The following is a 51424-nucleotide window of genomic DNA, read 5'->3' as shown; positions in this document are numbered from 1 at the left end:
CGGCCGCGACTCTGGCCAACGGCTTGCCCGGCGCGAGCAATTTCGTGCCCAACAATATCGATCCCAACGCCGCGACGCAGACCAATGCGCGCTATTTCGACGTGACTTTGTCGGCTGCCGGCACGACTACACTGGACAGCGCGGTGACGATCGACCGCTTCACCATGACCAGCGCCGCTTCCAAGCTGACCGTTGGCTCGGGCGGGTCGCTGAAGAGCCTGATCAACATCAATCAGCTCGACGGCCTGGTCACCAATAACGGCCTGATCACCTCGGTCGGCGATTATTTCCTGCTCAGCGGCGGGATCACCGGCTCGGGCCGTTTCAACGCGCCGTACTTCACCAGCGCGACCGGTATGATCGCACCGGGTACGACCGGGACGACGGGGACGCTGACCTTCGGTGGCAACCTCATCCTGGCATCGGGGACGCGTTATTTCATCGACCTCGGGTCGAACGGCGTGTCGGACAAGATCGCGGTCGTCGCGACGACGTTCAACGGCACCACGCCGACCAACGGCACCGCCAGCCTCGGTGGCCAGCTCGGCTTCGCGGTCATGCCAAACTCGGTCATCCGCTCGACCGACGTCTACACGATCCTGACCGCGGAGGGCGGTTTCGCCGACCTGAACCGTTTCTCCCCCAATACCAGCCCGCTCAGCGCGATCCTCGGCGCGCCGCGTATTACCTACACGCCCACTGCGGTGCTGGTCTCGATCGATGTCGGCAAATATGCCGACCTCGCCACCTCGCCGATCCAGCGCGCCTATGCCCAGCTGCTCGACCAGAACCGTGCGGGAACCGGCCAGACCTTCGTCAATCTCTACAGCCCGCTCGACCTGCAGAATGCCAGCACGATCCGCGCGACGCTGGAGGGTTTCGCGCCGCGTGCCGAGGCGCTCAACTATTCGATCGGCACCGTGGCGGTCGATAATATGGCGCGCTTCTACCGTGATCGCCTCAACTCGCTGCAGCCCGGCGCGCTGGGCGGCACGCTGGCGCTGGTCGGCCAGCCGATGAAACTGGCCGCGCTCAACATGAACGGCATGCTTGGCCAGCCCGAAGTACGCAGCGATGCGGGCGACACCGTCCTGCAGGAAGGCAAGCTGCCCGACACGGTCAGCGGCTTCATCGCCGGCGGCTATCTCGACGGCGACAGCGCCCCGATGCCGACCGCGGTGCCGCTTGGCGGACGCAATCAGTTCGACGGCTATTACCTCGCCGCCGGTCTGGAAACCGAAGTCAGCGACCACGCCATTGCCGGCTTCGCCTTCTCCTATACCAAGGTCGATGGCGACACGACGATCGCCGGGCAAACAGCGCGCGGCTCGCTTTATCAGGGCACGATCTACGGCAAGATCGAAAGCGCGAGCGGTATCGTGCTTGACGGCGTGGCCAGCGCCGGCCTGTTCGCCACCCGCACCGAGCGGACCGCGGCGATCCTCGCCACGACCTACCGGCTCGAAGCGAGCGACCAGTCGCTGGCCCTGTCGGCCGAAATCGGCCTGGGCAAGAATTTCGACCTCGGCCAGCTCAAGGTCGGCCCGCGGGTCTCGATCCGCGCCAGCCGCATCGGATTCGACCGGGTGGCGGAAACCGGGGGCGGCCCGGCATTGGTCTATGATCGGGAAAATCTCGACAGCCTGCAGGCCCGTGCCGGCCTGACCGCCAGCGGCAAGGGCACGTTCCGCCCTTATCTCTCGGCCTATTATGTCCATGACTTCGCCGATCAGCCGGCGGCGTTCGGCGCGAACTTCGTCGGCGGCGTCGGCCCCAACGCATTGTTCGCGATGACGGGCGAGGACAATGACTGGGCCGAAATCGGCGGCGGCATCGCCTTTGGCAGCGACAAGGCGGAATTCTCGATTGGCGCCGACACGACGCTCAGCCGCAGCGACGTGGCCAACCAGAGCTACCGCGCGTCGGTCAAGCTGCGCTTCTGATAGGATGGGGCCGTCCTCGTCGGAGGGCGGCCCCTCGCTTGTGGGTTATGAAGTTGGCTTTGTGAGAATTACTGGTTCACGCTAGGCTCTGCGGATGTCCCATGAACCGTTCGGCTATGGAAATCGCTGGTTTGACCGAGTGGGCGGACGCCGCCTTCCAGGCACCGTGTTTGCCGGCATATTAATCATTGCCGGCGCTGTGGTCATCTGGTTCAGCGTTTGAGCCCTTTCCACTCCTGAAGGCGCCGCCGCGGCGCGAACGCGCAGCGTGATCGGGGCCTGTTACGAAGCGGAAGCACCGATCCGGATTTCCGCCTTGTCCGACAATGTCACCGGGGCTTTCAGACTGTCATGGACGGTGACGGCAAAGCCTTCGGGATCGTCGACGCGAAACACACCATAGAAACGTTCGCCGGCCAGCGCGGAATCGGCGATGACCAGCTTGCGGTCGTTATAGCGATTGAACTCCGCCACCGCATAGGAAAGCGGCTCACCGGCCAGGTCGATCTTGCCGGCGCGCCAGGCCAGCCCGCGCTCGGCTTCCGCACCCTCGACCGCAATCGGCGTGCCGCCACGATCCGCCAGAAACGCACGCTGCCCGGCGGTTAACCGGACCAGCCGGCGCTCGGCCCCGGCAAGCCATGCTTCGACAACGCCTTCGTTCACCAGCACTTCCGAGCCATTGCCAAAGCGCCGCACCGAAAAGGCCGTACCGACCGCACGGACGCGCACCGGGCCGGTCTCGACGGTAAAGGGCCGCGCCTTGTCATGCGCCACCTGGAACCAGGCCTCGCCTTGTTCCAGGCGGATGGTCCGAACCTGGTCGCCAATCGTCACATCGACCGTACTTTGCGTGTTGACCACCGCGATCGACCCATCGGCCAGCGGCACGCGCCGCACTTCCCCCAACGCTGTGCGATAGGTCTCGCCCGGCCGATAGAGCAGCACGCCGCCCGCGACCGATGCGGCAAGCGTGGCGACCGCCGCCCCAATCAATCGGCGCCGCGTGAAGATGGTCGCGGCCGGCGAAACCGCCCCCATCTCTTCGTCATGCTCATGGTTCAGGGCATCACCGATCAACGCCAGTGCGGCCTCGGCCTGAAGCAGCGCCCCCTTGCGGCGATCGTCGCCGGCCAGCCATTCGGCCAGTTCGGCCTCCATCGCCACGGTGCCGCCGGCATCGAGCCGCATCGCCCAGCGCGCCGCCGCCGCTTCCCGTTCGCTTGCGGTTTCGCGCGTCATCGCCGCTTCACCTTGCTGGCGCGGATCTGCTCATAATGATCCGCGATCCCGCCGCCCCGCGCTCGCATCGCCTCCATCACCAGCCGCAAGCCTCGCGCGCCTTCATTCTCGACGATCGTCTCAGCAATGCCCAGGCGCTGCGCGATCTCTCGCTGCGACACGCCTTCGATCTTGCGCAGCTCGAAGATCCGGCGGCACCGCTCCGGCAATTGGTCGATCGACTCCCGCACCCGTGCATATTCGCGGCGATCGCCGGCGATCCGTTCGGGCGATGGCAATTCGTCGGCGCCGGCCAGCATCTCGATCTCGGCGGCGCTTTCGATCCTCACCACGCGCGCGCGCCGCAACTGGGTAAGGAACAGGTTGCGCACCACGCTGAAGAAGAATGCGGCCGGCCGGTCGATATGCTCGAACTCATCCAGCTCGGCGATCCGGCAATAGGCGTCCTGAACAAGATCATCACTATCCTCGCGAGAGACCATCGACCGGGCAAGCCAGGCACGCACCAGCGGCTCGTGCGGCATGATCTCTCGTGCCACCCACCGTACCAGCCGCTGCCGCCCCTCGCCTCGCTGCATATCCCTCCGTCCCCGCACTTTGGTGGGGTTCGACATCCTAGACGATCGGTGACGGTTTTTCCGTGCGCAAAGATGCCGCGAAAGGCGCCGCGTACGGAAAATATCCGGCCGAGCGTCTAGCTCAGGTCAAACATGACGGTCGGCAAAGCAAGCATGCGCCGGCAGAACGACAATTTGGGGGAGAGGATGATGAGCGGCATCTTTGGCGCCACGGGACGGCGCCTGATGGAATCCACCGCGGTAATCTGTGTGGTGGCGGCGACGCCGGCACTCGCGCAGACCGCCACGTTCGACGTACCCGTTTTGCCCGCCGGCACCGGCATCGCCACCTTCGCGCGCCAGGCCGATATCCAGTTGCTGGTCTCCGAGCGCGATGCGCGCGGCAAGCGTACCAATGCGGTCAAGGGCACGCTGACGATCGAACAGGGCCTGACACGGCTGCTCGCCGGTACCGGCCTGTCCTTTCGCCAGAACGGCCCGCAAACCTATGTCGTAACCGCCGGCACCATCGCCAGCGATGCAAGCGAGCCGGTGCGCGACGATCCCGGCCCCGACATCATCGTGACCGCGCAGAAAAAAGAAGAGAAGATCCAGGACGTGCCGATCGCGATTTCGGCCTTTTCCCGGAAATCGCTTGACGATCACAAGATCGAAGGCGGTTCGGAATTGCTGCGCGCCGTGCCCAATGTGACCTTTTCGAAAGGTAATTTCAGTGGCTATAATTTCTCCATCCGCGGCATCGGCACCAAGGCGGTCTCGGCCAGCACCGACCCGGCCGTCGCCGTCAGTTTCAACAACACGCCGCTGATCCGCAACCGGCTGTTCGAGCAGGAATTCTTCGACATGGAGCGCGTCGAGGTGCTGCGCGGGCCACAGGGCACCCTCTATGGCCGCAACGCGACCGGCGGCGTGGTCAACCTGATCCCGGCGCTGCCCGGTCATGAATTCCGGGGCGAAATGAAGGGCGAGGTCGGCAATTACAAATCGCGCCGGCTGAGCGGGATGCTGAACATACCCCTGGGCGATACTCTCGCGGTGCGCATTGCCGGCGCGCTGACCAAGCGCGACGGCTATGATTACAACAGCTTCAACAAGACCCGCGTCAACGGCCGCGACCTGTGGTCGACCCGGGCCTCGGTGCAATGGGAACCAAGCGACAATTTCAAAGCCAATGTCATCTGGCAGCATTTCGAGGAGGATGACGACCGTTCGCGGACCGGCAAGCAGCTTTGCACGCGCGATCCAGGGCCGACGCAGATCGGCTCCGCGGTGATCCCGCCCGAACTCAGCGGCCGCTTCAGCCAGGGCTGCAAATCCGCCTCGCTCTATGGCGACGCGGCATTCGGCATGCCCAACAACACGCACTTGCCCAATATCTATTTTCCCGCGTCGAACCTCGGGCTGGGCACAGTTTTTCCGCCCGACGGTTCGGTCCTGCCCGTGAACGTCATCGATCTCGGCGTGGATCCGTACAAGGGCCTGTCTCAGTCGCGCAATCTGCGCGAGATCTCGACCAGCTACGATCCGGTCTTCCGGGCGAAGAACGACATTTTCCAGCTTAACCTGGAGCTCCGGATTCAGGACGGACTGAAGCTGGTGTCGCAGACTGCCTATGCACGTGACCGATACTATGCGTCGCAGGACTATAACCGGTTCGCGTCCAACCCAATCTTCAATGCCTCCGATGCGCCCGGATTGCTTGGTTCGCTTGGTGATCAGATGATCAAGGGTCCGACACCCGGCGGAATCTTCTATGATCCGCAACTCGGGCCATCGAACAGGCTTTTGGCGGTCGATCTCAGCCGTTCGAACAATCGCCAATGGACGCAGGAGTTCAGGCTGCAATCCTCATTCGACCGTCCGGTCAACTTCAACCTTGGCGTCAACTATCTCGATTTCAAATCGCAGGATGATTATTACGTCTTCAACAACACCTTCACCCTGCTCGCCAGGTATTTTTACAACCGCTTCGACACCGCCAACAACGAGATCGGCACGATGCCGTGCGTCCCGAACGATCCTCGTGGCGAGTGTATCTATGTCGATGAGAACGATATCGCCCACCTCAACGATCGGGGGCATAATTATTTTCTCAGCCGCAACCTCGTCCGGACCAAATCCTGGGCCGGGTTTGGTGAGCTGTATTGGAACGTCACTGACACTCTGAAAATCACCACCGGCGCACGCTATACACGCGACACCAAAACGGCGACGCCTGTCCCTTCACAATTGCTGCTTGGCAATGGCGTGGCATCAGGCGGCCGGGTGAACGAGGGGTATCCTCGGGCACCTGATATCAATCAGCGCTGGGGCAAGTTCACTGGCCGGCTGGTCGTCGATTGGAAACCGCGCCTCTCCTTTACCGACGACACGCTGCTCTACGCATCGTTCGCGCGCGGCTATAAAGGCGGCGGCAGCAATCCGCCTCGCGTCGATATCGATACCGCCGTTGTGCAACTCCAGCCTTTACCCACCACGTTCAAACCCGAATATGTCAATGCTTTCGAAATCGGCACCAAGAACAGCTTCGCGGACGGCAAGCTGACTCTCAACGCGACCGCCTTTTATTATGACTATAAGGATTATCAGATTTCGCAGATCGTCGACCGAATCTCATTCAACGAGAATTTCGACGCGCAAAGCTGGGGCCTGGAATTCGAAACCGCCTGGCGCCCGTCGCGCAGCTTCCGGCTCGACGCCAATCTCGGCTATCTCCAGACCCGGATCGGCAAGGGCGCAAAATCGATCGACGTGATGAACCGCACACAGGGCAATCCCGATTGGATCGTGGTGCGGCCCTGGGTACAGGTGCCGTCCAACTGCATCGCGCCAAAGGCCTTGGTCGAGGAGATAGTGAATAAGACCACGGGCCAGGACGCCGCCTTTCGGGCGCAGATTCTGTCTGCCGTGTGCGGCGGGTCGGCACGCTATGGCACCTTTTCACCAGAAGTCCCGTCCAACCTGCACTGGAACGACATCTTCAACACGGCTCCGTATAATCCGCTGACTGACGCGCCGAACGGCGGCCGTGGCTTCTATGCCGATCTGGAGGGCAAGGAATTGCCCAACTCGCCGCATTTGACCTTCAATATCGGCGCGCAATACACGTTGTTCTTCGGTGAGTGGCAGGCGACGCTGCGCGGCGATTACTACCGTCAGTCGAGTAGCTATGCGCGGGTCTACAACACCGACTATGACCGGCTGCGCGCCTGGGACAATGCCAATATCGCGCTCACCATCGAGCGCCCGAAATCCGACCTGGCGCTGCAATTCTACATCAAGAACCTGTTCAACGACACGCCGATCACCGACGCCTTCACCAACAGCGACGACACCGGCTTGAGCACCAATGTCTTCACCCTGGACCCACGGATCATCGGCTTCAGCGTAACGAAGCGTTTCTAGGGCCCCTTCGCCATAATGTTCAGGATGCGAGGATAAGCTCCACCCGCTCACCCTCGCACGCCGCTATTTGCGGCAAGCGGCCCCCGTGCGCACTGCCGTCTGATCGAGGACGATGCGCGACGCGCCTTTGGGCGTCTGCCCCGCCATCGTCATGCGCGCCGTAAAGCCCGCCGCATTATAGCTGCCCAATCGAACGGCGCGGAATGTGCCGCCTTCCTTTTGCGGACACACCATTGCCTGGGCGATCTTGCCATCGGCCACGATCGAGCTTTCGACCCGGCACTTCGCCTTCGGATCGGGGACGAGCAGCGCGGCAATCCCTGCCCGCGCCTGGTCCGGCGCGACGCATTTGTGCTCGGTCTTCGACTTGCCCCTCATCATGCGCAGCAGAAAACCGGACGTGCCGGGAATGACGAGCTCCACCGCTGTCGACTTCAGGTCCCAATTGCCGGGTTGGATGGCCTGAGCCGCGGCCGGGCCGGGGAACAGGATGAGAAGCGGAACGAGATAGCGGATCATGCCCGGCCCCATGCCCGGCACGCGCCATCCATACAATCTTGGTTTTTGCGCTCGGCGACGGGACCGGCATGTGGCGCCCGCCTGACATCGCGCTTTCACCGCTATCCCGGCTGAATTCCCGCCTCTCCGCCGAGCGCGCCGTAGAAGATGCGCCAGAGCGCGAGATCATCGCTGAAATCGTCATAATGATGCTCGACGCCGGCGGCCACGAACAGCAGGTCGCCGGCGGTAAAGGGTGTTCACGCGCTGTCATGGACAAGCACGCCATGCCCCCGGATCACGGCATAGAGTTCATCCTGCTCATGGGGCATCTGAAGATTGGGCGGTACCGGTAGCGACAGTCTGACGTCGAGTGTCCCACGGCGAAGCACGAGGACGGACCGCTCGCCCTCGGGTGTCGGAATGCGCGCCCTGGCCTCGTCGAGGCTGATCACGCCGCTTCTGCAATGGTCCGCCATCGCCATGACTCTCGCCAGTGTTCGCCGCTCCGGACCCTAGTCGCCGCGCTGCAGGATAATGCCCAGTTCCTCGACGTCCAGATCGCGTTCCAGTTCGTGCAGGACTTCATCCTCGATCATCCCCGCGCGGTGAATGCGAATCAGCTCCGCGCGGCCTGCCGCAAGGGCGATCAGTACGAGGTCGAAATGCGTTCGGGCGCCCTCCATGAAACTACCCGCGTCCGCCGCATAACGCTGGATGACGTCCAGCCGCTTGCGCGATTGTTCGAGCAATTGCGGATGGATCAGCGTGCCGTCCGGTGCATAGGCATGCGCCTCGACCGCATCGTTTCTAGCGCTGGCGATCGCCGCCTCCGACTGGGCCATGCTCATCTTTGCCGGCGGATCCTGGTCGATCGGCTTGACCTGCCTGATCAGCCAGCCAAGGCTTGCCCCTTGCACCACGACCGTGGCGAAGATCACCGCGAAGGCGATGACGAGCATCAGGTCCCTGCCCGGCATCGATTCCGGCAAGGTCAGCGCCACCGCCAGCGTCACGACGCCGCGCATGCCGGCCCAGCTCAACACTGTCGCCTGCCGCATCCCGAGTGGACGTGCGCGCTTCAACCCTATGGCGTGAAGTGCGCTGAGCAGGCCGTCGCTGCCCAGGACCCAGACGAAGCGCGCGACGACGACCGTCAGCACCACCCCGAGGATAGGAATCGCCATCGTCGCCGAGACAGCTTCAATTCCGCCGACGCGGTCGAGCACGCCGCGCAGCGAGAAACCGATCAGGATGAAGACCAGCGCCTCCAGCACGAATACCAAAGTCTGCCAGAAGGCACTGCCACGGAGCCGGACCTGGGCCGGGAAGATGATATGCTGATACCAGCCAAGCACCAGCCCGGCGACCACCGTCGCGATCACTCCGGAGACATGGACCCGCTCGCCGGCGATATAGGCGACCCAGCAGATCAGCGTGTTGGCCATGATGATCAGCGTCTGGTTGCTCAGGCGCCGGACGACGAACATCCAGATCGCCGACACGACCACGCCGACGACAATCCCGCCAAAGGCGAGGTAGAGGAAGCTCGAGACCGCGGCGCCGGTATGGAACACGCCGCTCAGCGTCGCGGCGACAGCGAAGCCAAACAGCACCAACCCGGTGGCGTCGTTGAGCAGGCTCTCTCCTTCGAGCAAGGCCGACAATCGCCGGGGAAGCGTCACGCCCTTGAGCACGGCGCGGGCCGACACGGCATCAGGCGGCGACACGATGGCGCCGAGAGCGAAGCAGGCAGCCCATGGCAGGCCCGGGACCAGCCAGTGGACCACAAGGCCGACCGCCAGCGTGGTAAACACGACGGCGCCGACCGCGAGCGACAGGATGCCCGGAAGGTGCCGTCGAAAGCGGCCGAACGCGGTGTAATAGGCGCCATCCATCAGCAATGGCGGGAGGAACAGCACCAGTGCGAGTTCGGGATCGAGCGCGACCGGGGGCAGCCCCGGCACAAAGGCGAGCCCGCCACCGCCGACAAGCAACGCGGTTGCCGGCGGAAGGCCGATGCGCTGCGCCGCCCAATGTAGCGCGACGACGCCGGCGAGGAGCGCGAGGACGAGTTCGAATGTCTCGACGGGATGCATCCACTCTCCCACAAATCGCTAGGCGGATGCCACTGCACATCGTCGCCCAAGTTTCTGCACTGTGACATCACTGGGAGCCGGTGGCAAAGCCTCGACCAATCATCGCCGGCGAGCCCTTGCCGCGTGCCCGATGCAACGACCTTGTCGCGGAATAAGCGTCAGGGGCCGTCGGCGGCGCTGCCCTTTTTGTACCAGCGCACAAGTTCGCGCTGGTCTGCGCTCAACGCCATGCCCGAGCGTTCAAGGTCGAGCGCAGCCTCGGCCAGCAATTGCTCCGCGCGATCTTCCAGCCGCTCCAGCATGCCGGCCATTGCGATGGCTTCGGAAGGATCCAGCACGTCCACGAGCTTTTTCGCCCGGATGTCGAGGATGCGGGCCACCTCACGGTAAAGTGCCTGCCCGGTCTCATTCAGCGTCAACAGCGTCAGCCGGCGATCGAGATCATGTTGCTGAATCTCGATAAGCCCCTGCGCCAGCAATGTTTTTACGGCGCGGCTGACGGTGTGCGTGTCCAGCCGTGCCTGATAGGCAATGTCGGCGGCGGCGACCGGCATATAACTTCCGATATTGAGCAGGACGCGCAGTTCGCGTGCACCAAGCGATGTCAGCTGGCGGACATATGGATCGCGATCGACCCGCAACAGATTGGCAAGAACGGCGATTCCGAAGGGAAGATGATCGGCAAGGTCGAGCGCATCCGACCCCGCAGCGAGAGCGTAGATCCGTTTCCGGCGTGTCCGGGTGGCACCCTGATCTTTCATATGTCTGTGCGTCCCCGCCATTCTCAGGCCTCGGCCAATCGCCATCCATCCCCGTCCGCAAACTTACGGTCAAGCGGCGAATAGCTCCTTGCAGTCTTCTCCATAATATTGCAAATGCAATAATATTATTGTAATTGCAATAAGAGAGCCGAGACATGAAACAGCATGAATCCGTTCCCCTGATGGACTATCGGGAATATCCGCCGGCTGAGATGCAGGCACGGATCGACTCCTTCCATAATGATCTCATCCGCCGCCATACGGTTCGAAACTTCTCCAATCGCCCCGTCGATCGTGCGATCATCGAACGCGCCATCATGACCGCAGGCAGCGCACCGAGCGGCGCCAATCATCAGCCCTGGCACTTCTGCGCTATCGGCAGCGCCGAGGCGAAATCCATCCTGCGCTCAAACGCCGAGAAGGAGGAGCGCGCCTTTTACGCGGGCAAGGCCGGGGAAGAGTGGCTCGACGCGCTGAAACCGTTGGGGACTGACGAGAACAAACCCTATCTGGATATCGCGCCCTGGATCATTGCCGTGTTCGGACAACGGCGCGGCGGCGTTTCCACAGCAGAGCAACGCAAGAATTACTACCTGCCGGAATCATGCGGGATCGCCATGGGTTTCCTCATCGCGTCGCTTCATCAGGCCGGGCTGGCCATGCTCACGCATACGCCAAAGCCAATGGATTTTCTGAACACACTCTGCGATCGCCCCGCCACGGAGAAACCCTATCTGCTGCTGGTCGTGGGTTATCCGGCGGATGACGCAACCATTCCCCTCCATGCGACCAGGAAGAAGAGTCTCGAGGAAATCGCCTCGTTCATCTGACGCCGATGGATTGGGAAGGGGTGAGCCCCGCCCTTTAAAGGCGGTATAGCTTTCAAGGCCGGACCCTTTCGGCGGGCGCGCGGTTCACGGTGCCCGGTTGATGACCAAGGCCTATTGAGCGCCGGGAAAGACCGGGATGAACTGAGGAACCATCGCCAACCTCGCGCCAGCCGCCACCGAGCGATTTGAACAATGCGATCGCGGCCTGCCCCTTTGCCGCGCCGGCCGCATCAAAACGGGTTTGTGCCGTGATAAGCGCAGCCTGCGCGCGCAGGAGTGCCAGACGGTCATCCTCGCCGCGATCGGCGCGCTGCCGTCCAAGCGCGAAGGCGCTCTTCTCGTTCAGCAATGCGGCTTCCGCGTCGGCGAACGCGGCACGCGCGTTCAGGAAGCCGTTGATCGCGCTCTCGCTGTCCGACAGCGCACCGATCACTGCCTTGTCGTAACGCGCGGCGGCACCTTGGGCACGAGCGTCGGCGCCGCGAATCTGGGCACGGATCGTGCCGCCGGAAAAGACCGGCCAGGAAAAGCTCGGGCCGACCTGAAGACGGGTCGAGCCGCCCGAAAACAGGTCGCCAACCGTCCGCCCCTGCTGGCCAATGCTGCCGAACAGGCTGAAGCGGGGGAACAGGTCGGCGGTCGCCGCGCCGATGTCCGCGGTGGCCGCCGCAAACTCGCGTTCGGCACGGCGGACATCGGGACGTCGCACGAGCAGGTCGGAGCGTACCCCGACCAGGATCGCATCGGGTGTCGCGGGCAGCGCTGCCGGAACGGTCAGCGCCGGCACGACCGCTTCGGGCGGCCGGCCCAGCAGCGTGGCAATACGATAGGCTGCGGCGGCCGCGCGCGACCGTGCGCCGGGAACCGCACCGGCGCTCGTCTTCGCCTGCGCTCCGGCCCGGTCCGCGTCGATCCGCGATGCTTCTCCCGCTGCAAGCCGGAGCCGGGTCAGCTTTGCCGTCTCTGCGTCGGCATCCGCCATGGCCAGCGCGGTCGCGGTCTCCGCCTGCGCCGCGCGCAGGTCGAAATAGGACCGCGCGACTTCAGCGATCAGGGTCAGCATGATATCCTGTTGCGCGGCATCGGCGGCGTCGACCCGGGCGGTCGCCCCCTCGACCTGGCGCGTCCGCCGTCCCCAGAAGTCGAGTTCCCAGCTGGCATCGAACCCCAGATCGAACAGCGAAAAGTCACGCGTGAAGCCCGGAATCTGCCCGACCGGGATCTGCCCATTCTTGCTCAGCACATTCTTGGTGGCCGATCCCTTGGCTTCGACCGTTGGCAGCCGGCCCCCGGTCGTCGCGTCGCGATTGGCCCGCGCTTCGGCCAGTCGTGCCCGCGCTTCGGCGAGATCGGGGCTCGACGCCAGCGCCTGTTCGACCAATCGGGTGAGCTCGGCGTCGCCGAAGCTCTGCCACCAGACTGAATCCACCGGCCCCGGTGTCCCGGCCTCGACCCAGGCGTCGGCGACCGCCGTTTTCGGCGGGTGATAATCGGGCCCGACGGTGCAACCGGCAAGGCCGGCGACCGCAAGACCATAAGCAAGACAATAGGCAGGGCGGCGCATCATTTTCACTCCATTCGCGCACGAAACAGCCAGGCCGACGCAGCGAGCGTCACACAGGCGATGATCGCAAGCGGCCAGAGCTGTTGGAAGACGGCCTCCGCCGGCATCGCCTTCAGGAACACGCCCTGGACGATATCGAGGAAATAGCGCGTCGGGTTGGCGTAGGTGATGACCTGCATCCAGCCCGGCATATTATCGATCGGGCTGGCATAGCCCGACAGCAAGATCAGCGGCACCGTCGCGAGGAACGAGCCGAGGAACGCCTGTTGCTGCGTCCGTGACGCCGACGATACCAGCATGCCCACACCGATCAGCGCGAGCTGATAGATTGAGAGCGAGAGATAGAAGAGCAGCAACGAGCCGAGGAACGGCACGCCGAACACCAAAGGCGCCAGAATCAGATAGATCGTCGCATTGAACGTCCCGACCAGAAATGGCGGCACCATCTTGCCGATCAGAATCTCGTGAACGCGTAAGGGCGAGACCATCAACTGGTCGAAAGTACCAAGCTCGCGCTCGCGCGCGACCGACTGCGATGTGACTCCAAGGCCGGACACCGACACGACGATCGCGATGAGCGAGGGCAAGGTGAACCAGATATAGTCGAGCGAGGGGTTGAACCAGTTGGTCACCGCGCTCCCCTCCCTCGGCGCGCGAAGCTGCAGATCGCCACCGACGCCGGCGGCGATCTGGCCGAGATAGCCGGCCACGATCTGCGCGGCATTGGAGCGGCGACCGTCGAGCACGACACCCAGTGTCGCGGGCCGGCCGACATCGATCGCGCGGTCGAAATCCTGGTCGATGACCAGTGCCGCGATCACTCGCTGATTGTCGATCGCCGCGGCCAGCTGTTCGGGCGAGGTCAGGGGGATGATGTGCCGGAATCGCGGACTGCCGGCGATGCGCGAGACAAGTTCGGTGGAGTGGACGCCGGCCGAGCGGTTGATCACGGCGATGTCGACATTGCGGACATCGAGCGTCGTCGCAAAGGTAAAGATGAACAGCTGGAGAAACGGCGGCACCACCAGGATCAGGCGCGATTTGGGGTCGCGCAGCAGCGCCCACATTTCCTTCACGATCATCGCACGCAGCCGCCGCATCAGTCGAGACTCCGGCGGGTGGCGCGGAACGCGAGCAGGAAGAACCCCAGCCCGAACGCCAGCATGATCGCAATGTTGGGCAGGATCAGGCCCCACAGGTCGCCCGCCAGGAACACGGTTTGCAGCGATGGGATCAGGTAGCGCGCCGGCACGACATAGGTGATCGCCTGGATCGGCCAGGGCATCGAACTGATCTCGAAGATAAAGCCCGACAGCAGAAATGTCGGCAGGAACGCCGAAAGCAAGGCGATCTGGCTGGCGACGAACTGGTTCTTGGTGGCAGCGGAAATGAACAGGCCAAGACCAAGCGCCGGCATCAGGAACGCACTCGCGATCGCCAGCAACGCAAAGATGCTGCCGCGAAACGGCACGCCGAACATGAACACCGCGATGAGTGTGCACAGCGCCATCGAAACCAGCGCGAGCAGGAAATAGGGTATGACCTTGCTGGCGATGAATTCAGCCATGCTGATGGGCGTGGCCATCATCGCTTCCATCGTCCCGCGTTCCCATTCGCGCGCGACGACCAGCGCGGTGAGCAAGGTGCCGATCATCGTCATCACGATAGCGATCGACCCGGGCACCAGGAAGTATCGGCTCCGGAGGCCGGGATTGTACCAGTAGCGCGGCGACAGGGTCACGCCGGACGCCGTACCGGCATCACCGCTCATCCAGGCCAGGCGCACGCCCTCCGCATAGGCCGCGACGAAATTGGCGGTGTTGGGCTGCGATCCGTCAGTGATCACCTGAATCGGCGGCGCGTTGCCGCGCTTCACCCCAATGCCGAAATCGGCCGGGATGACGATGATCCCGCGGACGCGGCCGTCGATGATCATCAGCTTTGCCGCCGCCACGGCGCGGGCGAAGGTGACGTCGAAATAGGGCGAGTGCGCATAGGACTGAGCGAGATCCAGCGCCGGCGCACTCGAATCCTGCAGCACGACCGCGATCCGCGTGCGCGACGTGTCGAGCGACACGGCATAGCCAAACAGGAACAGCAGGATCAGCGGCAGTACAAAGGCGATGAGGAAGGTCGAGGGGTCGCGCACGATCTGCTTGCCCTCCTTGGTGATCAACGCGGCGAGACGGCGGGGATCGATGCGGGTCATGCTGCCTCCGCATCCGTCGCGCGGACGCGGTCAAAATCCTCGATCAGCGCAATAAAGGCATCCTCCATCGTCGGATCATCGAGTCCCGCCAGCGCGGCCGCCTTTGCCTTGAGCTCGTCAGGCGTCCCGGTCGCGATCTGTTCGGCACGGTAGATCAACGTGACTCGGTCGCAATATTCGGCCTCATCCATGAAATGCGTGGTGACCAGTACGGTCACGCCCTTTTCGACCAGACCGTTGATCAGCGACCAGAATTCGCGCCGCGACACCGGGTCGACGCCGGAGGTCGGCTCGTCGAGGAACAGGACCGGCGGCTCATGCATCAGGGCCGCGGCAAGCGCGAGGCGTTGCTTGAACCCAAGCGGCAACGTGCCGGCATTGACGTCCATGCGCGACCCGAGCTGGAAGACGTCGGCCATGGCGTCGATCGCCCGCGCCGCAGCGCTACGATCGAGATCATAGGCGCCGGCGAAGAAATCGAGATTCTGCCGCACCGACAAATCGCCATAGAGCGAGAATTTCTGCGCCATATAGCCAAGCGATGCGCGCGCATCGGTGGCCGAATGGCGCAGATCATGCCCCGCGACGGTGCCGGTTCCCGCGGTCGGCGTGAGCAGGCCGCACAACATCTTGAACGTGGTCGATTTGCCCGCGCCGTTCGGGCCGAGCAGCCCGAAAATCTCACCGCGCGGAATCGCGAACTGCATGTCGCTTGCCGCGGTGAAGTCGCCGAACCGCTTGGTCAGTCCTCTGGCTTCGATCGCACTGGCATCAATCTCCGGGATGGTGCGATAGCGTTCGGCAAGCGGATTGGCGCCGCTCGGTCCGCCGCCCAATATGTCGATAAAGCCATCCTCGAACCGCGGTACGGCCTTTTCGATCTGCGCGTCGCCGAAATCGGGAAGCTCGGCCCCGGCCTTGAGCAGCAAGCGGACCGCGCGCCCCTGGATCGTGCCGTCGATCACTGCGTCATGATCGAGCGCTTTGGTCAGGAATTGGCGGCGGCGTTCGGTAAAGCCCGTCACGCGCACCACCCGGTGGGCAACACGGTCAGTCAATTCGCGCGGCGGCCCATCGAACAGAAGCCGCCCCTCATTGAGCAGATAGACATGGTCGCACTTCTCGGCCTCGTCGAGATAGGCGGTCGACCACAGCACGCCGATCCCCTCGCCGGTGAGTTCCCCGACCATCGCCCATAGCTCGCGCCGGGAGATCGGATCGACGCCAACGCCGGGCTCGTCGAGCAGCAACAGTTTAGGCGTCTTGACCAGCGCGCAGGCGAGCCCGAGCTTCTGCTTCATGCCTCCGGACAGCTTGCCTGCGAGCCGATCCTGGAAGCGCTTGAGGTCAGTGAAATCGAGCAGCCGGTCGAACGCCTCGTCCCGCTCGGCCCGATCGAGCCCGCGCACCTCGGCATAGAGCGTCAGATTCTCGCGGACGCTCAGATCTTCGTAGAGACCGAAGCGCTGTGGCATATAGCCAAGATCGTCGAGTGCTTCACCGGGTGCCTTGCCGAGCACCCGGACCGTACCTTCGCTCGGCGCCATCAGGCCGGCAAGGATGCGGATCAGCGTGGTCTTGCCGGCGCCGTCGGGGCCGACGAGCCCGGTGATCTTCCCTGGCGGAATGGCAATGCCGACATCGTCGAGCGCGAGGGTCTCGCCAAAACGCTTGACCAGGCCCTCGGCGACAGCGGCGGGTTCGTTCGCCACGTCAATCCTTATGCGCGGGTCGCGCGCCGGGCACCCGGACGCTGACCGGCTGACCCTGGCGCAGGGCATCGTCGGGATCGGTCACGATGATGCGCAGCCGATAGACAAGGTCAGTGCGAAGCTCGGCGGTCTCGACCGATTTGGGCGTGAACTCGCTACGCGGCGAGATATAGCCGATCGTGCCGCGATAGGTCCTGGCATTGCCATCGGCAACCACCTCCACCGCCATGCCCGGACTGATCCGGCTGAGATCCGTTTCGGCGACATAAGCGCGCACCCGGAGCGGGCGGGCGATCGACAGAGTCAGCACGGTCTGCCCGCCCTGCACGATCGCGCCCGGCTCCTGCGCGCGGGTCACCACGGTCGCGTCGCTCGCCGCGACCAGGCGGGTATCGCCGCGATCGGTCGCCGCGCTGCTCCGCGCGGCTTGCGCGGCGCGCAACTGCGCCTCTGCGCCGATGATATCCTCGCGCCGCGCGCCCGCCTCGGCGAGCGAGAGGGCCTGGCGCGCTTCGGCCAGCTGGGCATTGGCCTTGTCGCGATCGGCGACGGTCTGCTCCCAGAGATCGCGGCTGATCGCGCCAGGCCCGACCAGTGGCTGCCGGCGCACATAATCGCGTTCGGTGTTCGCGGCGACGGCGGCCGCCGCAGCGGCGCGCGCGCGCGCCTGCGCAATGTCCTGTGCCCGATTGCCGTTTCGAAGCTTGGCGAGCTGCGCATCGGCTTGCGCCACTTGCGCGTCGGCTTCGTTCATCCGGGCATCGAGCGTTGCCGTGTCGAGTGTCGCCAGTGTCTGGCCGGCCTTCACCTTGGCGCCCTCGTCCACCGCGATCGACTGGATCCTTCCGCCAACCCGAAAGGCCATCTCGACCTCGCGAATGTCGACATTGCCGTAAAGCGACAACCCGGCGTCGCTTTTGTCAGCGAACAGGCCAAAGCCTCTGGTCAGAAGCAGTGCGACCGCAAGCGCGACAAGCGCGGCGATGCCGATGATGCGACGTCGGTTCATTTGCTGCTCCGCGCTTCGAGACGGTCGAAGATGGCATCGAGATTGTCGGCAACGGCGTGCTTGATGATCGCCGCTTCGGACTCGCCCATGTCGTTCCAGCCGGTTGCCGCCAGCGCGGTCGCGCGGGCGACGCGGAAGACCAGGATCTGCCCGACCAACGTCATCGCCCGGACGCGAGAGTCCGTCTCCCCGAGCGTGTCGGCGGAGATCAGGCGCAGCATCGCCGCGACCCGCTGCAGCATCTGTCCCATGATCCCCGCATACAGGCGATCGAACGCTTCGGTCGGCTCGGCCTGCTCGCGCACGATGAAACGGGCGAAGGCCGCAGTCTCATCGCCCACCATGATCTCCACCATGCGGCCGAAGATCGTATGCAGCGACGCGCGCGCGGTGCCGGCGTTGATGCCGCCGGCACAGATCTCGGCGACCCGCTCGAGCGCGGGCCGCAATCGTTCGCCCAATGTCGCCGAGATATGCTCGGCCGCCGCGAGATAGAGCCCGCTCTTCCCGCCGAAATGATAGGTGATCGACGACATCGGCGTACCGGCATCGGCGGCAATCGCGCGCGTGCTCGCCCCCTCCAGGCCTTTGCGGCCGAAATGGTCGATGGCGACATCGAGCAGACGGGAGTCGGTAGGTTTCATCGCATCATCATTCGTTCGAACGAACAAATTGTCAAGACCGTCAGCCATGCCGGCCTCAAGGGTTCCCCTTTCTCGACCCGATCCAACTTATCAGAGATCGGGCTGACCCGCGGATAAACGATGCGCCGGCAGGCGGCCTTCCCCCTCCCTAGAAAGGAACTCATTGCTTCCAGATCCAGATCGTCCTCAAGATGCCGGTCGATATGATCCAGCGCGCGCTGCATCCGGGCCTGGTAGTTTTGAAGTGCCGCCCTCATCGCCCTGTCCTCCGTGGCGACATCAGCTAGGCGTTCACTGGTGCGGCGCGCTTGGCCGATCTTGCGGTTTGGCATGGAAATTACAGCGACCGCACCCCTATAATTTCAATAACTAGCTGATATATAATGAATTATACAACCTCTTCGTCAAGACACCGCCGAAAAAGATACGACACAACCGGTGTCCCATATCTCCCGCCGCCTCGCATGGCCACGTCGCCCACGGTCAAGCCGCGGGTGACGATTCAACCATCTCACAGGATCGGGCATGGCATTCCCTTGCCGGACTTTCCCCGGTGCTCATTCTTGGTGTCGCAACACCATGGCCATTGCGCTACCAGCGCAACGGCCGCCCGGCGGCTCGATGAGATAGGAGGCGTGAACCATGCCCGATCGCACCCCGACCGATCAACACCATGTCGTTGTGGTCGGCGCCGGCTTTGGCGGCCTCCAGACGGTTCACGATCTCGCGGGCGCGCCAGTGCGCATCACCGTGATCGATCGGCGCAATCATCATCTCTTCCAGCCCCTGTTATACCAGGTCGCCACCGCATCGCTGGCCACCTCGGAGATCGCCTGGCCAATCCGGCACCTGCTGCGCAACCGCCGCGAGGTCACCACCCTGCTCGCCACCGTCGCCGGCATCGACAAGGCGGCGCGGCGCGTGCTGCTCGATGACGGGGCAAGCCTGGTTTACGATACGCTGGTGATCGCGACCGGCGCGCGCCACGCCTATTTCGGGCATGACGACTGGGAGCCGTTCGCACCCGGGCTGAAGACGCTCGAGGATGCGACCACGATCCGGCGCCGCATCCTGCGCGCGTTCGAGCAGGCCGAGCGCGAGACCGAACCGGAGCGGCGCCGCGCGCTGATGACCTTCATCGTCATTGGCGGCGGGCCGACCGGTGTCGAGCTGGCGGGAACGATCGCCGAGCTGGCGCGCCTGACGCTGGTCGACGACTTCCGCAATCTCGACTCGCGGACCACGCGCGTGATCCTGATCGAGGCGGGACCGCGCGTGCTGCCTGCCTTTACCGAGGACATTTCGCTATACGCACAGCACGCGCTCGAAAAGCTCGGCGTGGAGGTCAGCCTGGGACGGCCGGTGACCGACTGCACCGCAACCGGCGTGGTCCGCGGCGGCGAGAGGATCGCGGCCTCGACAATGGTCTGGGCGGCCGGCGTGCAGGCGTCTCCCGCCGCGGAGTGGGTCGGCATTGCGGCGGACCGCGCGGGTCGCGCCATGGTCGAACCCGATCTGACCGTGCCGGGCCATCCCGAGATCTTCATCATCGGCGATACGGCGACGATCACCGCCCCCGATGGCCGGCCAGTGCCCGGCATCGCGCCGGCGGCGAAACAACAGGGCCATTATGTTGCGGCGGAGATCCGCGCCAGGCTCAGGGGAAAAAGCACCGGCACACCCTTTCGCTACCGGCACGCCGGCAGCCTCGCGACGATCGGCAAGAGCAAGGCGGTGATCGACTTCGGACGGTTCAAACTGCGCGGCCCGATCGCGTGGTGGATCTGGGGACTGGCGCACATCTATTTTTTGATCGGCGTGCGCAATCGGCTGAGCGTGGCGCTCAGCTGGCTGTGGAACTATCTGCGCGACCAGCGGAGTTCGCGGCTGATCACGCAGGGCTCGACCGAGCGGACTGTCCAGCCGCTTTCCAGCGGATCGAACGATCCTTCATCGCCGTGAGCGCATGGCGGCTATGTCAAGTCTGGCAGCTTGGAGCGTCTTTCGGGAGACAATGTCTTTTCACGCCCGATATGCAGACGGGACCTTCAGCAACGACGTAATGGTCAAGCGGCCCTTGTCGGGTGACGGGCTCAATTTTTCGTCACCAATAATACCCGAGTGAAGGCAATTGGCGGGATAGAAAATCACGCGGTTGAAGCGTAGCTCGGCAAAACCGATCAGTTCGAAAAGGGCATTGTGCCCTGCCTCACACGGCCTGTCAGGTAATCCGAATTCCTGCGCATCCCTGACCAGGCCTTGGCGCCAGGCGGGATGGCGACTGGCATCGATCCGTTCGAAGGCGGAGCGCCGGTGGCGATAGAAGCCAGTCCCCCCATGCGGCGGGGCGCACAAATAATGCACCGCCGCGATCACAGCGGGATCCGTCGTGTCGAAATGCGGGATACGCTGGATCGGAGAGAGGTTCGCCGGATCGTCCGTGGCGATCGCATAGCTCGTCCGCAATACACAGGCGCGCTCTCCCAGCCCGGCCGTTTCGGCCAGCGTTTCAAGCCACGAGGCATAGCTTTCGGGTACCACTGCCCGGATGCCGGGATATTGGTCGGTTTCGCTCCGCTCGAACGTCACGCCAGACGCAGCCTCGCATAATTGTCCGGCAGCGTCATGGGCGTCATCGACAATCACCAGCGGGACATGCTCTCGTCCCATGTCGATGGCCGGATGAACGATCATCAGCGCCGGCTCGTCACGCCGCGCTGCCCAACCAGGCGGCTTCGCTTTCGATCAAGGCGTTCTTGCGCCGAACCATGCTGGCGACATGCTCGAGCGACAGGATCATGGCCACGAAACCGACCATATCCTCGAAATCGACAGAGTCTTTCGCCTGCCGTGCCAGAGCACGCTCGTCGATGCCGTAGAGTCCGGTCAGCGATGCCGACGCGCTATTGTTGAACACGATATCCAGCTTGATTTCCATGACGAGTTGCAGCGCCAGCGCGCGATCGATCAACGCTCGTGTCACGCCTTGCTGCCCGGCGAGTTCACTCAGAATTGCCTGGATCGTGCCGATATAGCCACTGTCGCTGCCGTCCTGCTCGGTGACCGCGCAAGCGCCATTCGGATCGATCGCCGCGCTATCCATGTCAACGCAGATCATGCCGTCATCGCCGACATAAAAGGGCTGCCGCAGGATATTGAGCGGGACATAATCCGCGTCGAGAGCGGAACCATTCCAATACAGATTCTCGTGCGGCTCGAGCCCCATCAAGGCTGCGAGATAGAATTGCCCGGTCTCGCCGTCCTTGACGAAGAAGATCGGATAATGGCTGGCGACCTTGCGCAACTCGCTGCGCACGACGGGTACGAGATGAACCGTTGCTGCGGTCGCAAGCGCCCTGGCCGGATCGATCCGCAGTCCGGCGTGGTGCTCTCGCGACAATTGGACGAGTTGCATGTCGAACCTCTCGGGATGGCGAGCGCCGTTTGAGGGCTATATGGTCTGGAACCGGTAATCGCCAAGCTTGGTCAGGAGTTGCCGGTTGGTGGGCAGCATCCCGGCAAGCTTCCGCTTCATCGTCGCAGTGCGGTCGAACGCATCCTGCGCCGCATTCGGATCGCGCACGCCACGCGCCTGGAAGCGCGGGTCCATTTTGAAGCCCATGCCGTAAAGCACATATTGATAGCTGGCGGCCGGGAACATCTCATGCGCGCTGGAAAAATCCTGCTCGCCGGGTGGTGCATACCGCCACAGCTCGAGCTGATCCTGCAGGGACTGGGGGATGGTCGCGGGATCGCGATTGTCGCGCCAGAACGCTGTGTCGTCGCGCTCGGTCAGGACATAATGCAGCTTCAGGAACTCGACCACCCGGTCAAAGCGATACCGCGTCATGTCATTGAAGCGGCGCGCAACGATGTCCATCCCCGACCGGGTCGCCGGCATCGTCTCGGCAATGAAATCGGCCGACAATTCGATCAGCACCAATGCCGAAGATTCGAGCGGCTCCAGGAATCCGGCGGACAGCCCGACTGCCACACAGTTCCGCTTCCAGAATGTTTCCCGGTGCCCCGACCGGATGGTGAGCTCGCGCGGGGTCAGCGCATCGAACCCCGGGCCGACATACGCCGCCAGCTCCTCTTCGGGTGACGACCCCTGGGCATGCCGGCTCGAATAGACATAGCCGATACCGCGGCGGTTCTGGAGCCCGATGTCCCATATCCAGCCGTGCCGCTGGCCGACCGAGTTCGTCTGCGATGCGACCGGTGCATCGTCCGCGTCGTAGGGAAGCTGGACCGCGAGCGCGCGGTCGATGAACAGCACATCGCTGCGGTCAATGAACGGCACGCCCAGCGTCTCGCCCAGCAGCAGCGACGAAAAACCGCTGCAATCGATGAACAGGTCGGCGGCGAGTGGCCCGTTCACCTGTGTGACGACGGCGGCGATGTCGCCATTCTCTGCCATCTCGACACGCACCACATCGTCGATAACGTGGCGAACGCCGAGCTTTTCCACGCAGTGCGTGCGCATGAACTCGGCGAACCGGCCCGCGTCGAGATGATAGGCATAATTGGCCAGTCCGCCATATTCGGGCGATGTGATCAGCTTGGGCGCCAGCTGGCGTTCGCACAGGAATTCCTGAAAGCACACCGTGTCGGAGAAAGAGGCCGAGGCGGGATCGGCCAGCGCCTCCGCATTCCAGTAAGGTGCGAGGTCGAACTCGGGAAAGCCTTCGGGCAGGACCAGCGGATGGTAATAGAAATCGTCCGCAGCGCCCGTCCGCCAGCGGGCGAACTTCGCCCCCTGCTTGAATGAGGCGTTGCAGGCGCGGAGGAAGTCGGTTTCGGATACGCCAACCTTGCGCAAAGTATTGCGCATGGTCGGCCAGGTGCCTTCGCCCACCCCGATAATGCCGATCCGCTCGCTCTCGACCAGAGTCACCGAAAGACCGCCGCCACCGGGCACGCGATGACGCGCGGCGATCAACGCCGCAGTCAGCCATCCGGCCGAGCCGCCGCCCACGATACAGACTGAGGTAACGAAGTCGCTCATTTCCAAGTCGCCTCCTGATCGCATGATCCGCGATCGAGTGGCAACGAATAGAATGGGGACAGATGGCCGTCACCGACAGCCATCACACCCCGCCTCCCGCCTACCGCGCATCCGGCCATCAAAAGTTCAGCCGCACGCCGACCTTGAACCGCCGCCCGCTGTCTTCGGCATTGAGGAACTGGTTGGTGTAGTAGGCATATTTCAACGTGGTCGAGTTGGTGAGGTTCACCCCTTCCGCAAACACGGCGATTTGCTGCGTGACATTGACGGCCAGGCTGGCATCGAGCTGCGAATAGGCGCGGACCTGCGTCACGGCTTGCCCCGCCCCGTTCAGCGGCGGCGGCGCGAGATATTGCAGGAACTTGTCGCGCCAATTGTACGCGACGCGCGCCTGGATGCCGTGCTTGTCATAGAAGACCACGGCATTGGCCGAATTCGACAGACCGGTGAGCGCGAACTTGTTGGTCAGATCCCGTGGATTCAACTTGCGGTTGGACCTGACCAGAGTGCCGTTCACCTGGAAGCCGAAGCCGCTGTCGCCGATGCTTTGCTGCCAGGCGGCCTCCAGCCCGGTCACCGTGGCGTCCTGACCGTTCACCGGTGCGGTGATGATGAATTGCGCCGGAGTGCCGTTCGCCGGATCGTTGAGCGGCGCGCCCGATGCGCTGGCGACCGTTCCGGTGGTCTGGTTCAGAACAATGAAATTGCTGACGTTCTTGAGATAGGCGCCAAGCGATATGTAGTTGGTCCGGCCATAATAATATTCGAGCGAGAGATCGAGATTGTTCGATTTGAAGGGCTTCAAATTGGGATTGCCGCGGCTCGCGGCGAAGTTGCCCGGCCGCAACGTGACCAAAGTCGTCACCGGTGAGAGCTGTTCGAGCGTCGGCCGCGTGATCGTCTGCGACGCAGCGAAGCGCACGGTGAGTTTGTCGGTCGCCAGCCATTTGAACGCCATGCTGGGCAGGATATCGGTGTAACTGTTCGAGCCCGTCGTTCGGGTCGTCCCCGACGATTCGGAGCCATATTGCGTCTGATCATTGGCCAGCTTGACCAGCGCGGTATACGCCGTCGCCAGACCGTTGATGTTGGTGGAGGTATTCTCGACCCTGACCCCCGCAACGACCGAGAACGGACGCGAGGCCAGCGTTCCGCGGAACTCGCTTTCCAGATAGCCGCCCAGGACTCGTTCCTTGACGATGGTGTCGTTGACCAGCGGCGGCGCAAAGGTGAAGTTGGGATTGCTCGCGCGCTGCTGCGCGGTGATCGCATCGAACAATGCCGGACCGCTGAACGTCAGCCACTGCGTGGGCAAGCGATTGGCGCCGCTAATGCCCGACAGGAAGCCATTGCCCGCATTGAACACCGTGATGGGAACATTGGACGGTGCGGCAAGATTGTATCCGCAGGTGGTGCAGCCAGTGCCTCCATCATTGGAATAAAGTGAGGTTTCCTTGCGGTCGGTCGAAAAATAGCCGCCAAGATTGAGCCGTGCCAGGCCTTCGGTCTCGCTGCCCTTATAGGCCAGATCCGCACGAAGCTGGCCGACCCTGTCACGCACGCCATAGCCGCGCAGCAACATGACGTGCTGGCACATCGGCTGGTTTGCGCCCACGACACCGCCGCTGGCCGGCGTACCGGAATCGGTGGTTGCCGAACCGCACGGGCTGGCGGGGCTTGCGAATGTCGGCAGTGTCTCGGTCGTCCAGGGAAGGATGCTGCCGTCCGACCGGTAGCGATCCGATCCGGTCAGATAACCGAGCAAGGCCAGATAGGCCTCCTTGCCGCCATTGGGATTTTCCTTGGCCAGCGAATAGGTCCCGTCGAGGCTTAGCGAGAGGTCGGGATTGATCTTCCAGTCCACGTTGAGACCGAACTCGCGCGTGTTGGTGACCTTATCGAACTTCTTGTTGTGGAAATCGGTCGCGATCCCGCTGGCCTGGGTCAGGTCGATCGCCGTGCCATTGGCGTCGGTCTTGACGTTGGTCAGGTTTGAGGCCGTGAACCAGTGTCCATAGGACCGGGCGTCGGTCTTGTTGGTGAATTTGGTATAGAGCGCGTCGGCGGTGATGGTGATGTCGTCCGTCGGCCGGAACTGCAGCACCAGCGTACCGCCGATGCGCTCGCGGTCCTCGCGCGTCACCTTGCTGTCGAAGTTTTGCGGGATGAAGATGTTGCCCTGCGGATTGGAGCCGGACACGGTCCCGGCGCCATTATTGACCTGGGCGGCCGGCACCGACGGGTTGATCAGCCAGCCGTCGGTTTGCGCTTGTTTGAGGCTCGTGTAACGGCGCTGATAGCTGCCGCTGAGCAATACCCCGAAACGCCCGTCGGCGAACGTATCACTGAGCAGGAACGACCCGTCCGGCCCCGCCTTTTTGGCATTGCCGTCATAGTTGACGTCAGCTGTAGCCGCGAGCCTGAAACCCGAAAAATCAAACGGGCGCGCGGTCTTGATGTTCACGGTCGAACCGACCCCGCCCGATTGGTAGCGTGCGGTCGAGGATTTGAAGACCTCCACACCCGACACCAGTTCCGAAGCCAAAGTGTCGAAGGAAAAGGCGCGGCCCGAGGCCTGGCTCGGATCGGTCGGCGTCGCGATCTGGCGGCCATTGACCAGCACCGTGTTGAACTCGGGGCCAAAGCCGCGAACGGTGATGAAGGCGCCCTCGCCGCCGGAACGATCGATCGATACGCCGGTGATGCGCTGCAGCGATTCCGCGAGGTTGGTATCGGGAAGTTTGCCGATGTCGGTGGAAGAAATGGCATCGACGATGCCCGAGGAGTCACGCTTGATGCCGCGCGCGCTGTCGAGGCTGGCGCGAATGCCCGTGACGACGATGTCGCTTTCATCGCGGGATGCGACGTCCGCTTCTTGCGGTAAGGTCTGCTGACCTTCCGCCGCGGCAGGCGCGGATGCCGCTTGAACATTTTGTTCCAGCTTTATCGACATCGGTGCCGATACGGCTGAAACGCGACCCCGTTGCGGACTCTCGTTGCGGCGGACGATCACATAGGTGCTGGGACCGGTCTGACGGGCCACCAGCCCGGTACCGTCCAACATTCGGGCCAGCGCATCCGGGACGGTCAGCGCGCCGCGAACCGAATTGGCCCGCTTGGCCTGGGTGACCTTGCGCGCGGCGATGATCTGGACGTCGCCCTGCCGACCGAGCAAGCCGATCGCCGACTCTACGGGCTGGGCATCAATGGAGAACTGCTTGGCCTGCGCCAGCGCCGGCACCGATATCACACAGGCAAGGCCGGTGGTTGCATAAAGCGCGGCGCGACATACCGGGTTTCCGGTCATTCCCCTCTCCCCACATTGTCGGGCTTATTGGCCCCGTACACGCTAAGAGACCTGGTGAGCGAAAATCCTTCCAACATTTGGTCCGGACCGGAGATATTCCTTTGATAACGAGCAATATCGCAATGGGCGGTCATGCCTGTCCGAAGGCCGGCCGGATTTCAGCGATCGATCAGGATCACCGAAGGATCATCCAGCCGGACGGATGCGCTGAAGCCGACCCGCACGGCATCGGCAAATCCTTCCGGATCGTTGATCCGGAACACGCCGTCCATTCGCTCGGCGGCCATCCGGGCGTCGGTGACGACCACCTTTCGTTCATTATATCGATTGAACTCGCTCGCCGCCTCGCCAAGCGTCTCCCCGCTCAAATCGATAATGCCGCCACGCCACGCCAGGGCGCGATCGATCGATGCCTCCTCCGGCTCGACGCGCGCCGCGCCCGCCCCAATGATAGCGCGCTGTCCGGCGCCAAGACGGATAGGCTTCCCGACGACATCGTCCGACCATGTCTCGACGATCCCTTCCGTTACCAGCACTTCGACCCCGTTATCGCGCATTCGCACTGAAAAGGCGGTGCCGATCGCCTTGGCCCGAACTGGACCGGCTTCCACGATGAAGGGGCGCGCGGCATTCTTGGCAACGTCGAACCACGCCTCCCCCTGAGTCAGGCTGACCCGGCGGGCCCGGCGCTCCATCCGGATCGCAACGCTGGACGATGAGTTCATTGTCATCACCGATCCGTCGGCCAGCGGTACGCGACGAATCTCTCCCAGGTTGGTCGAATAATCGGTCTCGGCGCCCAATTGCCACATGCGGCCGAAAAACACCGCCGCGCCCGCCGCCGCCACACCGCCAAGTATGGCCCGACGCCCCCACCGCCCGGCTCCGGGGGCTTGATCGTCAACTTCCAGTTCTTCGATGTCCTCGGGAACGGGTTGATCGCTGGCGAGAGCGTGATCCACCGCCATCCAGGTGGCGTGAGCGCGCAAGAGTAAGCCATGTCGTAATGCATCCACGGCGAGCCAGCGCTGTAAGGCCTCTTCATCGCTTGTGGACCAGTGCCCGGAATCCATGAGCGCCACCCACTCGGCGGCTTCATCGTCCAGTTTTTTCGCGACGCGGTTCAATTACGCCTCGCCGCTGTGCGTTCGAGTGTCAAAAGGAGAGCATCGTTTTGCTGTTCGGTACGATCCCATGCCTGCCGAACGGCGCGAACCCCCAGCCAGACCTGCTTCTCCACTGCCTTTTCGCTCATGCTGAAATGTTCTGCGATCTCTCTCTGCGACCAGCCTTCGATCTTGCGGAGTTCGACGATGCGACGGCATTTTTCCGGCAAGCCTGCGATCAGGGCAAGTACGCGCTCATAGGCGATCTTGGTGCTGACCAGATCTTCGGGGGAAGGAGTGTGGTCATCCCGAAAACCCTCGATCTCGGCGACCGTTTCGAAGGGAATGATCTGTTGCCGCTTCAGGCGGCGCAGCAGGATGTTGCGGGCGATCGAGAAGAAATAGGCGTGCGGCACGGTGATATGATCGACCGAGTCAAGAAGCGCGATCCGGCAATAAGCTTCCTGCAACAGTTCATCCACTTCGTCATGCGAAAGCCGGAAACGGGCGAACCAGGTGCGTACGCGCGATTCATGCGGCAGAATCTCACGCGCCACCCACCCGGCGAGATACCGTCGGTGCTCAATATTACCCGCGCCCCGATCTTCGATGTGCCCTGCTCCTGATCCCCGGTTCGGTTGTGCTTTGCCGTTATAGAGTCCCGAGCGGGAAAAATCCTTCCGCCCGGGAGTTCGGCAATCGATTTATCAGACTTGAAGCTCAGTCGAACCCATCGGGTCTAAAACGCGTGCGCCCAAACCCGATGCCGATTCAACCCCAGCCCAAGCCATGCCATCCGAGTCAGCGAACGCGACCCTGACCGGCCTCGATTCCGCTCTTTGCACCGTGAAATCCCGAACCCACGGCCACCCGCTCCGGCCGGAGCTATTTCGCTGCCCGAAATATGGGCGTCACGCCGCTGCTGCTCCGCGCAAAAAACAGCACTGCGTCCATGCTGTTATCTGCTGTTTTCATGCTGTTATTCAATAACAGCATAGAAGTGCATTAACCCCCTGAATAAATGTCAGAAATTTTGCCGAAATTTCCAACTTAACAGCAGCGGAAAAATCATACCGGAATAACAGCAAAAACAGCAGCGCATATCGGACATTGCCGGCCAGACCGAGCGGAATGCCAGGCCCTCTCCCAACGGCTCATGCGCGGCGGGAACAAGCCATTCGTACGCTGGTATCGGCGCCTGTGACTGGTTTCGCACCCAGGCTGGAATCGCTGCCCTTGAGGTCCGATACAGGAATCCGGTCGGCCGCCTTGATCATCTCGGCGATCATATTGGTCTGCCGCGCGGCCAGGTCGGCGTCGAGCTTGTCCATATGCCCGCCCGGCACGATGCTGAGCAGATAGCTCGGTCCTGAAATACACGCGACGTGCGGGATACCGCTGTCGTGGAACACCGTGCCCGTGGTGAAGCCCGGTCCCTTCTGGACGGCATGGCGAAGCAGGTCGTGGCGCTTGATGCCGTCGATCACCAGATCGTTGAGCGGCCCTGCCGTCGCCGGCCAGTTCATATATTCGTTGTGACCGGTGGCGGCATAGCCCTTGCCCGGCACATCCAGCCATTCGCTGGCGCCGAGGTGCTCGATCGTGAACGCGGCGGCCGCCCGCTTCATCAGATCGGGATGCGCGCGTGCCCAGCCCGGCGCTTCGGGCATCGTACCGCTCATATGGCCCGGCCAGCCGGCGAACACGATACTACGCCGGAGCCGCTGCCCCGCGGGCAGACCGGCAAAGTGCCGGGCGAGCTGCAGCAGCGTGATGCTGCCGTTTTCCTCGATGAAGTTCTGACCATCGGTATGGGAATCGACGATCATCACTTCGTCGCTTTCACCTGGGAGGATCGCGGTCAGTTGAGGGACCATGCCGTCCACCCAGGCCGCGTCGAGCGTCAGATGGCCCGCCTTGCCGGCCTGCGCCGCCATCCGCAGTTCAGCGCCTGCATCCTGACCGACGAACAGCGCCGGCACCTTGGGTTTATAAGGTGACGCATGGGGCGAGAAGTTGCCGGCGATCATGGCCGACGACACGTCCATGATGATCGCCACCCCCGCAACACCGCGGGCGGCAAGCGCGTCAAGCTGGAATGACGGCATCGTCCACAACCGGTGATAGGGCGTATCGAGCACCGCGGAATCAGTTTCACCCCTGACATGGATGAAATGCGGCTGCACGATGTGACGCAGCGCCATTCTGGGCAGTTCGGCGTCGAACACCAGAATGGCGCCCGCAGGGATATCGGGAAGGTTTTCGGGGCCTTTCGGTCCAAGCCGCCCGCCATAGACAAGCGGCCCGCTCACCCCCTCGGCTGCGGTCGGATCCGATCGTACGAAATAGGCTACATTGGATATGGCATGGCGCCGGCCGCCATCGACAACCTCGACGCCCCATTTCCTTGGCTCCCAGCGACGATAGGCGTAGGATTCGCACGGCCCCAACAATAGGCCCGCCGCCTGAAACTCCTGCGCCATCCACTCGACGAATTTCAGATGGTTGGCATTGCCGGGCAAGCGCGGGCCGAAATCGACCATTTGCTGATAATCGCGGCGGATCTGCGCCGCGGACGGCAGCGGCACCGGGGCACGGCCCACCGCGGCGGCGAGCGCCTGGGCCGGCAGGCAGGTACTCGCGAACGATATAGCGGCGGCCAGAAGCGCACCGCGCCGCGACATCATCAACTGATCGGACATGTTTTCGCGTCTCTCTAGAATTTAAGCGTTACCCCGGCCGTCAGATAGCGGCCGATCACGTCGTACAACTGCGGATTGGTGGGATTGAATGTCACGAGTGTGCCGTTCGGAGCAAGCGGCGGATCTCGGTCGAACAGGTTGTTGACGGTCAGGAACAGGCGGAACTGCTTTTCGATGTCGAACGATAGGGTGGCATCCGTGTAGAATACCGATTTCACGCTGTTATCCTCGATCCTGGCCGGCTCGACGCGCGTGACGTCATAGGTTCCGGCACTGATGAAGCGCTCCTGCACGAACAGCTCGACCGGGCCGCTTTTCCAGTTGACGCTCCCCGTGGCGCTCCACCGCGGATTGGAGCTCAGGCCGACCTCCCCTGCCCGGTCGGTCGACGCCCCCCGGCTGATATCCTGTCGCTGCTTCGCCAGATAGCTGGCAATGGCGCGCAGCTGCATCGATCCGCCCAGCAGATTGCCGGTCGGTCGATAGTTCAGCTCGAGATCGATGCCCGAACTCACCAGGCGATTGAGGTTGAGCGTCGGCGATTCGATCCGGCTGATTTTCCCGGCGCCATCGCGCGTGATGTTCGCGCAGAGCTGCGTTGCACCGGCCAGGCACTGGTCGAGCGTTACCTGCGTGGAAAGCGACGAGATCACGCCCGAAATGTCGATCGAATAATAATCGGCAGAGAGCGTCAGGCCCGGCACGAACGACGGCGAGAGAATGACGCCGACGGTATAGGTATCGGCTTTCTCCGGCACCAGATTCCTGTTCCCCCGGGTCGCCTGGATAATTGCTATGGTGTCGGTGCTTCCGTCCGCATTTTTCACGATCACCGAACCCGTGTTCTGGACGATGCCCGCGAACAGTTCCGGCACATTCGGTGCGCGGATATCGCGAGACGCGGTGCCGCGAAACCGTACGCCGTCAACCGGCTCCCACACTGCGCCGGCCTTCCACGTCGTCACGCCACCGCTGGTGCTGTAATTGGTGTAGCGGACGGCACCGTTGATATCGAGCGCGCGAAGAAACGGCAGGTTGCGCGCAAGCGGGACAGCAGCTTCGGCAAACACTTCCCACACATTGTAGGAACCCGCGACCGGGAACACATTGGTGAGCAGATATCCGCCGGGGTTGTTCTTATAGACACCCGGAAAGCCTTGGATGCCCGTCGCGTCGTTGATCCCCGGGCCGATATCGTCGGATGTCTGGTCCAGAACCAGTCGCCGATATTGCCCGCCGGCCGCGAGCGACACAGGCCCGGCCCAGGTCGAAAACGGCCGGGCGCGCACCGACAGGTCAGCAACGTCCTGGGTTATCGTGGTGCGGAACGCCGATGTTGCCTCGACATAGTCGATCGCCGCTTTCGAGGGCGCGCCAGCACCGAAGATGTTCATCGGCACGCACCCGGGATACAGTCCGGGATTGGTCAATGTGACGTTGCAGACGATCTGGCCGCTGCCCGGATCGCGTACGGCGTCGACCGCTGCATACAGGCGTTCGAGGACGACATTGTTGTCGGTGCGGATATTCTGTGTGTTTTTACCGCGCTCATAATAGCCTTCCACGACGAGATCCGACGGACCCGAAAAGCGGAATCCGGCGGTCAGGTCGAGCGTGCGCGCCTTCGCCGTCGCGTTTGCCGGCTCGCCAAAGTCGAAATTCATCCGGCCAACCTGAAAAGGCGCATTTCCAACCTGTTGCTGGACCGCCGGACTCAGGAACGCGTTGCTGGGGGAAATCAAAAAGCCGTTGAAGCCGCCGAGACTGAATTGCTGAATCTGGTTGTAGTGATTGCGCGCAAGCCCGAGATTGGCTTGCGCGAAAAGCGTCAGGGAGGGCGTGACATCGAACTCGGCGCGGCCGAAATAGCTTTCCGTCCGGATATCGGCTGACAAATTGCTGAACGCCTGCGCACCGTCGCCGCCAATCTGGATCAGGCCCGATTGAAGCGACCCTCGCGAAAACGGGACGAGCGAGCCATCCGGGGCGAATTGCCGGTAGGCCATAGGGCCGGTCAGGATGAGTCCACCTGGCGAGGCGGTGGAGGCGCGCAGGTTTTCCCGGAAGATCAGCTGTCCGGGCACGGCAGGATTGCTCAGAAACCCGATACCGCTCCGCCCCCAGTCGCGATCCGTGATGCTCTGCAATCCTTTCGTGTCGAAATAGGAGGCGCTGGCAACAATGCGCCCACGGCCGTCCGCAAATGCGTGCCCCGCCGTCAGGCTCGCTTTGTAGGTTGGCGCATCCCCCTCATCGGAGATGCCGGATTGAAGCGTTGCCTTCAGCCCCGAGAACCGGGTGTCGAGGACGAAGTTCACGACGCCTGCCACGGCGTCCGATCCGTAGGCGGCCGACGCGCCGCCAGTGACGATATCGACGCGCTTCACCAATTCCTGCGGAATCAGATTGATGTCGGTCGATCCATCGCGGGCGGAAGGTGCCGCGCGACGGCCGTCCAAAAGCACGAGCGTTCGCTGCGCACCAAGGTTGCGCAGGTTCAGATAGCTGCCTGAGCCCGGCCCCAAAGCGGCAGTAAAGCCGCCGGTCGGGCGAGATGAACCGCGAAACGCGGGAAGCTGGTTCAGCGCTTCACCGATCAGCCCAGGCTGCGCCTTCGTCAGGCTTTCGGCCGCCACAACAGTAACGGGGGTCGGCTGCTGCGATCCATCGATAATCGCCCGCGATCCGGTGACGACGATATCCCCCTCGTCTTGGGCTGCGGTTTGCGGCTCCTGCGCGCCCTGAACGGTCTCGGCCACATTTGGTACGGGCTCATTCGCGGTTTGCGCTGCAGCAGGAAAAACGATCAACGCCGCCGGACACGCCGACGCGAGCAGGATCAGCCGGATCATTGTCACCCTCCCAGTTTGGGTCTGCGGCGTGTTCGCCGTCTGCCCTTCATCTCCGATGGCGGAATGTCCCCGGCTTTGCAGGGTGAGTCAATAAGTTTCTTTTTTAAGAAAGAAATGTCATGGAATTGATGCCTGACGGGAATCCGTTGTCTGAACAGCCGCGGAGGACGGCGCGCAAAGGGCCCGGATTCCGGCTGCCACAAAGCTCGGCAACCGATCGGCGATGCCGGCAAAATCGGACGATGACACTTCTCCGTTGGAGATGCGATCGATCCGGCCCGTCTGCCCCAGCGAGAAGGTGAAAGCGCCGGTCAGGAAGTGATACCCCCAATAAAGCGTCTCTCGCGGCACGTCCGGCATCAACCGCTGCATGTCATCGATCAGCACGTTCGATACGCCGTCGAAGACTTCCGACATGAGTGAATGCATCGTTCCGCGTGAGCTGTTCACATAGGCGACGATCGCGGCATAATTCCGATGCCCCTCGCTCATCCTTGCCATTTCGAAGCCGGGTCGGACAAAGGCATCGATCAGCCCCTCCAGAGTTCCCTCCATCCCCGTAGCCGCACGATACTCGTCCAATGCCTTCAGCCGCGCGGCGTTTATCAGGGGGCCACGCCGGCGGAAAACCGCAGCGAAAAGCTGCTCCTTGTCACCAAAATAATAGCGCATCAGCGCCGTATCGACGCCGGCGCGCGCGGCCACACTGGTCAGAGTCGCGCCGCTATAGCCCTTTGATGCAAAGTCGGCTTCCGCATGATCCAGGATAAGGCTCATGGACTCCTCGCGACGCTCGGCATTCGGGCGGCGCGATGCTGGCTGTTTTTTCGTCGGCTGCTCGCTCGTCACGTCGTTTCGACCCCTTGAAAGCTTGAGAAGAGGCTTCCGGCTCGCTCGGCATCGCCGATGACCTGAATGTCAGCGCGCAGGCCCCCACCCTCTCAATAAACTGGCGGATGAGTAACCATTTCTTTCTGGCAAAGAAAACATTATCGCAAATAGCCAAACAAGCCTTTGCGGGCTTCGGCTTCAGGCCGCGATGCCCATTGCGCCCGCCTCGGCCGGCGCCGCGCGCAAGGTCAGGATTGCGTTCGCGCCCCGGCCCTCGCCTTCGCTTTCCAGCCGCAGGGCGCCGTCCATCACGTTCATTGAATTGGCGCACCAGTGCAGCCCGAGCCCGCCCGATTTATGCCCGCGCGTCGAATAGCCGCGCTGGAACAGGGTCGCGCCGGCCTGCGGCTCGAACCCCTCGCCATCGTCGCGGATCGCGACGCGGGTCTGGCCGTCCAGCTCGTCGATCGTCACCGTCACCGTGCCGCTCTGCGTGCCCTTGGCGGCAATCGCTTCGGCTGCATTGGCGAACAGATTGCCGATCACCTGGCTGAGAATCAGGCGATTGGCCATCACATGATGCGGCTGGGCCGGGAAGCCGAACATGATCGACACCTCGCCCGAATAGCGCGCGATGGTCGCATTCTGCGCGACGATATCGGTGACGTTGCATGGTTCCAGGACCGGCCGCTCATGCGCCGCGTGCTGCTGCGCGCCGATGATCTCGAGCACCTGGCTCATCGCCTCGCGGCCATCGTGCAGCTGGGCGCGGCGTTCGTCGCGATCGCGTGTCTCGGCCTCGATCGCGGCGGCGACGAACGCGACCAGCTTCTCGCGGCGCGGCTGCGGCAGATCCTCACGCGCCAGCTCGGCGACAGCGCGGTCGAGCGTTGCGCGGTCGATCGGCGGCGGTTGCGCAATGCCCTTGGAAATGATCGTGCTGATCGGGTTGAGCGCGTTGCGGACATTGTGCATCACCGCGACCGCGCTCTCGGTGCGGCCGAGCGCAAAGCTCTGCACCTCAAGCTGTTCGCGCAAATCCTTCAACTGGCTAAGCATCGAATTGAAGCTGGTGCCGAGCGAGCCGATCTCGTCGCGCCGCCCCTCCTCCTCAAGCAGGCCGAGCGAGCCGGATTGCCGCACCACTTGCATATGGCTTTCGACCCGGTGCAGCGGGCGCAGGACGAGCCGGGTGAAGATCCGTCGCAGCACGAACAGCACGACCACCAGCAACAGTGTCGACCCACCGATCGCCAGCATCAGCATGCGCTGGCCCAGCGTGGTGATGTCGCGCGGCACGCTGAACACGGTGTTCGCCACGGCATGGCCGTTCACGCCGCGCACCGGGACGGAAATCTTCATTGAGGTCGGCGCGGTGGTGATCGTCTCCGCGTCAGAGACATTGGCCATGTCGAGGCGCGCGCCGAGCTGCAGCAGTTCGGCGATCTGCGGTGAGCTGAGCTGTCGCGCCATCAGCACATAGCCGCGCGGCGTGCCGGTGCCATCGCTGCGCCGCACCTGCGCGACGCCGACCGCGGCGACCTCATATCCCAGCCGGGTATAGAAGCTGGCCGAGTTGCCCGTGCCGATCGCCCTGGCGAAGGGCATGCCCCTGATCGCCGCGATCAGACGCGTGCGCATCGCCGGGTCGTCGACGCCGTTCCGCAACCAGCGCGCAATGATGATGCGGCCGTCATTGCCGATATAGGCCATGCCATTGACGTCGAGATTGGTCATCGCCAGCGGCGAGAAGGATTCCCGCTCGAACGTCGCCGAGGGCGCGGCCATGTAGTCATAGCTCGACGTCCAGTCGCCATAATCGCGTACGGCGCTTTCGACCTTGGCGGCATACTCGCTGAGCGCCGCGCGAGTACGGTCGACATGCTGGTCGATCGATCTGGTTTCAAGCTGGTTGAAGCTCGGCGTGATGACGCTCGCGAGCAGCAGGGTCAGCGCGACCGAACCGGCCAGGCCGACACCGGTCAGGATCAGCACCAGCTTTGCGCCCAGCGACGCCGGGCTGCGCAGCGCGCCGATCCGTCCGGTCGCGGCACGAAGGGCAGCCATTATCCGTGTGTCCCGTTACCCAGTTTGGCCAGGCCGCCCTCGTCCGCCTCTCCCGCCATCGCGTCGGCAAGATAACGGCGTTCAGCGATCTCGTTGGCGACCTCCAGCGTGACCGGGCGCGAGAAATAATAGCCTTGCAGATGCGAGCAGCCGGCGACGCGCAATGCCTGGACCTGCGCTTCGGTCTCGACCCCCTCGGCGATCACGCCCAGGCCGAGCGAGCGGCCGAGATGGACGATCGAGCGGACGATCGCGGCGCTCTCGCGCTCACGGCCCATGCCGTCGATGAAGCTGCGGTCGATCTTCAGACAATCCAGCGCGAACTTGCGGATATTGTACAGGCTGGAATAGCCGGTGCCGAAATCGTCAAGCGCGATGCGGAAACCCATCTGGCGCAATTTGTACAGCGTCTCGGCAGCGCGGTCGGCATCGTCGAAGATCGCGGTCTCGGTGATCTCGATCTGCACGCGTTGCGGGTCGATCCCGGCGCGCTGCACATTCTCCATGATCCGGCCGACGAAATTGTGCCGGCGGAACTGGCGCGGCGAGAAATTGACCGAGATATATTGGCCAGGCCAGCCCTGCAGTACGGCGAGCGACTGATCGAGCACCCAATCGCCCAGATCGTGGATCAGATTGCTCTCCTCCGCGATCGGGATGAATACGCCGGGCGAGATCGGACCATGATCCTCAGTGTTCCAGCGCAGCAATGCCTCGAAGCCGACCACCTCAAGCCCTTCGCGCGCGATGATCGGCTGATAGGCGAGGCTCAGCTCGCCCTTCTCGATCGCCTGGGCCAGGCCGCCCTCGATCGCGCGGCGCAGGCGGATATTCTCGTCCATCCCTTCGTCGAACAAGCGCGCGATACCGCGCCCGTCACGCTTGGCGTCGTTGAGCGCAAGGTCGGCGCGGCGCATCAGGTCAGTCGGGTCGCGCGTTTCGGTCGGAGACGAGACGACCACGCCGACCGACGCGCCGCCCTGCACCGAATTGCCCAGCACCTTGAAGGTACCGGAACAGCCGCGCAGGATGCGCTCGCATTCCATCAGCGCGGCCTCCGCGCCGGGGCTGTCGAACAACAGGCCGAATTCATCGCCGCCAAGCCGTGCGACCATGCCGCCGGCCGGCACCGAGTCCTGCAAGATGGTGCATATCGCGCGGATCAGCTCGTCCCCGGCGAGATGGCCGAGCGTGTCGTTGACCAGCTTGAACCGGTCGAGATCGAGCATTGCCACGGCAAAGGTCGCCTTGCTCCGCGCGCGATCGATCAGGGCATGGCGAAAGGCGAGGCGATTGGGCGCTTCAGTCAGCGAGTCGTGATTGGCGATATGGATCGCGCGGCTTTCGTTCGCGGCGAGTTCGTGGCTCTGCTCCTCCAGCTGCACGACCTGTTTGGCAAGCGCATCGCGTGCCTCGCTCAGCTCGCGATCGACTTGCCAGCGATGCGCCAGCGCGGTCGCGGTCTGGGTGACCTCAGCGACCTCGAACGGCTTGGCGATGTAGAAGATCTTGTCCGCCGGCCCGGCCACGCGGCTGATCTCGAGCGGGGAGAAATCGGAATAGCCGGTGACGATGACCAGGTTGATATCGGGGTCGAGCGCGCGGATGCGCTTCGCGGTTTCCTTGCCGTCGATACCCGGCGGCATGCGTACGTCGATAAAGGCGACAGCGTAGCGGTCCCCACTGGCAATCGATGCCTGGACTGCCGCGACACCCTCCAGCCCCTGCATCGCGTGAGTCAGGGTGAAGGTGAGGTCATCCGCAGCGGTGGGGGCGGCATCGTCGTCACCGAACAGCTCGGCGGCCATCGCGTCGAGCGCGCTGGCATCGCGCGACGCCGGCGCGAAGCTGCGCCGATAGCTATCATGCATTGCAGGTTCGTCGTCGACGATCAGAACGCGCACGGGGCACCGCCATTGGTTATCGGCGACAGTGCCGTCGGAATGGCAAACAGAAGGTGCAACTTGATGGTGACCGGGTTCTTGTCGATCTTGTGCGGCCTGTGCCGCGGAACACAGGGCGCTGGCGCGCCGCCCAGCGGGCCGGCGAACATGATCGAGTCGCGTCGTGTCTGGTTGATCATCCGCCCATCCCTTTCGCCGACATCACGGTTGATCCGGCGTAAGCAATCAGGGTTAAGGCGCCGTAAACGCTAGGGTCCGGACCCTAGTCCGGCACAGCCTCCGCCAGGGCGCGGACCCCGAGTTCGACTGCGCCCAGCGGCCCGGCATTGTTGCCAAGCGCGGGCGGCACGACGAAGCTGTCCAGGTCAGCCAGTTCGGCCAGCGCGATATAGCCGCCAAGACTGGCGGCGAGCCGCGCGCGGATCATCGGGAAGAGATGCGGTACGCCGGTCATCACCCCGCCCCCCATTACGATACGGCGCGGAATGCCGGTCAGCACCAGCGTGTTGAGCAATTGTGCGAGCGTGTGTGCGGTCACATCCCAGACGGGATGGCCCTCAGGCAGTTCGGAGGCAGGCGCGCCGGCCCGCGCCGCGATCGCCGGGCCCGAGGCCAGTCCCTCGACGCAATCGCCGTGGAAGCTGCACACGCCCGGCCAGCCATCGCCTGCCATGCGCACGGGACGGACATGGCCGAGTTCGCCCGCGATCGGCACGCCGCCGGCAACCAGCCCGATGCCGACGCCGGTACCGACCGTGATATAGGCAAAGTCCGCCAGCCCCTGTGCCGCGCCCCAGCGCCCCTCGCCCAGCGCGGCGCCGACCACGTCGCTCTGGAAGGCCATCGGCACGCCGGCATGGCGCGCCAGCCGCTGCCCGACATCAGTGTTCGACCAGCCCGGCTTGGTCGTCGCGGTGATGAAGCCATAGTCCGTGGCCGCGCGGTCAAGCGCGACGGGCCCGAAGCTGGCAATGCCGAGCGCCGCGAACCCGGTCCCCGGAACGTTCGACCAGCGCGTCAGCACCGCTTCGATCGCGCCCAGCGTCTCGGCTGGCGTCGTGGTCGGAATGCGCACGCTGTCGCGGATGTCCTCGGGCCCGGTGGCGAGGATGCAGTTGCACTTGGTACCGCCCAGCTCAACGCCAGCGATCAGTGGCGCAGCCGTCATGCAAGCTCCTTCAGCGGCGTCGCGGCGTCGGCGATACGCGACACGTCCGGCGTGGCGCCGGCGAGCACCAGCGCACGGCCCTGCACATAGTCGCGCGTCATGTTGACGCAGTCGAGCGCGATCACCTTGCCCGCACGGAGATAAACCATCGAGAAGCTCCGCGCCGCCGGATCGCCGCGCATCACCACCTGATCAAAGCCGGTCGACAGGCCAACGGTCTGCAGCTTCAGATCATATTGGTTCGACCAGAACCACGGCACCGCCTGATAGGGCTGATCATCGCCCATGATCGCCTTCGCCACCAGCGTCGCCATGTCGTTGGCGTTCTGCACGGATTCGACCCGCATCACCGCGCCGCCGGCAAAGCCATTGGCATGGAGCGCGCAGTCGCCGACCGCGAAGATATCGAGCAGGCTGGTGCGGCAGCGATCGTCGACCGCGACCCCGTTGCCCCCTTCCGCGCCGGCCGCGATCAGCGGTGCGACCTCGGGGATGATGCCGATGCCGACGATCACCATGTCGGCGGGCACGATCTCGCCATCGGCGAGCTGCACGCCGGTCACGCGGTCTTCGCCCAGGATGCAATCGACCATTTCGTTCAACCGCACCTCGACGCCGTGCGCGCGGTGCTCCGCCTCGTAGAAGCGCGACAGCGGCTCGCCCGCGACGCGCGCCAGCACGCGGTCGAGCGCCTCAAGCACAGTGACTTGCTTGCCGAGCTTGGTCAGCACCGCCGCTGCCTCAAGCCCGATATAGCCGCCGCCGATCACCACCACGCGGGTGGTGCTGTCGAGCTCAGTCATCAGCCGGTCGACATCAGCGCGGGTGCGCACCGCATGGACCCCGACCAGATCATGCCCACCACAGCTCAGTCGGCGCGGCGTGCCGCCCGCCGCCCAGATCAGCCGGCCATAGCCGATCGTGCCCGTCGCGGTCGTGACGTTGTGCGCCGCCGGGTCGATCGCCGTCACACGCTGCCCCAGCAGCATGGTGACGTTGCGCTCCTCCCAGAAAGCGGGCGGGCGGATCAGCAGCCGTTCGAACGTCTTTTCGCCGGCGAGATAGTCCTTCGACAAAGGCGGGCGCTCATAGGGCAGTTCGGGCTCATCGCCCACGATGGCAATCGTGCCCTCGAACTTCGCCTGGCGCAGCGCGATCGCGGCCTGTGCCCCGGCATGCCCCGCGCCGACGATCAGAACGTCATACTGCCCCATCAGGCTTTCCCTTCCCTCAAACCCGTCATTCCCTCAACCCAGCCTTTGGGCATGCCAACGGACATGGTCCGCCATGAAGGTCGAGATGAAATAATAGCTATGGTCGTAACCGGGCTGCAGCCGCAGCGTCAGGTCGATCCCGGCCGCATCGCACGCCGCGCGCAGCAGCTCGGGCTTGAGCTGTTCGGCCAGGAACTGGTCGGCATCGCCCTGATCGACCAGCAGGTCGGGCACGCGGGCGCCGTCCGCGATCAGCGCGCAGGCATCATAGCTGCGCCACGCCAACCGGTCGTCGCCGAGATAGCCGCCCAGCGCCTTCTCGCCCCAGGGACAATCGAGCGGCGACACGATCGGCGCGAAGGCCGAGATGCTTTTGAACCGCCCCGCATTGCGCAGGCCGATGGTCAGTGCGCCGTGCCCGCCCATCGAATGGCCGGTGATCCCCTGCCGAGCCATATCGACGGGAAACTCGGCCGCGATCAGCGCGGGTAGTTCGTCCTCGATATAGGAGCGCATCCGGAAATGCGGCGCCCAGGGCTCCTCGGTCGCGTCGACATAAAAGCCGGCGCCCTGGCCGAAATCATAGGCCGCGTCATCGGCCACGCCCTCTCCGCGCGGCGAGGTGTCGGGTGCGATGAAGATGATCCCGGCCTCGGCACAGGCGCGGCGATACTCGCCCTTGTCGGTGACATTGGCATGGGTGCAGGTCAGGCCGGAGAGATACCAGAGCACCGGCAGCGTGGCGCCGGCCTCATGGTCGGGCACGAACACCGAGAAGGTCATATCGGTACCGGTCGCGGCGGACGAATGGCGATAGACGCCCTGGACGCCGCCGAACGCCTTGTTGGCCGATATCGTCTGAAGGTCCGACATGCTTCTCCTACCCAGTCTGCGTTTGGTTTTTGCGAAATCCGAGCTGGCGGAGCCCTGACACTTTCGGCGGGTGGAGTGCAATCCCAACTCGTGCGGAACCGGGCGGAAAAATCGCGCTGCGGCGTTCGATATTCCCGCGGCTACGGGAATTGCTGCGGGAAAATGCTTTTTTGAGGGTGCTGCGGGAATCTGCGGGAATTTCTGCGGGAATTTTGTTGGAGCTGAACGGGAATTTTACGGCACGCTTGCGGGAATTTCGGGACATGGCGGGGGCTGGAATCATGATCGGCTCAATTCAGGAGTTTGCGTGATTTCAGGTCTGCGAAGTTCAATTGTTGCGTCGGATGGATCTTCGCCCGGGATGTGAAAAGTCCGTGCGACGAGAGTTGGTATGACAGGTTCGGGCGCGATGTGAATCGATCCGATTGAGGGCAGTGCCGGAGGGTTGAGCGGGGCGCTCAGGGGGAGATATGGGACACCGCTTTTGTGCCATATCTCTGGTGTGATGGGCGCGACGATTCGCAATATATCTGTGCAAATTCAATGAAATACCTGATATATTCGACAACCTCTGACGGGAGATGGTGCTGCCGCGCGCTAATTTCCGCTACTGGCCGTTAACAGCCTGGCAGGCACCGCACCGCCGGTGGCCCAAAGCGGATTTTCGTGATCAGAACCGCGGACCGACCGCTCTCGCCCCAACGCGTGAACAGTCAAATCTTGATCGTGAACTTACCCCTGGCGCTCGATGGCGCTTCAAAGGGCTCGGTTCGGACCAGGAAAGCACGGCCAATCCCCGAAACCTCCAGGTCACGGAAATAGGAATCCTTCAACATCACGACGCTCATGCCGGCACCGACGGACCGCACAGTCACCGCTCCAGGGGGCAATGTTAATTTGCCAAGATCGGCATCCTCAACCGGGAACGGCGTCTGGGCAGTGACATTCCAATCATAGACGTCGTAGATCTGAACGCACCAGTGTAAGATCTCGACCTCAAAGACATCGTCCCCGCCGCCAATAATGGGGATCCCGCCCTCATGCTTGATGAAAGTTGCCTGCACCCAGGCCGCGCTGTGGATGTTGAACATTCCAACGGCCGTGAACAGGTCGGGTGTATCGATCGCTGACGCCCGAATGCCGTCGCGCCACTGGATGAACCGGACCGGCCCCTTGGCGCCAGGCGTCAACGCCGGAGGAAGCAAGGTCCCCTGCGAGTGGGACTTGTTCTTTAGTCGATCACGGCACCCTGACTCGAATTTGTTCCTGACCGTCCCAGCCAGGAAGCTCGGTACGCCGCTGTCCGCCTTTTTGAACGGCGCGTTGCTCATGACGACCGTGGATGCGCTGCCATCGAGCCAGTGCTGCAAATGAGCGGCGGACATCGGACGTTGCGCATTTGCCCCCGCGATCGCCTTGATGATGTCGTTCTGACGCTGGATCGCCTCGTTGGGCGTAAGGACGGTGCCGCCCGTCTCATGCTTGCGAGTCGGCGGATCGCCGAAAAACTGGCCGGTCGGACATGTAGCCATGAGAGCCGGATGCTGGGCGAAGCCCGGCATGTTGTCAGCCGGAGGAAAGGCAAATGGGCCAGGCATCGGCAATTCCGGCAAGGTCCGTTTCTGGCCGACGCTGCCGGCGGAGCTTCCGCCATCGCCGCCGTTCGTCCCGGCATCGAAGCTCGCAAGCTGGAGCATCGGCTTGGTTGCATCGACGGTCGCCCGCGCCGTTGATGGGTCCACGCCCTGCGTGGCCTTGGTGAAGGCCGACCCCTCGTAAGAATATCCAGCGTCAAGCGGAGCGCCACCGCCGCTACTACCTCCATCTCCCCATTCAATGGGAACGTCACCCGAGCCGCCGCCCGGATCTTCGCTGGTCGCTCCGCCTCCGCCGCCCGATCCGCTTCCACTGGCCCCTGCCGGTGGCGGCAATTGACGGTCGTCCATGTTTTTGCCGTGATTGATCTTCGCGCCCTCGCCGGAAATGCCGGCGACCGAGGACGAGCCTCCGCCACCTCCGCCGACGACGGATTTGACGATGTCGGCGGCGATTTGGCCCATCGCCACAGCCTTCTGGGCTTCGGTTCGCATGTTAGCGCTTGCAATCTGCCCGGCGTCTGTGGCCGCGGCGAGCGTCCCTTCCATGCCAGCGCGCACCAGCCCCTGTGTTCCTGCGGTTCCGCTCATGTCGCGGAAGGCGGCCCCGTTGGTCACCGCGTCGAGAACCGCGCCAACCCCTGTTGGCGTCGGCAGCGACGTCGGGTTGACTATGTTAAGGACAGGTTGGCCGAGATTCCCAGTTTTAATGTCCTCCGATTGCGCCCTTGAACCGGTGCCCACCGGCGCAATTTCGGTCGGCTGCAACGGGATCGGCGAATCCTGCCAATTCCAGAACCTCGTGATATCGAGCTTCTCGGCCGAGTTAGACCGCCCAAGCACGGCTTCCGCGAAAACGCCTTCGGTTGGGATGGGAACGAGCCGCGGATCGCTCTCCTTAAAATCGATGCCTCGGCTTTCGAGCAATTGACCCCAGGTCATTCCGTCGCCACCATCGCTGACGCCGGACTCCTCATTGAGCTCGATCGGTGCTCGAAGGATAAGGAAGTTTCCAGCGACCCCCACAGGGCGCGGCTCAACTTGGTCTGCAAGCGGGCGGCCGTTCCAGTCATATTGCGAGAGCAGCGAAACGATCGAAGAGGAATCGAGCGAACGCAGAATGCGCTCATTGTAATGCGCCCGGTTTGCTTTCAGATGTGCAAGCAACTCGCGCTGGCGATCGGCTTCGTCCGTGCTCAGCGTAACGACCGCCTGGGGCGCCAGGCCGGCGGCAAGATCGATCGGGATAGATGGCGTGCTGAAGCGCCTTCCGAGATATTGGCACTCTAGTGTCAGATATCCCGACGCGGTGGCCTCGCCCGATTTGGCGACAAAGATTTGTGCGAGTTCGACCAGCGGGATCGGCTGCGGAAGGTCGAGACGGGCACTGTCGCTCGGAACGTCAAAGGTTTGGTCCTCGGCATCGGCCCCAATGCGGTCGAGTTGGACACGCCGGGCTGAAATACCGCTGAAGCTGAGGCCGAGGAGTTGAGTGTCGTCGGGTAGGTGAAGGGAATCGGACCCCGACCGCAGAAGCGGCCGCGCCACATAGCGCGACACCGACGCAATCTCGGCCGCGTCCCAAACGCGCGCCAGCGCGGCCGCCGGAATCGACGGCGCCGCCGCAGTCGTCATCGAGGCGAGCGGCCCTGGTTTCAGCACGGCGGCAAGGCCTGTTACAGGCTGTGCCGTGGCACTCACCGCCGACTCCCGGATCAGTCCGGCCGCCGCGACCATGCGCATGAGGTCCGGCCGAAATTGGGCCACCCGCACCGGGACCTTGGGTGTCAGGGTCACAGCTGTCGCGGTGTCGAGCAGAAGCTCGCGTGCGCGCCGGGTCAGCGCGCCGATAACCAAAGCCCCGCGATATTTCTCGACATAGTCCATTGCATCGGCGGCGCCGAAGTCGATCGGGTCGACTGGGATAAACAGGCACCGCTCGGCGCGGTGGATCTTAGTCGACAGGCGATAGACCTGGACGACCTCATAATATTGCACGGTCAGTGCGTGCATATGATTGTAATTGGCAACAATGCGAGTGCTGACCTGCTCATGCTCCGACTGGGAAACTTCGCGCACCGCCGATGCTCGCCGGTTACGCACCGAGCTTGCATGCTGCTCGGTCCGGTCGTTGACTGACTGCGCCATGTTCGCTGTGACTGACCGGTTGCCAAGCGACCAAGAACTAGTCTGTGCCGACGCCTGCGTGCTTGCTGATTCCGTCGTTCCTGAAACGTCGGCGCTCGCCCAGAGGCTCGGAATCAGCCCGGTCCCGACCGCGGCCTGGCCCGAACTGCTCGACGAATTGGACTGACTGCTGCTCGCCGATCCGCCCTGTTGGAACTCATTGGCAACGGCGCTTTGCACTTCGCTGAGCGCGCGCGTGTGATTGGTCGAATTGTCGAGATCTTCCGTTTCCGTCGTCGTCTCGGTGACGGAAGCGCGCGTGCGCCTGGACCAGTCGATGACTGCAATACGTGTCGCCTCGCCCGGCGCGAGCGCCAGCGAATGAAGCATGTGCCCAAGCGTGATGCCTTGCGCGTACCAGGATTGCGAAACGGTGAGCTGTGCGCCAATCGCAGGCTTGCTAAAACCGGTGGCGCTGCTGAGCGTGGCCTTCAGCGAAACCGGACCGTCGAGCGTGTCGCGCTCGCCGTCGAACTGCATCTGGAGCATAACCAAAGTGGAATAATAGACGCGCTCGGTCGGATAATCGCCGAACCGTGGCCGTAAGGTTTCGGTTTGAAGCTCGTCGAGGTCGATGGTTGCGCCGGCGGACTCGCCGAACATCCGGCGCGCCGCCTGGTGGGGCGGCCAGAGGGAGAATTCGCGAATGGTCTCGACACCAAGCGCGGGCTTGAGCGCCAACACCTGGGCGGCGTCCAGCGCGCCAAGCGTTTCCAGCGGCAGAGCCCCCACCGCTGCGAGCGATTCGTAAACCGTGCCCGGCTTCAGCCACTCGCCCGGCAGGAGGTTAAATCGTGCCGTGGGCGATCCTAGCCTGCCGGCATTGCTGGCCTCGCGCGCAATTTCGAAGATCGACGAAGCACCAAGATCAAAAACGGTTGCGATGCCGATGGCCCCAAGCGCCGCGGCGGCGGCGTCGTTGACACCAAGCAAAATGGAGACGGGACTGTTCAGCAGATCGGAAAGCTCGATCGCTTCGCTGCTTGTCTTCACCAGGTCGGAGAAATGCATAGGTCCCTCCCTCTCACTGACTTGGCTGAGTTTCGGTAGAACTCATCCCAGGGCTGGCCCATAAGTCACGCCGCAGGAAGACTCAGCACCTTCACTTTAAATATTGGGCAGGAACAATAACAGAATTACCCCTTCTCAAACAGCCCTGACGTTCGCGATCGCGCCGCGTGACCGGGTATTTCTGTTTCGGTGACACGTTCAACAATCTCCTTTTAAGCTTGGCCTCCAAAGTAAGGGGGGTGTTGCACGTGTCACCGTGATTCCTGCCTATGTGACGGCCTGAGCCCAATCATGGACATTCCGTGATCCAGCGGTAAGCTCGAAAAGCCGCTCTTCCAACGGAGTTGATGAACTCTGCTGTGGGCGCCAATGCTTGGAGGTCTCGTGGCAGATATTTTTCCCTATGGCACTGTCCATGAGGCAGGTGACGACCTTCAGGCAGCAATTCGATCGGATCCCAAAATCCTTGCGCTGTGGGAACGCCTGACGCCGCTGGGGCGGAATGAATTCATCTGCTGGGTCGATGACGCGAAGCAGCCGACGACGCGCGAACGTCGCATCGAGCGGACCTGTGAGGAACTGTCGGAGGGGAAGAAGCGGCCTTGCTGCTGGGTGGGTTGCATTCACCGCACCGACAAGGCGCCAAGCCGATGGCAACAGGCCGTCCTGATCGACAAGGAAAAGAAGGATCCATGACCGGCCCATGAGCGGATGCTGCTGTCTGGACGGCCCAAGATAGCTATCGGATCGCTTTCACCTTGTGCATGTTTTCGAAATTCAATCGCTGACGCTGCCCACGCCCGCGGGCCGGTGCTGAACAGCTAGTCGTGCAACGGACCGATCTCGTCATCGCGGCCGGCGACGAACCCGTCGCCAGCTCACGCGATTCCTATTTCGGCATCCCGCTCAGCCCGCTCGCCTTGCGCAGCGCGGTTCCGTCGAGCCGGTAGCCGTCGAGGAACACCGTCTCGACATGGCGCAGATTGGTGATGTCCTTCGAGACATCGCCGTCCACCAGGATGATGTCCGCCTCCTTGCCTTTCGCGATCGATCCGGTGCGGTCGTCCATGCCGGTCATCCGCGCCGGGATGATCGTTGCCGTCTGCAGCGCCTCCGCATTGGTCAGGCCCGCTTGCTGATAGAGTTCGAGTTCGCGGACCAGTTCCAGGCCATAGCCGTCAGTGCCGGCGACGATGCGCACGCCCGCCTTGTGCAGCCGGCCGACCAGGCCGACCATCTTGGCGAAGCTCTTGCGGAAATCGTCGCGCGTCAGGCCGCCGAACAGGGGATAGCCGCCGACCTTCCACCCGCGCACGACCGAGGGCGGGGCGACGTCCGCGAAGGGCGCATATTCGGGGGACAGCGCGGTGCCGTCCGACGTCATCTGCGGTTCCCACACGGTGAGCGTCGGATCGACGATGGTGCGCCGCTTCGCGAGCTCCGCATAGAAACTCTTCATGGCGGGGGAATCGAGGTCGACATCCTTGCCGTACTTCGCCGGCCCTTCGAGCCGCGCGGCGGTGTTGGCCTTGTCGACCACCTCCTGCGGCATCGCCTGCATCATGATGAAATTGATGTGCGTGATCTCATCATAGCCGGCGCGGACCGCCTCGATCGGGCGCATGCCGGCGGGGATATGGCCGTGCACGTGCAGGCCGAGCTTGTGGGCCTCGGCCGCGCCCGGGGCGATCCAGGCCGGCGTCATCGAGGTGTAGAATTTGACGCCCCACAGACCCGCCGCCTTGACCTTGTCGACCGCGGCCACCGTTTCCGCCGCCGACGAGACGGTGAGCGCACCCTGTGCGGCCAGCGGATCCTTGCGATCGATGATCACCGAAATCTTGCCGTCCGGCGCCAGCAGGTCGCCGGCGGCGCGGCGCTTGTAGATGCTCAGCGCTTCATCGATCATCGAGCCGGGGCTGCGATAATTGGTCATGCCGGTGGCGACATTCTGCAGCAGGTTCCAGTCGTCCCCGACATGCTGATGCGAATCCCACAGGCCGGGCACGAGCGTCTTGCCGCGCCCGTCGATCAGGGTGGCGCCCGCCGGCGCCTTGATCGATCCGGCAGCGCCCGTGGCGGCGACCTTGCCGTCCGCGATCAGCACCGCGCGGTTGGGCAGATAGCGGCCGGCGACCGAATCGAACATCAGCACATTGTCGACCAGAGTCGCGGTGCGGTTTGCGGGCGTCAGGAAGCGGTGGGCGACATCGCGGACCATCGCCGCGGTCGCCTTGTCCTGGATATCCTTCAGCCTGGGCCCTTCGGCTTCATAGCCCGCGGGCAGCAGCGCGATGCCGCCGGCATTGCCGAAGAAACGGTTGTCGCCGTCAAGCCAGACTGGCGACGGTGCGAAGCCGGTGCCGGTGACGAAGGCGAGCCTGACGGTCTTCTTGCCGTTCGGGCCAGTGATCTCCACCGTGTCGCCAAGAGCGATGCTGGCATGGCCGGTCGGCAGCAGGTCGACGCCCTTGTCGCCGGCGGCGACCAGCGCATCGACATCCAGTTCGCCGGCAAGCCAGGGACCGCCATAGGGGTTGTAGCGCTTCGCGCCGAACGGGGCCGAGCCGGAGTCGACGACCGTCTTCCAATGCGCGACGCCGCCCGAGTCGACGCTGAAATCCTCGGTCGCCTCGCCCGAATCGGTATAGCCGCGGATGGCGATCGCGGACGGGCGTCGGTCCGGGCCAAGCGTCACCAGCTCATCGGTTTCGGTGACCCAGCCGCGCAGCGACATCGACATGCGATAGGCGACGCGGCCGTCGGGCATTTTCCACGACCAGATGTCGCCATGCTTTCCGGCGGTCGAGCTGATCGTGTAATGCCGCGCATCCGCGGGCGGCTTCATCAGTTGTTCTTTGGTGGTCGATGCACCGGCGATTGACGCGGTGGCGGCAAGCAAGGTCGCAAACATGGTTCGATACATGGTGATCACCCCCGGGAGGAATGGTGCGAGAGTGGCAAGCCGGGTGCGTCGACGCAAGGCCGATTGGCCGGCGGCGGTTGACGGCGCGCGACCCGCTCAGCCGCAGGCGCCCGCGCGCGCCAGCAGGAAGGCACGTTCCGCCGCATTGCGGCTGAGCCCGGCCGCGGCCTCGAATTCGGCGCGCGCCTCGGCCGGCCGACCGGCGCGGAGCAGGAAGTCGCCGCGCGCCGCCGGCAAGGGCACATAGTCGCGCAAGGCATCGGCGTCAGCGATCGCGTCGATCAGCGTCAGGCCGGCTTCGGGCCCGAACGCCATGCTGTGCGCGACCGCGCGGTTGAGCTCGACCACCGGCGAGGGCATCACCGCGCGCAGCCGGTCGTAGAGCGCGGCGATGCGCGGCCAGTCAGTCTCGTCCGCCGTTCGCGCGCGGGCATGGCAGGCGGCGAGCGCCGCTTGCAGCACATAGGGCCCATGGTCGCCGGAAGCCCGGGCGAGCGTTTCGGCGCGGGCCAGCGCGTCAAGCCCGCGGCGGATCAGCAGCTGATCCCAGCGGGCGCGGTTCTGTTCGGTCAGCGGCACGGCGGCGCCGTCCGGCGCGGTGCGGGCCGGGAGGCGCGATGCCTGGATTTCCATCAGCGCGAGCAGGCCGAACACGTCCGGATCCTCCGGCATCAGCCCGGCCAGCATGCGGCCCAGCCGCTGCGCCTCCAGGCACAAGGCGGGGCGGACCAGATCGTCGCCCGCGGTGGCGGTGTAGCCTTCGTTGAAGATCAGGTAGATCACCTCCAGCACCGAGGCGAGCCGCGCCGCGCGATCGGGACCGCGCGGCACCTCGAAACTCAGCCCGGCCGTGCCGATCGCCTTTTTCGCGCGGACGATGCGCTGGGCGATGGTCGCCTCGCCCGACAGAAAGGCACGGGCGATCTCGTCCGTGGTCAGGCCGCCGACCACCCGCAGGGTGAGCGCCGCGCGGGCGTCGGGCGACAATATCGGATGGCAGGCAGTGAAGATGAGGCCGAGCAGCTCATCGCCAAGGTCATCGCCAATCGCCGCGCTCTCCTCCGCCGTTGCGCCGCCCTCCCCGTCCAGCTCGCGCGCGATCTCCTCATGCTTGCGCTCACGCATCTTGTCGCGCCGCGCCAGGTCGATCGCGCGGCGCTTGGCGGCGGTGGTCAGCCAGGCGCCGGGATTGGCCGGAATGCCGGTCCGGGGCCATTCGGACAGGGCAATGACCAAGGCGTCCTGCGCCATTTCCTCGGCCCGATCGACGTTACCGGTGAAGCGGGCCAGGCCCGCGATGAGCCTGGCCCGTTCAATGCGGAACACCGCCTCGATCGCCTGATGCGTCTCGCCCGTCGCCATGTCGCCTTGTCAGGCAAAGCCATGAGCGAGGCAAGCAGGCCATAGCGGCGCGGCGCCTTTATCGGCCGGCCGATCATCAGCCAGTTGGGGCGGCGGCGAACACCGCCCGCTGATCGGCAAAGGCGCGCCGATAGGCGGGGCGGGCCGTGCCGCGCGCGACATAGGCGGTGAGATTGGGATATTCCGCCACCAGGCCCGTCCCATCCAGCCGGCGCAGCACCATCACCATCAGCAAGTCACCGGCGCTGAACCCGCCATCGAGCCAGTCGGCATCGCCAAGGCGAGCGGACAGGTCGTTCAGCCGGTTGCGGACGCGATCCTCAAGCAACGGCATGCGTTCGGCATACCAGCTCCTGTCACCCTCCAGATAAGGCGCCTGTTCGAGGTCGACGATCGGCGGCTCCACCGTATTGAGCGCGGCGAACATCCAGGTGATCGCCCGCGCCCGGGCATTGCCAGCGTCCGGGGCAGCGTCAGGCAACAGCCCGGCATGGCGATCCGCGATATGGAGGATGATCGCGCCGGATTCGAACAAGGCGAGATCGCCGTCCTCATAGGTCGGGATCTGCCCGAAGGGATGCAGCGCGCAATGCGCGGGTTGCTTCATCCCGGCGAACGACACGAGACGAACCGCGTAGCGCTGCCCCACCTCTTCGAGCGCCCAGCGCACCCGCATGTCGCGCGCGAGCCCCTGGCCGCCATCGGGGGAGCATTCAAAGGCGGTGATGGTGACGGTCATTGCCCAGCTCCGGGCCAAGCTCCGGGCCAAGCTCCGGGCAAGGCTCCGGGTGGCGGCACCATGCGCTCGCAAAGCAGC

Annotated in this window: 37 protein-coding genes; 5 read left to right on the top strand and 32 right to left on the bottom strand. The window is 63.8% G+C overall.

The features are described from left to right. A partial coding sequence (locus ACRECS_RS05930) for an autotransporter outer membrane beta-barrel domain-containing protein (protein WP_431582031.1) occupies window positions 1-1943 on the top strand: 1943 nt, incomplete at its 5' end. 282 nt (window positions 1944-2225) lie between these two features. On the opposite strand, the gene ACRECS_RS05925 is transcribed toward ACRECS_RS05930, so the two are convergent. Further along, on the bottom strand, window positions 2226-3185 hold the full coding sequence (locus ACRECS_RS05925) for a FecR family protein (RefSeq protein WP_431582030.1): 960 nt from the start codon (window positions 3183-3185) through the stop codon (window positions 2226-2228). Then, window positions 3182-3763 (bottom strand): RNA polymerase sigma factor, encoded by a 582-nt coding sequence (locus ACRECS_RS05920; protein WP_431582029.1) that lies wholly within the window; start codon window positions 3761-3763, stop codon window positions 3182-3184. Before ACRECS_RS05920 ends, ACRECS_RS05925 begins: the two co-directional genes overlap by 4 nt. Window positions 3764-3952: 189 nt before the next feature. On the opposite strand from ACRECS_RS05920, the gene ACRECS_RS05915 reads away from it, so the two are divergent. Continuing rightward, the gene (locus ACRECS_RS05915; protein ID WP_431582028.1) at window positions 3953-7168 is read left to right on the top strand and encodes a TonB-dependent receptor domain-containing protein; all 3216 of its coding nucleotides are present in this window, start codon (window positions 3953-3955) and stop codon (window positions 7166-7168) included. Between the two features lie 63 nt (window positions 7169-7231). On the opposite strand, the gene ACRECS_RS05910 is transcribed toward ACRECS_RS05915, so the two are convergent. The 4 genes from ACRECS_RS05910 to ACRECS_RS05895 form a co-directional block, all read right to left on the bottom strand. Continuing rightward, window positions 7232-7687 (bottom strand): DUF3617 domain-containing protein, encoded by a 456-nt coding sequence (locus tag ACRECS_RS05910; protein WP_431582027.1) that lies wholly within the window; start codon window positions 7685-7687, stop codon window positions 7232-7234. A gap of 239 nt (window positions 7688-7926) precedes the next feature. Continuing rightward, complete coding sequence (locus ACRECS_RS05905; RefSeq protein ID WP_431582026.1) at window positions 7927-8151, bottom strand: hypothetical protein; 225 nt, start codon at window positions 8149-8151, stop codon at window positions 7927-7929. Window positions 8152-8181: 30 nt separating this feature from the next. Then, window positions 8182-9765 (bottom strand): Na+/H+ antiporter, encoded by a 1584-nt coding sequence (locus ACRECS_RS05900; RefSeq protein WP_431582025.1) that lies wholly within the window; start codon window positions 9763-9765, stop codon window positions 8182-8184. 158 nt (window positions 9766-9923) lie between these two features. Further along, window positions 9924-10526 (bottom strand): MarR family winged helix-turn-helix transcriptional regulator, encoded by a 603-nt coding sequence (locus ACRECS_RS05895; RefSeq protein ID WP_431582024.1) that lies wholly within the window; start codon window positions 10524-10526, stop codon window positions 9924-9926. 155 nt (window positions 10527-10681) lie between these two features. On the opposite strand from ACRECS_RS05895, the gene ACRECS_RS05890 reads away from it, so the two are divergent. Beyond that, a complete protein-coding gene (locus ACRECS_RS05890; protein ID WP_431582023.1) occupies window positions 10682-11356 on the top strand; it encodes a nitroreductase family protein in 675 nt (224 codons plus the stop codon). A 52-nt stretch (window positions 11357-11408) separates the two neighbouring features. Here ACRECS_RS05890 and ACRECS_RS05885 read toward each other — a convergent pair whose 3' ends face one another. From ACRECS_RS05885 to ACRECS_RS05855, 7 genes are read right to left on the bottom strand one after another with little or no spacing between them, the layout of a single operon-like run. Beyond that, a complete protein-coding gene (locus tag ACRECS_RS05885; RefSeq protein WP_431582022.1) occupies window positions 11409-12923 on the bottom strand; it encodes an efflux transporter outer membrane subunit in 1515 nt (504 codons plus the stop codon). 2 nt (window positions 12924-12925) lie between these two features. After that, on the bottom strand, window positions 12926-14020 hold the full coding sequence (locus ACRECS_RS05880; RefSeq protein ID WP_431582021.1) for an ABC transporter permease: 1095 nt from the start codon (window positions 14018-14020) through the stop codon (window positions 12926-12928). Next, entirely contained in the window at window positions 14020-15129 is a 1110-nt protein-coding gene (locus ACRECS_RS05875) for an ABC transporter permease (RefSeq protein ID WP_431582020.1), read from the bottom strand. Before ACRECS_RS05875 ends, ACRECS_RS05880 begins: the two co-directional genes overlap by 1 nt. Further along, the gene (locus tag ACRECS_RS05870) at window positions 15126-16841 is read right to left on the bottom strand and encodes an ATP-binding cassette domain-containing protein (RefSeq protein ID WP_431582019.1); all 1716 of its coding nucleotides are present in this window, start codon (window positions 16839-16841) and stop codon (window positions 15126-15128) included. Before ACRECS_RS05870 ends, ACRECS_RS05875 begins: the two co-directional genes overlap by 4 nt. 1 nt (window position 16842) lies before the next feature. Beyond that, window positions 16843-17850, bottom strand: a complete 1008-nt coding sequence (locus ACRECS_RS05865) for an HlyD family efflux transporter periplasmic adaptor subunit (RefSeq protein WP_431582018.1) — start codon at window positions 17848-17850, stop codon at window positions 16843-16845. After that, window positions 17847-18494, bottom strand: a complete 648-nt coding sequence (locus tag ACRECS_RS05860) for a CerR family C-terminal domain-containing protein (protein ID WP_431582017.1) — start codon at window positions 18492-18494, stop codon at window positions 17847-17849. Before ACRECS_RS05860 ends, ACRECS_RS05865 begins: the two co-directional genes overlap by 4 nt. Continuing rightward, window positions 18491-18826, bottom strand: a complete 336-nt coding sequence (locus ACRECS_RS05855) for a hypothetical protein (RefSeq protein ID WP_431582016.1) — start codon at window positions 18824-18826, stop codon at window positions 18491-18493. The genes ACRECS_RS05860 and ACRECS_RS05855 overlap by 4 nt, the downstream gene beginning before the upstream one ends. Before the next feature lie 310 nt (window positions 18827-19136). On the opposite strand from ACRECS_RS05855, the gene ACRECS_RS05850 reads away from it, so the two are divergent. Beyond that, entirely contained in the window at window positions 19137-20456 is a 1320-nt protein-coding gene (locus ACRECS_RS05850; RefSeq protein WP_431582015.1) for an NAD(P)/FAD-dependent oxidoreductase, read from the top strand. 60 nt (window positions 20457-20516) lie between these two features. Here the strand turns inward: ACRECS_RS05850 and ACRECS_RS05845 are convergent, their stop codons facing one another. From ACRECS_RS05845 to ACRECS_RS05770, 16 genes are all read right to left on the bottom strand, one after another. Continuing rightward, window positions 20517-21188 carry a DUF6445 family protein gene (locus ACRECS_RS05845; protein ID WP_431582014.1) on the bottom strand — a complete coding sequence of 224 codons (672 nt, stop codon included), beginning with the start codon at window positions 21186-21188 and terminating at the stop codon, window positions 20517-20519. A gap of 13 nt (window positions 21189-21201) precedes the next feature. Beyond that, window positions 21202-21909 carry a SapC family protein gene (locus ACRECS_RS05840; RefSeq protein WP_431582013.1) on the bottom strand — a complete coding sequence of 236 codons (708 nt, stop codon included), beginning with the start codon at window positions 21907-21909 and terminating at the stop codon, window positions 21202-21204. A 36-nt stretch (window positions 21910-21945) separates the two neighbouring features. After that, complete coding sequence (locus ACRECS_RS05835; RefSeq protein WP_431582012.1) at window positions 21946-23502, bottom strand: tryptophan halogenase family protein; 1557 nt, start codon at window positions 23500-23502, stop codon at window positions 21946-21948. 118 nt (window positions 23503-23620) lie between these two features. Continuing rightward, window positions 23621-26809, bottom strand: a complete 3189-nt coding sequence (locus ACRECS_RS05830) for a TonB-dependent receptor (protein WP_431582011.1) — start codon at window positions 26807-26809, stop codon at window positions 23621-23623. A 158-nt stretch (window positions 26810-26967) separates the two neighbouring features. After that, window positions 26968-27936 carry a FecR family protein gene (locus tag ACRECS_RS05825; RefSeq protein ID WP_431582010.1) on the bottom strand — a complete coding sequence of 323 codons (969 nt, stop codon included), beginning with the start codon at window positions 27934-27936 and terminating at the stop codon, window positions 26968-26970. Next, window positions 27933-28472 (bottom strand): RNA polymerase sigma factor, encoded by a 540-nt coding sequence (locus ACRECS_RS05820; RefSeq protein ID WP_431582009.1) that lies wholly within the window; start codon window positions 28470-28472, stop codon window positions 27933-27935. Before ACRECS_RS05820 ends, ACRECS_RS05825 begins: the two co-directional genes overlap by 4 nt. A gap of 597 nt (window positions 28473-29069) precedes the next feature. After that, window positions 29070-30617, bottom strand: a complete 1548-nt coding sequence (locus ACRECS_RS05815; protein WP_431582008.1) for a hypothetical protein — start codon at window positions 30615-30617, stop codon at window positions 29070-29072. A gap of 14 nt (window positions 30618-30631) precedes the next feature. Beyond that, entirely contained in the window at window positions 30632-33469 is a 2838-nt protein-coding gene (locus ACRECS_RS05810) for a TonB-dependent receptor plug domain-containing protein (RefSeq protein ID WP_431582007.1), read from the bottom strand. A 117-nt stretch (window positions 33470-33586) separates the two neighbouring features. Then, window positions 33587-34246 carry a TetR/AcrR family transcriptional regulator gene (locus tag ACRECS_RS05805; RefSeq protein WP_431582006.1) on the bottom strand — a complete coding sequence of 220 codons (660 nt, stop codon included), beginning with the start codon at window positions 34244-34246 and terminating at the stop codon, window positions 33587-33589. Window positions 34247-34498: 252 nt separating this feature from the next. Further along, complete coding sequence (locus tag ACRECS_RS05800) at window positions 34499-36367, bottom strand: CHASE4 domain-containing protein (RefSeq protein ID WP_431582005.1); 1869 nt, start codon at window positions 36365-36367, stop codon at window positions 34499-34501. Continuing rightward, entirely contained in the window at window positions 36367-38271 is a 1905-nt protein-coding gene (locus tag ACRECS_RS05795) for a putative bifunctional diguanylate cyclase/phosphodiesterase (RefSeq protein ID WP_431582004.1), read from the bottom strand. The genes ACRECS_RS05800 and ACRECS_RS05795 overlap by 1 nt, the downstream gene beginning before the upstream one ends. Next, on the bottom strand, window positions 38259-38450 hold the full coding sequence (locus ACRECS_RS05790) for a hypothetical protein (RefSeq protein ID WP_431582003.1): 192 nt from the start codon (window positions 38448-38450) through the stop codon (window positions 38259-38261). The genes ACRECS_RS05795 and ACRECS_RS05790 overlap by 13 nt, the downstream gene beginning before the upstream one ends. An 83-nt stretch (window positions 38451-38533) precedes the next feature. Continuing rightward, entirely contained in the window at window positions 38534-39439 is a 906-nt protein-coding gene (locus ACRECS_RS05785; protein WP_431582002.1) for an ROK family protein, read from the bottom strand. Continuing rightward, a complete protein-coding gene (locus tag ACRECS_RS05780) occupies window positions 39436-40653 on the bottom strand; it encodes an NAD(P)/FAD-dependent oxidoreductase (RefSeq protein WP_431582001.1) in 1218 nt (405 codons plus the stop codon). Before ACRECS_RS05780 ends, ACRECS_RS05785 begins: the two co-directional genes overlap by 4 nt. Window positions 40654-40686: 33 nt before the next feature. Further along, the gene (fghA, locus tag ACRECS_RS05775; protein WP_431582000.1) at window positions 40687-41526 is read right to left on the bottom strand and encodes an S-formylglutathione hydrolase; all 840 of its coding nucleotides are present in this window, start codon (window positions 41524-41526) and stop codon (window positions 40687-40689) included. 713 nt (window positions 41527-42239) lie between these two features. Further along, window positions 42240-46319 carry a hypothetical protein gene (locus ACRECS_RS05770; RefSeq protein WP_431581999.1) on the bottom strand — a complete coding sequence of 1360 codons (4080 nt, stop codon included), beginning with the start codon at window positions 46317-46319 and terminating at the stop codon, window positions 42240-42242. 384 nt (window positions 46320-46703) lie between these two features. Between ACRECS_RS05770 and ACRECS_RS05765 the strand changes: the two genes are divergently transcribed. Next, the gene (locus ACRECS_RS05765) at window positions 46704-47015 is read left to right on the top strand and encodes a YdeI/OmpD-associated family protein (RefSeq protein WP_431581998.1); all 312 of its coding nucleotides are present in this window, start codon (window positions 46704-46706) and stop codon (window positions 47013-47015) included. 193 nt (window positions 47016-47208) lie between these two features. On the opposite strand, the gene ACRECS_RS05760 is transcribed toward ACRECS_RS05765, so the two are convergent. From ACRECS_RS05760 to ACRECS_RS05750, 3 genes are all read right to left on the bottom strand, one after another. Further along, window positions 47209-49245 carry an amidohydrolase family protein gene (locus tag ACRECS_RS05760; RefSeq protein WP_431581997.1) on the bottom strand — a complete coding sequence of 679 codons (2037 nt, stop codon included), beginning with the start codon at window positions 49243-49245 and terminating at the stop codon, window positions 47209-47211. 96 nt (window positions 49246-49341) lie between these two features. Further along, window positions 49342-50607, bottom strand: coding sequence for an RNA polymerase sigma factor (locus tag ACRECS_RS05755; protein ID WP_431581996.1), 1266 nt, complete (start codon window positions 50605-50607; stop codon window positions 49342-49344). A gap of 76 nt (window positions 50608-50683) precedes the next feature. After that, on the bottom strand, window positions 50684-51346 hold the full coding sequence (locus ACRECS_RS05750) for a glutathione S-transferase family protein (RefSeq protein WP_431581995.1): 663 nt from the start codon (window positions 51344-51346) through the stop codon (window positions 50684-50686). Window positions 51347-51424: the final 78 nt, after the last annotated feature.

It is taken from the genome of Sphingomonas sp., from assembly GCF_050725575.1.
GTDB lineage: Bacteria > Pseudomonadota > Alphaproteobacteria > Sphingomonadales > Sphingomonadaceae > Sphingomonas.
The sequence above is the reverse complement of the archived record's forward strand: the minus strand, read 5'-3'. Positions and strand labels throughout refer to the sequence as shown.

Bases quoted from the DNA above. Each gene is read 5' to 3' on its own strand.
- ACRECS_RS05925 (WP_431582030.1), bottom strand. From the start codon at position 3,185: ATGACGCGCGAAACCGCAAGCGAACGGGAAGCGGCGGCGGCGCGCTGG.
- ACRECS_RS05920 (WP_431582029.1), bottom strand. From the start codon at position 3,763: ATGCAGCGAGGCGAGGGGCGGCAGCGGCTGGTACGGTGGGTGGCACGA.
- ACRECS_RS05915 (WP_431582028.1), top strand. From the start codon at position 3,953: ATGAGCGGCATCTTTGGCGCCACGGGACGGCGCCTGATGGAATCCACC.
- ACRECS_RS05910 (WP_431582027.1), bottom strand. From the start codon at position 7,687: ATGATCCGCTATCTCGTTCCGCTTCTCATCCTGTTCCCCGGCCCGGCC.
- ACRECS_RS05905 (WP_431582026.1), bottom strand. From the start codon at position 8,151: ATGGCGATGGCGGACCATTGCAGAAGCGGCGTGATCAGCCTCGACGAG.
- ACRECS_RS05900 (WP_431582025.1), bottom strand. From the start codon at position 9,765: ATGCATCCCGTCGAGACATTCGAACTCGTCCTCGCGCTCCTCGCCGGC.
- ACRECS_RS05895 (WP_431582024.1), bottom strand. From the start codon at position 10,526: ATGAAAGATCAGGGTGCCACCCGGACACGCCGGAAACGGATCTACGCT.
- ACRECS_RS05890 (WP_431582023.1), top strand. From the start codon at position 10,682: ATGAAACAGCATGAATCCGTTCCCCTGATGGACTATCGGGAATATCCG.
- ACRECS_RS05885 (WP_431582022.1), bottom strand. From the start codon at position 12,923: ATGATGCGCCGCCCTGCCTATTGTCTTGCTTATGGTCTTGCGGTCGCC.
- ACRECS_RS05880 (WP_431582021.1), bottom strand. From the start codon at position 14,020: ATGCGGCGGCTGCGTGCGATGATCGTGAAGGAAATGTGGGCGCTGCTG.
- ACRECS_RS05875 (WP_431582020.1), bottom strand. From the start codon at position 15,129: ATGACCCGCATCGATCCCCGCCGTCTCGCCGCGTTGATCACCAAGGAG.
- ACRECS_RS05865 (WP_431582018.1), bottom strand. From the start codon at position 17,850: ATGAACCGACGTCGCATCATCGGCATCGCCGCGCTTGTCGCGCTTGCG.
- ACRECS_RS05860 (WP_431582017.1), bottom strand. From the start codon at position 18,494: ATGAAACCTACCGACTCCCGTCTGCTCGATGTCGCCATCGACCATTTC.
- ACRECS_RS05855 (WP_431582016.1), bottom strand. From the start codon at position 18,826: ATGCCAAACCGCAAGATCGGCCAAGCGCGCCGCACCAGTGAACGCCTA.
- ACRECS_RS05850 (WP_431582015.1), top strand. From the start codon at position 19,137: ATGCCCGATCGCACCCCGACCGATCAACACCATGTCGTTGTGGTCGGC.
- ACRECS_RS05845 (WP_431582014.1), bottom strand. From the start codon at position 21,188: ATGATCGTTCATCCGGCCATCGACATGGGACGAGAGCATGTCCCGCTG.
- ACRECS_RS05840 (WP_431582013.1), bottom strand. From the start codon at position 21,909: ATGCAACTCGTCCAATTGTCGCGAGAGCACCACGCCGGACTGCGGATC.
- ACRECS_RS05835 (WP_431582012.1), bottom strand. From the start codon at position 23,502: ATGAGCGACTTCGTTACCTCAGTCTGTATCGTGGGCGGCGGCTCGGCC.
- ACRECS_RS05830 (WP_431582011.1), bottom strand. From the start codon at position 26,809: ATGACCGGAAACCCGGTATGTCGCGCCGCGCTTTATGCAACCACCGGC.
- ACRECS_RS05815 (WP_431582008.1), bottom strand. From the start codon at position 30,617: ATGTCCGATCAGTTGATGATGTCGCGGCGCGGTGCGCTTCTGGCCGCC.
- ACRECS_RS05810 (WP_431582007.1), bottom strand. From the start codon at position 33,469: ATGATCCGGCTGATCCTGCTCGCGTCGGCGTGTCCGGCGGCGTTGATC.
- ACRECS_RS05805 (WP_431582006.1), bottom strand. From the start codon at position 34,246: ATGAGCCTTATCCTGGATCATGCGGAAGCCGACTTTGCATCAAAGGGC.
- ACRECS_RS05800 (WP_431582005.1), bottom strand. From the start codon at position 36,367: ATGGCTGCCCTTCGTGCCGCGACCGGACGGATCGGCGCGCTGCGCAGC.
- ACRECS_RS05790 (WP_431582003.1), bottom strand. From the start codon at position 38,450: ATGATCAACCAGACACGACGCGACTCGATCATGTTCGCCGGCCCGCTG.
- ACRECS_RS05785 (WP_431582002.1), bottom strand. From the start codon at position 39,439: ATGACGGCTGCGCCACTGATCGCTGGCGTTGAGCTGGGCGGTACCAAG.
- ACRECS_RS05780 (WP_431582001.1), bottom strand. From the start codon at position 40,653: ATGGGGCAGTATGACGTTCTGATCGTCGGCGCGGGGCATGCCGGGGCA.
- fghA (WP_431582000.1), bottom strand. From the start codon at position 41,526: ATGTCGGACCTTCAGACGATATCGGCCAACAAGGCGTTCGGCGGCGTC.
- ACRECS_RS05770 (WP_431581999.1), bottom strand. From the start codon at position 46,319: ATGCATTTCTCCGACCTGGTGAAGACAAGCAGCGAAGCGATCGAGCTT.
- ACRECS_RS05760 (WP_431581997.1), bottom strand. From the start codon at position 49,245: ATGTATCGAACCATGTTTGCGACCTTGCTTGCCGCCACCGCGTCAATC.
- ACRECS_RS05755 (WP_431581996.1), bottom strand. From the start codon at position 50,607: ATGGCGACGGGCGAGACGCATCAGGCGATCGAGGCGGTGTTCCGCATT.
- ACRECS_RS05750 (WP_431581995.1), bottom strand. From the start codon at position 51,346: ATGACCGTCACCATCACCGCCTTTGAATGCTCCCCCGATGGCGGCCAG.